Origin of the sequence: Massilia arenae, from assembly GCF_008014745.1 — a bacterium.
GTDB classification, from domain to species: Bacteria; Pseudomonadota; Gammaproteobacteria; order Burkholderiales; family Burkholderiaceae_D; genus Telluria; species Telluria arenae.
This window is the reverse complement of the sequence record NZ_VPFD01000005.1, coordinates 56,278-113,948: the sequence shown is the minus strand read 5'-3', so window position 1 is coordinate 113,948 and position 57,671 is coordinate 56,278. Positions and strand designations below refer to the sequence as shown.

Annotated in this window: 45 protein-coding genes (2 of these 45 only partly in view); 13 read left to right on the top strand and 32 right to left on the bottom strand. The window is 66.9% G+C overall.

Annotated features, from left to right (window positions below):
- From narJ to FVD38_RS06755, 6 genes are all read right to left on the bottom strand, one after another.
- Window positions 1–583 carry the 5' portion of a nitrate reductase molybdenum cofactor assembly chaperone gene (narJ, locus tag FVD38_RS06780; protein ID WP_123070171.1) on the bottom strand. It extends 77 nt beyond the left edge of the window, so 583 of the gene's 660 nt are visible here — the first part of the coding sequence; the start codon lies at window positions 581–583; its stop codon lies off the left edge, out of view.
- 15 nt (window positions 584–598) lie between these two features.
- Entirely contained in the window at window positions 599–2,155 is a 1,557-nt protein-coding gene (gene narH / locus FVD38_RS06775; protein ID WP_147934117.1) for a nitrate reductase subunit beta, read from the bottom strand.
- Window positions 2,152–5,907 carry a nitrate reductase subunit alpha gene (locus tag FVD38_RS06770; protein ID WP_147934116.1) on the bottom strand — a complete coding sequence of 1,252 codons (3,756 nt, stop codon included), beginning with the start codon at window positions 5,905–5,907 and terminating at the stop codon, window positions 2,152–2,154. The genes narH and FVD38_RS06770 overlap by 4 nt, the downstream gene beginning before the upstream one ends.
- 130 nt (window positions 5,908–6,037) lie before the next feature.
- Complete coding sequence (locus FVD38_RS06765; protein ID WP_147934115.1) at window positions 6,038–7,414, bottom strand: NarK family nitrate/nitrite MFS transporter; 1,377 nt, start codon at window positions 7,412–7,414, stop codon at window positions 6,038–6,040.
- A 32-nt stretch (window positions 7,415–7,446) separates the two neighbouring features.
- Window positions 7,447–8,718 carry an MFS transporter gene (locus FVD38_RS06760; protein ID WP_147934114.1) on the bottom strand — a complete coding sequence of 424 codons (1,272 nt, stop codon included), beginning with the start codon at window positions 8,716–8,718 and terminating at the stop codon, window positions 7,447–7,449.
- Between the two features lie 301 nt (window positions 8,719–9,019).
- Window positions 9,020–9,229: a cold-shock protein gene (locus FVD38_RS06755; protein WP_123070176.1), complete on the bottom strand. Its 210-nt coding sequence runs from the start codon at window positions 9,227–9,229 to the stop codon at window positions 9,020–9,022.
- A gap of 309 nt (window positions 9,230–9,538) precedes the next feature.
- Between FVD38_RS06755 and FVD38_RS06750 the strand changes: the two genes are divergently transcribed.
- Window positions 9,539–10,681, top strand: coding sequence for a sensor histidine kinase (locus FVD38_RS06750; protein ID WP_147934113.1), 1,143 nt, complete (start codon window positions 9,539–9,541; stop codon window positions 10,679–10,681).
- On the opposite strand, the gene FVD38_RS06745 is transcribed toward FVD38_RS06750, so the two are convergent.
- Window positions 10,653–12,257, bottom strand: coding sequence for a methyl-accepting chemotaxis protein (locus FVD38_RS06745; protein WP_147934112.1), 1,605 nt, complete (start codon window positions 12,255–12,257; stop codon window positions 10,653–10,655). The genes FVD38_RS06750 and FVD38_RS06745 overlap by 29 nt on opposite strands.
- A 423-nt stretch (window positions 12,258–12,680) precedes the next feature.
- On the opposite strand from FVD38_RS06745, the gene FVD38_RS06740 reads away from it, so the two are divergent.
- The gene (locus tag FVD38_RS06740; protein WP_229493465.1) at window positions 12,681–15,341 is read left to right on the top strand and encodes an ATP-binding protein; all 2,661 of its coding nucleotides are present in this window, start codon (window positions 12,681–12,683) and stop codon (window positions 15,339–15,341) included.
- A 61-nt stretch (window positions 15,342–15,402) separates the two neighbouring features.
- Here the strand turns inward: FVD38_RS06740 and FVD38_RS06735 are convergent, their stop codons facing one another.
- The 3 genes from FVD38_RS06735 to FVD38_RS06725 are packed head-to-tail and all read right to left on the bottom strand — an operon-like array spanning window position 15,403 to window position 18,729.
- Window positions 15,403–16,089: a response regulator gene (locus FVD38_RS06735; RefSeq protein WP_123068247.1), complete on the bottom strand. Its 687-nt coding sequence runs from the start codon at window positions 16,087–16,089 to the stop codon at window positions 15,403–15,405.
- 22 nt (window positions 16,090–16,111) lie between these two features.
- Window positions 16,112–18,055, bottom strand: coding sequence for a type IV pili methyl-accepting chemotaxis transducer N-terminal domain-containing protein (locus tag FVD38_RS06730; protein ID WP_147934111.1), 1,944 nt, complete (start codon window positions 18,053–18,055; stop codon window positions 16,112–16,114).
- 5 nt (window positions 18,056–18,060) lie between these two features.
- The gene (locus FVD38_RS06725; RefSeq protein ID WP_123068249.1) at window positions 18,061–18,729 is read right to left on the bottom strand and encodes a carbonic anhydrase; all 669 of its coding nucleotides are present in this window, start codon (window positions 18,727–18,729) and stop codon (window positions 18,061–18,063) included.
- Between the two features lie 258 nt (window positions 18,730–18,987).
- Here FVD38_RS06725 and FVD38_RS06720 point away from each other — a divergent pair, with 258 nt between their 5' ends.
- The 6 genes from FVD38_RS06720 to FVD38_RS06695 all read left to right on the top strand — a co-directional run bounded on the left by FVD38_RS06720 (window position 18,988) and on the right by FVD38_RS06695 (window position 24,879).
- Window positions 18,988–19,668, top strand: coding sequence for a Crp/Fnr family transcriptional regulator (locus FVD38_RS06720; RefSeq protein WP_187271505.1), 681 nt, complete (start codon window positions 18,988–18,990; stop codon window positions 19,666–19,668).
- A 37-nt stretch (window positions 19,669–19,705) separates the two neighbouring features.
- Window positions 19,706–20,224, top strand: a complete 519-nt coding sequence (locus tag FVD38_RS06715; protein ID WP_229493464.1) for an Rrf2 family transcriptional regulator — start codon at window positions 19,706–19,708, stop codon at window positions 20,222–20,224.
- Complete coding sequence (locus tag FVD38_RS06710) at window positions 20,221–20,466, top strand: DUF2249 domain-containing protein (protein WP_123068251.1); 246 nt, start codon at window positions 20,221–20,223, stop codon at window positions 20,464–20,466. The genes FVD38_RS06715 and FVD38_RS06710 overlap by 4 nt, the downstream gene beginning before the upstream one ends.
- A complete protein-coding gene (locus tag FVD38_RS06705; RefSeq protein WP_147934109.1) occupies window positions 20,451–21,731 on the top strand; it encodes a permease in 1,281 nt (426 codons plus the stop codon). Before FVD38_RS06710 ends, FVD38_RS06705 begins: the two co-directional genes overlap by 16 nt.
- 116 nt (window positions 21,732–21,847) lie before the next feature.
- Window positions 21,848–24,049, top strand: coding sequence for an NADP-dependent malic enzyme (locus tag FVD38_RS06700; protein ID WP_147934108.1), 2,202 nt, complete (start codon window positions 21,848–21,850; stop codon window positions 24,047–24,049).
- 62 nt (window positions 24,050–24,111) lie between these two features.
- On the top strand, window positions 24,112–24,879 hold the full coding sequence (locus FVD38_RS06695) for a sulfite exporter TauE/SafE family protein (RefSeq protein ID WP_147934107.1): 768 nt from the start codon (window positions 24,112–24,114) through the stop codon (window positions 24,877–24,879).
- 6 nt (window positions 24,880–24,885) lie between these two features.
- On the opposite strand, the gene FVD38_RS06690 is transcribed toward FVD38_RS06695, so the two are convergent.
- Window positions 24,886–25,782: a LysR family transcriptional regulator gene (locus FVD38_RS06690; protein ID WP_147934106.1), complete on the bottom strand. Its 897-nt coding sequence runs from the start codon at window positions 25,780–25,782 to the stop codon at window positions 24,886–24,888.
- Between the two features lie 90 nt (window positions 25,783–25,872).
- Here FVD38_RS06690 and FVD38_RS06685 point away from each other — a divergent pair, with 90 nt between their 5' ends.
- Window positions 25,873–27,039: a mandelate racemase/muconate lactonizing enzyme family protein gene (locus FVD38_RS06685; protein WP_147934105.1), complete on the top strand. Its 1,167-nt coding sequence runs from the start codon at window positions 25,873–25,875 to the stop codon at window positions 27,037–27,039.
- Here FVD38_RS06685 and FVD38_RS06680 read toward each other — a convergent pair.
- A complete protein-coding gene (locus FVD38_RS06680; RefSeq protein WP_147934104.1) occupies window positions 27,029–27,496 on the bottom strand; it encodes an RDD family protein in 468 nt (155 codons plus the stop codon). The genes FVD38_RS06685 and FVD38_RS06680 overlap by 11 nt on opposite strands.
- A 101-nt stretch (window positions 27,497–27,597) precedes the next feature.
- Window positions 27,598–28,686, bottom strand: coding sequence for a tartrate dehydrogenase (locus tag FVD38_RS06675; protein WP_147934103.1), 1,089 nt, complete (start codon window positions 28,684–28,686; stop codon window positions 27,598–27,600).
- Window positions 28,687–28,781: 95 nt separating this feature from the next.
- On the opposite strand from FVD38_RS06675, the gene FVD38_RS06670 reads away from it, so the two are divergent.
- Both FVD38_RS06670 and FVD38_RS06665 read left to right on the top strand, forming a co-directional pair.
- A complete protein-coding gene (locus tag FVD38_RS06670; protein WP_147934102.1) occupies window positions 28,782–29,690 on the top strand; it encodes a LysR substrate-binding domain-containing protein in 909 nt (302 codons plus the stop codon).
- Window positions 29,691–30,034: 344 nt separating this feature from the next.
- Complete coding sequence (locus FVD38_RS06665; protein ID WP_229493463.1) at window positions 30,035–30,685, top strand: YitT family protein; 651 nt, start codon at window positions 30,035–30,037, stop codon at window positions 30,683–30,685.
- Between the two features lie 416 nt (window positions 30,686–31,101).
- Here the strand turns inward: FVD38_RS06665 and FVD38_RS06660 are convergent, their stop codons facing one another.
- Window positions 31,102–31,461, bottom strand: a complete 360-nt coding sequence (locus FVD38_RS06660; RefSeq protein ID WP_147934101.1) for a hypothetical protein — start codon at window positions 31,459–31,461, stop codon at window positions 31,102–31,104.
- Here FVD38_RS06660 and FVD38_RS06655 point away from each other — a divergent pair.
- A complete protein-coding gene (locus FVD38_RS06655) occupies window positions 31,429–32,559 on the top strand; it encodes an amidohydrolase family protein (protein ID WP_147934100.1) in 1,131 nt (376 codons plus the stop codon). The two genes, FVD38_RS06660 and FVD38_RS06655, sit on opposite strands and share 33 nt — an antisense overlap.
- Before the next feature lie 4 nt (window positions 32,560–32,563).
- Here FVD38_RS06655 and FVD38_RS06650 read toward each other — a convergent pair whose 3' ends face one another.
- From FVD38_RS06650 to FVD38_RS06600, 11 genes are all read right to left on the bottom strand, one after another.
- A complete protein-coding gene (locus FVD38_RS06650) occupies window positions 32,564–33,946 on the bottom strand; it encodes a sensor histidine kinase (protein ID WP_147934099.1) in 1,383 nt (460 codons plus the stop codon).
- Window positions 33,947–33,956: 10 nt separating this feature from the next.
- Entirely contained in the window at window positions 33,957–34,637 is a 681-nt protein-coding gene (locus FVD38_RS06645; protein ID WP_147934098.1) for a response regulator transcription factor, read from the bottom strand.
- Window positions 34,638–34,644: 7 nt separating this feature from the next.
- Window positions 34,645–37,827: an efflux RND transporter permease subunit gene (locus FVD38_RS06640; RefSeq protein ID WP_147934097.1), complete on the bottom strand. Its 3,183-nt coding sequence runs from the start codon at window positions 37,825–37,827 to the stop codon at window positions 34,645–34,647.
- A gap of 6 nt (window positions 37,828–37,833) precedes the next feature.
- Window positions 37,834–38,994, bottom strand: a complete 1,161-nt coding sequence (locus FVD38_RS06635) for an efflux RND transporter periplasmic adaptor subunit (RefSeq protein ID WP_147934096.1) — start codon at window positions 38,992–38,994, stop codon at window positions 37,834–37,836.
- Window positions 38,995–39,241: 247 nt separating this feature from the next.
- Window positions 39,242–40,081, bottom strand: a complete 840-nt coding sequence (locus tag FVD38_RS06630; RefSeq protein ID WP_147934095.1) for an alpha/beta fold hydrolase — start codon at window positions 40,079–40,081, stop codon at window positions 39,242–39,244.
- A gap of 105 nt (window positions 40,082–40,186) precedes the next feature.
- A complete protein-coding gene (locus tag FVD38_RS06625) occupies window positions 40,187–42,436 on the bottom strand; it encodes a TonB-dependent receptor domain-containing protein (RefSeq protein WP_147934094.1) in 2,250 nt (749 codons plus the stop codon).
- Window positions 42,437–42,455: 19 nt separating this feature from the next.
- On the bottom strand, window positions 42,456–43,184 hold the full coding sequence (locus tag FVD38_RS06620; protein WP_147934093.1) for an ABC transporter ATP-binding protein: 729 nt from the start codon (window positions 43,182–43,184) through the stop codon (window positions 42,456–42,458).
- Between the two features lie 8 nt (window positions 43,185–43,192).
- Window positions 43,193–44,593 carry an ABC transporter permease subunit gene (locus tag FVD38_RS06615; protein WP_147934092.1) on the bottom strand — a complete coding sequence of 467 codons (1,401 nt, stop codon included), beginning with the start codon at window positions 44,591–44,593 and terminating at the stop codon, window positions 43,193–43,195.
- Complete coding sequence (locus FVD38_RS06610) at window positions 44,590–46,020, bottom strand: DUF3526 domain-containing protein (RefSeq protein ID WP_147934091.1); 1,431 nt, start codon at window positions 46,018–46,020, stop codon at window positions 44,590–44,592. The genes FVD38_RS06615 and FVD38_RS06610 overlap by 4 nt, the downstream gene beginning before the upstream one ends.
- The gene (locus tag FVD38_RS06605) at window positions 46,020–48,137 is read right to left on the bottom strand and encodes a TonB-dependent siderophore receptor (protein WP_147934090.1); all 2,118 of its coding nucleotides are present in this window, start codon (window positions 48,135–48,137) and stop codon (window positions 46,020–46,022) included. Before FVD38_RS06605 ends, FVD38_RS06610 begins: the two co-directional genes overlap by 1 nt.
- 290 nt (window positions 48,138–48,427) lie before the next feature.
- On the bottom strand, window positions 48,428–48,757 hold the full coding sequence (locus tag FVD38_RS06600) for a hypothetical protein (protein ID WP_147934089.1): 330 nt from the start codon (window positions 48,755–48,757) through the stop codon (window positions 48,428–48,430).
- Between the two features lie 311 nt (window positions 48,758–49,068).
- Between FVD38_RS06600 and FVD38_RS06595 the strand changes: the two genes are divergently transcribed.
- Complete coding sequence (locus FVD38_RS06595) at window positions 49,069–51,324, top strand: sensor histidine kinase (protein ID WP_229493462.1); 2,256 nt, start codon at window positions 49,069–49,071, stop codon at window positions 51,322–51,324.
- Between the two features lie 17 nt (window positions 51,325–51,341).
- Here FVD38_RS06595 and FVD38_RS06590 read toward each other — a convergent pair whose 3' ends face one another.
- The 7 genes from FVD38_RS06590 to FVD38_RS06560 form a co-directional block, all read right to left on the bottom strand.
- Window positions 51,342–51,707: a VOC family protein gene (locus tag FVD38_RS06590; protein ID WP_147934087.1), complete on the bottom strand. Its 366-nt coding sequence runs from the start codon at window positions 51,705–51,707 to the stop codon at window positions 51,342–51,344.
- Window positions 51,708–51,757: 50 nt separating this feature from the next.
- Window positions 51,758–52,123, bottom strand: a complete 366-nt coding sequence (locus FVD38_RS06585; RefSeq protein ID WP_147934217.1) for a response regulator transcription factor — start codon at window positions 52,121–52,123, stop codon at window positions 51,758–51,760.
- A gap of 2 nt (window positions 52,124–52,125) precedes the next feature.
- Window positions 52,126–53,700, bottom strand: a complete 1,575-nt coding sequence (locus FVD38_RS06580) for a sensor histidine kinase (RefSeq protein ID WP_187271498.1) — start codon at window positions 53,698–53,700, stop codon at window positions 52,126–52,128.
- A gap of 2 nt (window positions 53,701–53,702) precedes the next feature.
- Window positions 53,703–54,392 carry a response regulator gene (locus FVD38_RS06575; RefSeq protein WP_147934085.1) on the bottom strand — a complete coding sequence of 230 codons (690 nt, stop codon included), beginning with the start codon at window positions 54,390–54,392 and terminating at the stop codon, window positions 53,703–53,705.
- 130 nt (window positions 54,393–54,522) lie between these two features.
- Window positions 54,523–56,115, bottom strand: a complete 1,593-nt coding sequence (locus FVD38_RS06570; protein WP_147934084.1) for a sensor histidine kinase — start codon at window positions 56,113–56,115, stop codon at window positions 54,523–54,525.
- Between the two features lie 15 nt (window positions 56,116–56,130).
- On the bottom strand, window positions 56,131–56,790 hold the full coding sequence (locus FVD38_RS06565) for a response regulator (protein WP_147934083.1): 660 nt from the start codon (window positions 56,788–56,790) through the stop codon (window positions 56,131–56,133).
- Window positions 56,791–57,044: 254 nt separating this feature from the next.
- Window positions 57,045–57,671 carry the 3' portion of a CLIPPER-2 domain-containing protein gene (locus FVD38_RS06560; protein ID WP_147934082.1) on the bottom strand. Its footprint extends 624 nt past the window's final position, so only the last 627 of its 1,251 coding nucleotides appear in the window; the start codon falls outside the window, past its right edge; the stop codon is at window positions 57,045–57,047.

Sequence of the window (57,671 nt, the reverse complement as noted above, 5' to 3'; positions counted from 1 at the left end):
GGAGCGGCTCGACGCCATCGGCACCGGGGCCGAAGGTCTCGAGCGCCTCGTCCATGTCCTTGATCGGCGGTTCGGAGAGTTCCTCCGCCAGCACGGGGCTGAGCTGTTCCAGCACGTCGAACACGCAGGCGTAGACGTTGCCGTTGGCCGCCAGCTTGTTGCCGATATGGGCCAGCACGTGGACGGCGTCGCCCAGCAGCGGGCCGGCGTCAAGCTCGCCTTCGAGCTGGGACAGGAACTCGAGGAACAGCGGCACGAAGTCGGGCAGTTCGTCGCCCTCCATCTGCAGGCCATGCTTCTTGTATTCCTCCATCAGGTCGACCATGGCCTGGCCGCGGTCGCGCGACTCGCCGTGGATGTGCTCGAACAGGTGCAGCGAGTGCGAAGGCGTGCGGTCGAAGGTCTGCACGTAGTACTGCTGCAGCGTGATCAGGTCTTCGTTCGCCAGATGGGTCAGCAGCGGCCGCAGGGCGGCGCGCATGCCGGGCCTGGCGTCAAGGCCGGCTTCCATCTCGGGCAGCGCGGCGACCAGCTCCGGCTCGGGGTAGAGCAGCAGGGCGGAAAGGATGCGGTAGTGTTTCATGATGTGTCCCTTGTTTCAGGCCTGCTCGGCTTCTTTTTTCTTGCGCGACTTCGGCATCGAGACGAAGTGGGTCGAACCCTGCTTCTTCTTGCCGAACAGCGAAGCGTCGCTGACGCCATCCGAACAGCCGTTGCCGAACGAGAAACCGCACGAACCCTTGTCGTTGAAGCTGTCCTCGGCCATCTCCTTGTGGCTGCTCGGGATCACGAAGCGGTCTTCGTAGTTGGCGATTGCCATGATGTGGTACATGTCCTCGACCACCTCCTGGGACAGGCCCACCTGGCCCAGCACGTTCAGGTCGGGCTTGCCATCCACTGTCTTTGCCCGCATATAGGCGCGCATCGCCAGCATGCGGTCGAGCGCGTGGACGATCGGGGCCTCCTTGCCAGCGGTGAGCAGGTTGGCGAGATAGCGCACCGGGATGCGCAGGCTGCGGGTGTCGGGCAGGATGCCGTTCATGCCCATCTTGCCGCTTTCGGCCGCGGCCTGGATCGGCGACAGCGGCGGGATGTACCACACCATCGGCAAGGTGCGGTATTCGGGATGCAGCGGGAAGGCGATCTTCCACTCGACCGCCATCTTGTACACCGGCGAGCGCTTGGCCGACTCCAGCCACGCGTCCGGGATGCCCTGGCGGCGGGCTTCGGCGATCACCTCGGGGTCGTGCGGGTCGAGGAACAGGCCGAGCTGCGATTCGTACAGGTCCTGTTCGTCGGCCACCGAGGCCGCGGCCTCGATCTTGTCGGCGTCGTACAGCAGCACGCCCAGGTAGCGGATGCGGCCCACGCAGGTCTCGGAGCACACGGTCGGCTGGCCGGCCTCGATGCGGGGGTAGCAGAAGGTGCACTTCTCGGCCTTGCCCGACGACCAATTGTAGTAGATCTTCTTGTATGGGCAACCCGAGATGCACATACGCCAACCGCGGCACTTGTCCTGGTCGATCAGCACGATGCCGTCGTCCTCGCGCTTGTAGACCGAGCCCGAAGGGCAGGACGCCACGCAAGCGGGATTGAGGCAATGCTCGCACAGGCGCGGCAGGTACATCATGAAGGTGTTCTCGAAGGTCGAGTACATCTCTTTCTGCACATTGTCGAACAACTTGTCCTTGCTGCGCTTGGCGAACTCGCCGCCCAGGTCATCTTCCCAGTTCGGGCCCCACTCGATCTTGTCCATCTTCTTGCCGGTCAGGACCGATACCGGACGCGCGGTGGGCGGGGTTTCGCTCAGGGGCGCGTTCTGCAGGCGCTCGTAGTCGTAGGTGAACGGTTCGTAGTATTCGTCGATCGCCGGCAGGTTGGGGTTGGCGAAGATGTTCGCCAGGATTTTCAGGCGCGAGCCCTGGCGCGGTTCGATCCTGCCCGCGGCATTGCGTCTCCAGCCGCCATTCCACTTGTCCTGGTTTTCCCATTCCTTGGGATAGCCGATGCCCGGCTTGGTCTCGACGTTGTTGAACCAGGCGTACTCGACGCCGTCGCGGCTGGTCCAGACGTTCTTGCAGGTCACCGAGCAGGTGTGGCAACCGATGCATTTGTCCAGGTTCAGGACCATCCCGATTTGTGCTCTGATCTTCATGCTTGACTCCTGTTGTTCTCAACCGCCTCTGGCCGTGCCTTGACGCCGGGATCGCCGTTCGGACGCGACTCGTCGCGTGCGCCCTCCATCCACTCCACGTCGCGCATCTTGCGCACCAGGACGAATTCGTCGCGGTTCGAGCCGACCGTGCCGTAGTAGTTGAAGCCGTACGACAGCTGGGCATAGCCGCCGATCATGTGGGTCGGCTTGGTGACGGCGCGGGTGACCGAGTTGTGGATGCCGCCGCGTTTCTTGGAGAGCTCGGCGCCCGGCACGTTCACGATCTTTTCCTGGGCGTGGTACATCAGGGTCATGCCCTCCGGGACGCGCTGGCTCACCACGGCGCGCGCAGTCAGCGTGCCGTTGACGTTGAACACCTCGATCCAGTCGTTGTCCTCGATCCCGGCATTCTTCGCGTCGATTTCCGACAGCCACACGTGGGGACCACCGCGCGACAGGGTCAGCATCCGCATATTGTCCGAATAGGTGGAGTGGATGCCCCACTTCTGGTGCGGCGTGATGAAGTTCAGCGCGATCTCCTTGTTGCCGTTCGGCCGTGCATTCAGCAGCGCGTCGGTGGTCTTGGTGTCGATCGCGGCCTTGTACACGCACAATCCCTCGCCGAAGTCGCGCATCCAGGCGTGGTCCTGGTAGAACTGCTGGCGGCCGGTGAGGGTGCGCCATGGGATCAGTTCATGGACGTTGGTGTAGCAGGCGTTGTAGCTCACTTCCTCGCTTTCCAGGCCCGACCAGGTGGGCGACGAGATGATCTTGCGCGGCTGCGCCTGGATGTCGCGGAAGCGGATGCTGTCGTGCTCGCGCGGGATGGCCAGGTGGGTGTGATCGCGCCCCGTCATCTTCGACAGCGCATCCCAGGCTTTCACCGCCACGTGGCCATTGGTCTCGGGCGCCAGCGACAGGATCATCTCGGCGGCGTCGATCGCGGTGTCCAGGCGCGGCTGGCCCTTCGACACGCCATCGGCCAGCACCGTGCGGTTGATGCCGCGCAGGACCTCGACTTCGTGGCCGGTCTTCCAGCCGATGCCCTTGCCGCCGTTGCCCACTTTCTCGAGCAGCGGTCCGACCGAGGTGAATTTTTTATAGACGTCCGCGTAGTTGCGCTCGACCACGGTCATGCTCGGCATGGTCTTGCCCGGGATCGGTTCGCACTCGCCGGCGCGCCAGTCCTTCGGATCGAAGGGTTGGCCCAGTTCGCCCGGGGTGTCGTGCATCAGCGGCGTGAGCACCAGGTCTTTCTGGATGCCCAGGTGGGCGCCGCCGATCTCGGAGAACTTGGCGGCGATGCCCTTGTAGATTTCCCAGTCCGACTTCGATTCCCACAGCGGCTGCACGGCTTCGGACAGCGGGTGGATGAAGGGGTGCATGTCCGAGGTATTCAGGTCGTCCTTCTCGTACCAGGTGGCGGTCGGCAGCACGATGTCGCCGTACAGGCAGGTGGTGGACATGCGGAAGTCGAGCACCACCAGCAGGTCGAGCTTTCCTTCAGCGGCAGGGCGCACCTTGACGTCGCGCGGCTTGACGCAATCGTCTTCGTCGCTCATCAGGGCGTTCTGGGTGCCGAGCAGGTACTTCAGGAAGTACTCGTGGCCCTTGCCCGAGCTGCCCAGGATGTTGGAGCGCCACACGAACATATTGCGCGGGAAGTTCTTTGGATTGTCCGGGTCGTCGCAGGACAGATTCAGCTTGCCGGCCTTGATCTGGTCGACGGCGTACTTGACGGGATCCTCGCCCGCGCTTTCGGCGGCCTTGACGACGTCGAGCGGATTGGTCTCGAGCTGCGGCGCCGATGGCAACCAGCCCATGCGCTCGGCCTTGGCGTTGTAGTCGAGCAGGGACATCTCGGCCCGTTCGCCGTCGGCAGTCGGGCACAGGATCTCGGACGTGTTCAGCTTCTCGTGGCGCCACTGGCTGGTGTGGGCGTAGAAGAACGAGGTCGAGTTCATCTGGCGCGATGGACGGTTCCAGTCCAGCGCGAAGGCCAGCGGGGTCCAGCCAGTTTGTGGACGCAGCTTTTCCTGGCCCACGTAGTGCGACCAGCCGCCGCCGCTCTGGCCGATGCAGCCGCACATCATCAGCATATTGATGATGCCGCGGTAGGTCATGTCCATGTGATACCAGTGGTTCAGGGCGGCGCCCACGATCACCATCGACTTGCCGCGGGTGCGGTCGGCGTTGTCGGCAAACTCGCGCGCCACGGTGATCACATCAAGCGCTTTGACGCCGGTATGCTTGACCTGCCATGCCGGGGTATAGGGCAGGTCGTCGTCATAGCTCTTCGGGGTATTCGGGCAGATGCCGCGGTCGACGCCGTAGTTGGCCATCGACAGGTCGAACACGGTGGTGACCAGGGCTTGCGTGCCGTCGGCCAGGGTGACCTTTTTCACCGGCACCTTGCGCTCGAGGAGGTCGTCGGCATCCTTGCCGCCGAAGTAGGGGAAACCGACACTGACGATGTCGTCGTGCGCGTCCAGCAGCGACAGCTGCGGATCGATGGCGGCGCGCGAGCTGCCGTCCTTCTGCTCCAGGTTCCACTTGCCGGTCTCGCCCCAGCGGAAGCCGATCGAGCCGCTCGGGGCGACGATCTTGCCCGTGGACTGGTCGAGCACCAGGGTTTTCCACTCGGGGTTATTGGTCTCGTCGAGGTTGTTGGCCAGGTGCGAGGCGCGCAGGAAGTAGTCGGGCACCAGCCGGCCGTCTTTTTCCTTGAGCATGACCAGCATCGGGAAGTCGGTGTACTGCTTGGCGTATTCATTGAAGTACGCCGATTTGCCGGTGGCGTGGTATTCCTTCATGATGACGTGGCCCATGGCCATCGCCAGCGCGGCGTCGGTGCCCTGTTTCGGGGCCAGCCAGATGTCGCCGAACTTGGCCATCTCGCCGAAGTCCGAGGACACGGCCACGGTCTTGGTGCCCTTGTAGCGCACCTCAGTATAGAAGTGGGCGTCCGGGGTGCGGGTCATCGGCACGTTGGAACCCCACACCATCAGGTAGGTCGAGTTGTACCAGTCGGCCGATTCCGGCACGTCGGTCTGTTCGCCCCAGACTTGCGGGCTGGCCGGCGGCAGGTCGCAGTACCAGTCGTAGAAGCTCATGGCCACGCCGCCGATCAGGCTCAGGTAGCGGGTGCCGGCGGCATAGCTCACCATCGACATGGCCGGGATCGGCGAGAAGCCGATGATGCGGTCAGGCCCGTATTCCTTGATGGTGTGGGCGTTGGCGGCGGCGATCATCTCGTTGACCTCGTCCCATTTGGCGCGCACGAAGCCGCCCTGGCCGCGGATCGACTTGTAGCTGCGCGCACGCTCCGGATCCTGGCTGACCCAGGCCCAGGCCTGGACCGGATCCATGGTCTTGCGCGCTTCGCGCCACATCTGCATCAGGCGGCCGCGCACCATCGGGTGCTTGACGCGCTGGGCCGAGTAGACATACCACGAGTAGCTGGCGCCGCGTGGGCAGCCGCGCGGTTCGTGGTTGGGCAGGTCGGGACGGGTGCGCGGGTAATCGGTCTGCTGGGTTTCCCAGGTGATCAGGCCGTTCTTGACATAGACCTTCCAGCTGCACGAGCCGGTGCAGTTGACGCCGTGCGTCGAGCGCACGATCTTGTCGTGCTGCCAGCGCTGGCGATAGGCGTTTTCCCAGGTGCGGTCTTCCTCGACCACGGCCCCATGGCCGTTCGAGAAGGTTTGCTTCGGTTTGCCGAAAAAATTCAGGCGGTCCAGAAAGTGACTCATGATTTCTCCATTGGTGCGTACAGCCTGGAACCAGTGTAGGTTTGCGCTGCGACGCCGGGTATTCGCAGGAAGTCGGTCGGTGCCGTCGCATCGGGACTAGACCGACTAGTCCTTTCGATCTAATGAAAAACTAGCAAGGCATCTCGGCGCCTTTGCGCGAGTAGTACCACCAGGTGATCGCGATGCAGGTCGCGTAGAAGCCGATGAAGCACCACAGGGCCGCGCCCGGGCTGCCGGTAAGGGCGATCGAGGTGCCGTAGCTCTTGGGGATGAAGAAGGCGCCATAGGCCGCCACCGCCGAGGTGAAGCCCAGCACGGCAGCGGCTTCCTTGTTGGCGTTGACGAGTGCCTGCTGCTGCACGGCCTCGGGCTTGCCCTTGGCGGCGCGCTGGTGCAGGGTCAGGAAGATCACCGGGATCATGCGGAAGGTCGAGGCGTTGCCCACGCCGGTGCAGGCGAACAGCACCATGAACATCCAGAAGAAGCCCCAGAAATTCCCCGCATTGCCTTGCAGCGGCAGGAATTGCAGGACGCCGATCACGGCGCCGATCATGGCCACGAAGGTCCACAGGGTGACCACCGCGCCGCCCAGTTTGTCCGAGATCCAGCCGCCGGCCACGCGCGCCAGGGCGCCGACCAGCGGACCGAGGAAGGCGTACTGCAGCGGGTCGACTTGCGGGAACAGGGTGGTCGTCAGCAGCGGGAAGGCGGCCGAATAGCCGATGAAGGAACCGAAGGTGCCCACGTACAGCCAGCACATCAGCCAATTATGCTTGCGCCGGAAGATCACGGCCTGCTCGGCGAACGAGGCCTTGGCCGATGCCAGGTCGTTCATGCCGAACCAGGCGGCCAGCGCGGTCAGGGCGATGAAGGGCACCCAGATGAAGCCGGCGTTCTGCAGCCACATCTCCTTGACCACGCCGGCGCGGGTCCAGGTCTGCGGGTCGCCGCCGAAGACGGCGGCGGTGATCACCAGCGGCACCACGAACTGCACCGCCGACACACCCAGGTTGCCGAGGCCGGCGTTCATGCCGAGGGCGTAACCCTTTTGCGCCTTGGGGAAGAAGAAGCTGATGTTCGCCATCGACGAGGCGAAGTTGCCGCCACCGAAGCCGCACAGCAGGGCCAGCACCAGCATGGTGGGATAGCCGGTGGACGGGTCCTGGACCGCATAGCCGATGCCGATCGCCGGCAGCAGCAGCGAGGCCGTGGAGATGGCGGTCCATTTGCGCCCGCCGAAGATCGGCACCATGAAGGAATAGAAGATGCGCAGCGTGGCGCCGGACAGGCCGGGCACGGCGGCCAGCCAGAACAGCTGGTTGGTGCTGTAGGTGAAGCCGATGTTCGGCAGGTTGACCACGACCACGCTCCAGACCATCCAGACCGCGAACGCCAGCATCAGGGCCGGGATCGAGATCCAGAGGTTGCGGTTGGCGGTGGCCTTGCCCTGGCTTTGCCAGAAGGCGGGAACCTCGGGTTCCCAGGTCGAGATGAGATAGCGGCTCACGTTGTTCTCCAGATGGTGTTAGTAGGGTGATGTCAGGCCGCGCGCTTGAGCGGGGCCGCCTGGGCCGCCGGGGTGTCCTGGCGGCCGGGCTTGAACGAGAAGTGCATCCACACCAGCGAGACGCAGACGGTCCCGTAGAGCAGCATGAAGGAGCTGGAACGGATGCCGGTGAGGTCCACCACGGCGCCGAACATGATCGGCAGGATGAAGCCGCCCAGGCCGCCGGCCAGGCCAACCACGCCCGAGACGGCGCCGATGTTGTCGGTGAAGTCGTCCGAGATGAACTTGAAGACCGAGGCCTTGCCGATGGCCATGGCGACGCCGACCACGAACAGCAGCGCGGTGAACAGGATCGGACCGAGGCCGATGTCCAGGCCCATGCTGCCCTCGACGGTCTGGATCGTCATGCTGGTCTGCGGATACGAGAGGATGAAGAAGCACACCCAGCACACCCACATCACCCACCAGGTGACTTTATAGGCGCCGTATTTATCCGAGATCCAGCCGCCCAGCGCGCGCAGCACGCCGCCCGGCAGCGAGAAGCAGGCGGCCAGCAGGGCGGCCAGCTTGAGGTCGAAGCCGTATTCGCCGACGTAGTATTTGGTCATCCACAGGGCCAGGGCCACGTAGCCGCCGAACACCACCGAGTAGTACTGGCAGTAGCGCCACACGCGCGGGTCTTTCAGCACCTTCATTTGCTGGGCGAAGGTGACGCCGGTGGGCGCCTTGTGCGCTGGATCGGAGTAGGAGCAGAACCAGAACAGCAGGGCGGTGCCCAGCATCAGGGCCGCGTAGGCGTGGGGCAGGGCCTGCCAGCCCCACGCCGCGATGATGGCCGGGGCCACGAACTTGGTCAGGGCCGAGCCGGAATTACCAGCGCCGAATACACCCATCGCGAAGCCGCGCCGCTCCTGCTTGAACCAGCGCGCGACGTAGGGCGTGCCGACCGAGAACGAGCCGCCGGCCAGGCCGACGAACAGGCCGCAGACGAGGAAGTGCCAGAATTCGGTGGCGTAGCCGATCATCCAGATCGGCAGCACGGAGGCCAGCATCAGCAGGAAGAACACGATGCGCCCGCCATGACGGTCGGTCCAGATCCCGAGCGGCACCCGGATCAGGGAGCCGGTGAGGACCGGCGTGGCGACCAGCAGGCCGAATTCGGTTTCATTGAGGCCGAGCTGGGTCTTGATCGGGATGCCCAGCACGGCGAACATCATCCAGATGGCGAAGCAGATCGTGAAGGCGAAGGTGCTGCTGACCAGGACCGCGAGCGGGCGCCTGTCACGATGGTTATTGGTTCCCATGTTTTTCTCCTTGGGTGGTGGGACGACTACCACCAAGGTTAGGGAATGCGGGCGTGCGCGGCCATTCGCCACAGGTGGGCTGGCGGCAGCAATAACGACCTAAGGAAAGTCGGCCGGATGGGCTATGGGACGGGAGGGAAGCTAGACACTAGGGAGTAGGGCCGGTTTGCGCCCGGAGCGACAGTGCGATGGGCGGCGCCATGCAAAAAGCCCGCCGGAAGGCGGGCTTTCAGGTGCTTGCAGCCTGCGGCAGCCTCGCCCACGCTATCTGCGTGGTGCGCGCCGCCGCTGGGCTTTCAGATCAGATGGCGAGGATGTTTCCTGCTTTATCGCCTTTAGGTCCGGTCGAGCGCACGAAGGACACGCGCTGGTTTTCGGACAGGCTCTTGAAACCTTCGGATTGAATATCCTGGAAATGCGCGAATAAATCGGCGCCGCCTGCATCAGGAGCGATGAAGCCGAAGCCCTTGGAATCGTTGAACCATTTTACGGTGCCGGTTTGGGTAGTCATTTGATAATTCCTTTTGCATTAAATTGAGCAAGATTGCTCGGATGCACATTTGACCAAGAAAAGGTGTAACGGGAGGGAATCAAACGGGACTGCCAAACGGCGAGACTGGAGAGAAAATCCAACAATAACAACGACTTGATGTAGTGCAGGAATGAAAGATACACGACTTTATTGGAATGTCCTAATTGTTTCTGAATTTAATTGACCGTCAATGATGAGTTGTTTTTCAAGCAAATCAGGGATGGCTGTTATGACGAAAAAGTCTGGTGCGATGCGATTGGCGCAACGTCGGGAAATGGAAAAATAATAATGACAAAAAGTCGCCTCGGGGATTTTATTCGGGATAATCTGGAACCCATCCTCCAGGCCTGGGAAGATTTCGCGCGCACCATCGAGCCGCCCGCACTGACCATGGACGACGTCGAATTGCGCGACCACGCCAAGCAGATGCTGCAGGCCTTCGCCAAAGACCTGGCGCAGCCGCAGGACGAGGCCGAACGCAGCGCCAGATCGCGCGGCCTCGGCAAGCGCGAGCGCGCCGATACCGCAGCCGAAGTCCACGCCGAAGCGCGACTCGTCTCCGGTTACACGGTGGTGCAGCTGGTGTCCGAGTATCGCGCACTGCGCTCCAGCGTGCTGACCTTGTGGGCGGAGGATGTCGCGGCCGGGCGGCCGACCGATATGGAAGACGTCAATCGCTTCAATGAGGCGGTCGATCAGGCGCTGGCCGAATCGGTCGCGCGTTACCAGGCGATGGTCAAGCAGTCTCAGAACATGTTCCTCGCCATTCTCGGACACGACCTGCGCAACCCGCTCGGCACGATCGTCACCGGCGCCAGCTTTGTCATGCAGGCGCATGACATTCCGCCGAAATACGTGCTGGTCGCGACGCGGATGTTCAACAGCGCCAAGCGCATGAGCAAACTGATCAACGACCTGATCGATTTCACGCGCACCCACCTGGGGCCGGGAATCCCGATCAAGGCAAGGGAAGGTGATTTGCTGAAGGTATGTGAAGAAGTGGTCGAAGAACTGCGCACCTTCCATCCCGAGAAGCTGATCGACTTCCAGGCGCCAGCCCAGCTCGAAGCGGTATTCGACGACAGCCGCATCGCCCAGGTACTGTCCAACCTGATCGGCAACGCCCTGCAATACGGCGCCCCGGAGGCGCCGGTCGAGGTGCGCGTGAGGGACGGCGACGACGCCGTCGTGGTCGCGGTCAATAACCGCGGTCCCTTGATCCCTCCCGACAAGCTGGCCGGCATCTTCGACCCCCTGGTGCGAATCGCGTCAAGCGTCAATACCGATTACACCGAACGCACAAGCCTGGGCATTGGCCTGTTCATCTCGCGCGAGATCGTGCAGGCGCACGGCGGTCAACTGACAGTCGCCTCGACCGCGGACAACGGCACGACCTTCACTCTCACGCTGCCGCGACGCCAGGGCGCGTGAGCGCGCGCCGGGAGAGCGCCCCGTTGGCGGCGTCCCCGAGACGGAACACCGCCACCGCCTGCGCCAGCCCCGCCGCCTGTTCGCGCATCGTCTCCGACGCCGCCGCCGACTGCTCGACCAGCGCCGCGTTCTGCTGGGTGACCGCATCCATCTGGCCGACTGCCTCGCTGATCTGCTCGATGCCGGCCGACTGCTCGATCGCGGCGCTGGTGATCTCGCCCATGATGTCGGTGACCCGCTCGACGCTGTGCAGGAGCTCGTCCATGGTGGCCCCGGCCTGCGCGACCAGGGCCGAGCCGTCGGCCACGCGCGCCGACGAGTCGCCGATCAGGCCCTTGATTTCCCTGGCGGCCGAGGCCGAGCGGTGGGCCAGGTTGCGCACCTCGCTGGCCACGACGGCGAAGCCGCGTCCCTGTTCGCCGGCACGCGCCGCCTCCACCGACGCGTTGAGCGCCAGGATATTGGTCTGGAAGGCGATGCCGTCGATGACGTTGATGATGGCGCCGATGCGCTCGGCCGAGGTCCGGATGGCGTCCATGGTCGCCACCACCTGGCCGACCACGGCGCCGCCCTGTCTCGCGATGCCGGACGCGCTCTGGGCCAGCGCATTGGCCTGGCGCGCATTGTCGGCGCTCTGGCGCACGGTCGACGTCAGCTCTTCCATCGACGACGCGGTTTCTTCCAGCGCGCTGGCCTGCTGTTCGGTGCGGCTCGACAGGTCCTGGCTGCCGGCCGCCACTTCGCCCGCGGCCACGGCGATGGTCTCGGTGCCGGCGCGGACCGTGCCGACCGTGCGCGCCAGGCTATCGTTCATCGCCCGCAGCGCGGCCAGCAACTGGCCCGTCTCGTCCTGGCCGCTGACGTCGATGGTGCTGGTCAGGTCGCCCGCGGCGACGGTGTTGGCCACTTCCAGCGCGCGCCGCACCGGCGTCACGATCGATGCCGTGATCCACCATGCGGTGAGCGCGGACAGCAGCAGCGCCGCAGCGCCGATCGACCAGGATAGCAGCATCGATTGCGTATAGGCCGCGTCGGCCGCCGCCGCCGACTGCGTGGTGAGCGTCTTCTGGTAGTCGATCAGCGTCGTGGCCGCACCCTTCAGGCGCGCCAGGATGGGACGCAGCTCGTCGGTCAGGATCGCACGCGCGGCAGGCAGGTCGCCTGCTTCCACGGTGCGCATCAGCTTGTCCTGGCCGGCGACGTACAGGGCGTTCTCCTTGCGGATCTGCGCCAGCAGCTTGCGGCCGCGGACGCGGTCGAGCGTGCGGTCGAAATACTGCAAGGTGCGCTCGGCCGCGTCGCGGGCGGCGAGGATGGCACGGGACTGGGCCGCGCGGTCGTCGGCGTTGTCGGTGAGGATCTGGTTGCGCAGGGCGATCGCGATGTCGTTTACTTCGGAGAGCAGCTGCTGCGTGGCCTCGATGCGCGGCATGCGCTGGCCGATGATCTCGTCGGTGCTGGCCTTGACGCGGCTGAGCATCGTGCTGCCGATCGCGATCATGATGAGGAGCAGGATGCTCACCAGGCCGAATCCGGCGGCCAGCCGTTTACCAATCGATAAATTTGCGAGTTTCATAGTCGACTTCTTCGTTTCGGGTACTGCAATACGGGTTGTGACGCCGGCCGCCATGCGTCATGCGCGGCGGCGCGGCCGGGATGTGGAACGACATATCGTGTGCTGCCGGGAGAGGCGCGGACGGTCGGTTCGCATGGCTTGTGTGCATCGTTGCAATGCGCGGATCCCGTCGACGAGGAGTGGCAGCGGGGGCTGGGCTGCGTGCTCGCAGTGTAGCAAACGGCGTCGCGACTAAAAGTTGATCTAGATCAAATTTAGATTCTTTAGGGAAATATTTAGCGCGGATAGGTAGCGTGTCGCGATATCGGCTCGCCATCTGGCAGCGCAGGCGGGTACTTTCCGGCGCGACAACTTTATGCTGTTCCTGTACTATCCCTTGTGGTATTGGCCATTAAGCCATTTTCTTAACTTCCGCACCAATCGATGAACACAGCCGTATTACGCCAGGCAGGATTAAGCGAGCAGCAATGGCGTGATTCGCCGCTGGGCGACCCGTGCGAATGGCCTTCTGCACTGCGCCTGGCCGCTGCGCTGGTCCTCGAATCCCCGGCGCCGATGTGGCTGGCCTGGGGCGATGCGCTGGCGCTGCTCGCCAACGACGCCTGCGGCGCCTTGCTGCCGTCGCCCGGCGACCGGCGGCCCGGCGCGCCGGCCGCCGAAGCCTGGGGCGACGCCTGGGATGCGCTGCGGCCTGCGGCCTTGCGGGCACTCGATGGCCGGGGCAGCCGCGTCGATGAGCTGGCGCTGCCTGGCGCTGGCGGCGCCGCGGTGGCCTGGGCGACGTTCGCATTCGCGCCGCTGCGCGACGACGCCGGTCGCGTGCACGGCTTGCTGTGCACGGTGCAGGACGTGAGCGCGACGGTCGCCGCCCGGCGCAGCCTGCGCGAGAGCGAGGCCGCCGCCGCGCGCGGCACCGCGCAGACGCAGGAGACGGCGGAGCGTTACCGGCTTGCCCTGCTGTCGACCAATGATGCCATCTGGGACTGGAATATGGCCGACGGCCACGTGATCTGGAACCAGGCGGTGCAGACGCTGTTCGGCCACCAGTTCGACGCGACCAGCGCCGACTGGTGGCTCGAGCACATCCACCCCGAGGACCGGCCGCGCATCGACAGCACCATCCACGCGGTGATCGACAGCCAGGGCAGCAGCTGGTCGGGCGAGTACCGCTTCCTGCGCGCCGACGGCAGCTATGCCGAGATCTTTGACCGCGGCACCGTGCTGCGCGACGCCGAAGGCCGCGCGCGGCGCATGATCGGCGCCATGCTCGACTTGAGCGAGCAGCGGGCGACCCGGGCGGCGCTGCAGGAAAGCGAGCGCCTGTTTCGCACCCTGTTCGAATCGATCGACGAGGGCTTCTGCGTGATCGAGTTCCTGGACGGTCCCCATGGCCCGATGAGCGACTATGTGCACGTGCTGGCCAACCCCGCCTATGCGGCCAATGCCGGCATCGAGGACGTGGTCGGGCAACGGGTCCGGGACATGGTGCCGTTGGAGGCCGAGGGCTGGATCGAGATCTACCGCCAGGTGCTGCTCGAAGGCCAGCCGATCCGCTTCGAGCGCGAGCTTGAACACACCGGGCGCTTCCTCGAACTGGCGGCGCTGCGCATCGAGCCGCCCGAGCGGCGCCAGGTCGCCGTGCTGTTCCAGGACATCACAGAGCGCCATCGCGCCGAGGTGGCGCTGCGCGACATGAACGACACCCTCGAGCGGCGCGTGGCAAGCGAACTGGAACGCCACGCGCGTATGGAAGAGGCGCTGCGCCAGTCGCAGAAGATGGAGGCGGTGGGCCAGCTCACCGGCGGCATCGCCCACGATTTCAACAATATGCTGGCGGTGGTGTCGAACGCGATGGAGCTGCTCGGCCGGTGCCTGGGCGAGGGCGACGAACGCGCCCAGCATTACGTGGCCATCGCCAAGGGCGGCGTGCGGCGCGCGGCCCAGCTGACGCAGCGCCTGCTGGCCTTCTCGCGCCAGCAGCCGCTGCAGCCGGTATCGGTCTGCGCCAACGATCTGGTGGCCGGCATGTCCGAGCTGATCCGGCATTCGCTCGGCGGCAGCATCCGCGTCGAGCTGGAGCTGGGCGGCGCCCCGTGGCTGCTGCACGCCGACCATAACCAGCTGGAGCATGCGATCCTGAACCTGGCGGTGAACGCGCGCGACGCGATGGAGCATGGCGGCCAGTTGCTGATCCAGACCGCCAACTGCGTGCTCGACCGCCACGACTTCGTGGAGCTGGGCGATGCCGCACCCGCCGACTACGTGATGATCGCGGTGGCCGACACCGGCGCCGGCATGCCGCGCGACGTGCTGGCCAAGGCCTTCGAGCCCTTCTTCACCACCAAGGAAGTGGGGCGCGGCACGGGACTTGGCCTGAGCCAGGTGTACGGCTTCGTCAAGCAATCCGGCGGCCAGGTGCGCATCGACTCCACGCCCGGCGCCGGCACGCGGGTCGAGCTGTACCTGCCGCGCCACCTGGAGGCAGGCAGCACGGCCGCGCAGCCGGCGGCGGCGCCGGACATCGTCCGCGCGCGCGACGGCGAAGTGGTCCTGGTGGTGGACGACGAGGCGGCGGTGCGCAGCCTGTCGGCCGAGATGCTGCAGATGCTGGGCTACGTGGTGCATGTGGCGGACGGCGCGGCGGCGGCCCTGCGCCTGCTCGACGCGCATCCCGACATTGCGCTGCTGTTCACCGACGTGCTGATGCCCGAACTCGACGGCCGCCAGCTCGCCGCCCGCGCGCTGCAGCGCGCGGCCGCCAGCTCGCCGCCCGCGCGCTGCAGCGCCGGCCCGGCCTGCCAGTGCTGTTCACCAGCGGGCATACCCGCGACGTGGAGGCGGTCGAAGGCATGCTGGAGCGGGCGCGGACCCTGGCCAAGCCGTTCACGCTGGCCCAGCTGGCGAGCCAGGCGAGGATGGCGCTCGACGGCGAGTGAGATGGGCCGGCCCGGCCCGGCCCAGCTCAGTCGCGCCGCCTCGGCACGTCATTCCCGCGAAGGCGGGAATCCAAGTCTTATGCTCCACTGCCGCCCTTTCACGGAGTGGCTGCGCTTCGAACTTAGATTCCCGCCTTCGCGGGAATGACGTGCTGAGGTCGCGGTACAAACGCAAAACACTTTGCTGATCCCGCACCCTCAGTCAGACCCTATTCGCGCCGCTCCTGCCCTGACTGCAAGCCATGCTCCACCGCGAACACCGCCGCCTGCACCCGGCTCGACAGCCCGAGCTTCTTGAGGATGTTCTGGACGTGGATCTTGACCGTGCTCTCGGCCAGGTCCAGGGCGCGGGCGATCACCTTGTTGCTCTCGCCGCGCGCCAGGCAGGCGAGGATCTCGCGCTCGCGCGGGGTGAGCTTGTCCAGTTCCGACGCCGGCGCAGGCGCCCTGGCTGCGCCGCCACGCTGCACGTGGGCGAACAGCTTGCCGGCCAGCGACTCGGCCAGCACCGATTCGCCGGCGGCCGCGCGTTCCACGGCGCGGGTCAGGTAATCGGCGTCGATGTTCTTGAGCAGGTAGCCGCGCGCGCCAGCTTGCAGGGCCGCGGCCAGGTCCTCGGCTTCCTCGGACACGGTCAGCATCAGCACCGCGGCGCCGGGCCGGTCCTGCAGCATCAGCTGCAGGGTCTCGATGCCCGTCATGCCGGGCATGTTCAGGTCGAGCAGGACGACGTCGGGTTTCAGTTGCAGGGCGCGCTTGACGCCATCGACCCCGTCGGCCGCTTCTCCCACCACGTTGAAGCGTGGATTGCGCTGCAACAGCGAGCGTACGCCGCTGCGAAACAGGGTATGGTCGTCCACCAGCAGCACGCTGATCGTTTCGCCTTCATTAGGCATTCATTATTCCTTTCATTTTGATTCAAGCGGCGCGGCGCTGCGCCTGCCCGATCCGGAGCCGGACCGTGGTCCCCGCGCCTGGCATCGATTCGATCTCGAGGCTGGCGCCGATGCGGCCGGCGCGCTCGCCCATGATGTGCAGGCCCACGTGGCCGCCGTCGGCGTCTGGCCTGGCGCCGGCGTCGAAGCCGGCGCCATCGTCCCTGACGTTCACCAGGTAGTCGTCGCTGTCGTCGACCCGTACCTCGACCCGGCTGGCGCGGGCGTGCTTGCGCACGTTCGACAGCGCTTCCTGGACGATGAACAGGATCTGCAGCTGCGCCTCGCGCTCGATCGGCGGTCCGCCCTTGCCGTGCACCGAGAACGCGGTGTCAACGCCGGCCTGGTCCGCGAACTTGCGCACCGTCTTGTGCAGGGCCGCGTTCAGGTCTTCCTCGGCCAGCCGGCTGCGGAAGTTCAGCAGCAGCTCGCGCACGTCCTCGTAGCTTTCCTGGACCCCGGCGCGCAGCAGCGGCACGATCTCGGCCGCCTCGGCAGCGCGTCCCGCGGCGAGCGAGGTTTCCAGCATCTGTACCTGCAGGTTGAGGAAGTTCAGGCCTTGCGCGATGCTGTCGTGCAGGCCGCGCGCGACCAGGTTGCGTTCTTCCGAGATCGCCATCTCGCGCTCGCGCGCCGCCAGCCGCATGTTCTCGATCGCTACCCCGACCAGCTTGGCCAAGGTCTCGAGCAGGGCCTGTTCGCGCTCGCTGAAGCTGCGCCCCTGCATGAAGTGAAGGCTGAACAGGCCGACGTGCTGGTCTTGCGCGTGGATCTGGAACACCGAGATGGTGGCGAAACCTTCGCGGCTGCAGGCCAGAGGGCCGATCTGCGGCATGTCTTCCAGCCTGTGCACCACCGAGATCTTCCGGGCCGCCGCTTCGCCGCACAGGCACTCGCCGATCTTCATGCAGCGCTCGGCCTCGGCCATCTCGCTGGACAGGCCGTCGTGCACGACCATGTGCATGTTCTCGTTGGCCGGGTCGACGATGCGCACGGTGCTGCCGGCCGCGCCGAAATAGGCGGCGATACGCGACAGGAAGCCGCTGCACATGGTCGCCAAAGTGTGGCGCTGCTGCAGGAAGGCCGCGCAGTCGTACAGCAGCGCGAGTTCGCGGTTCTTGTCTTCGAGGCTGGCGGTCTTGCGCCTTACTTCGTCTTCGAGGTTGCAATACAGGTGCTGCAGGCGGTCGGCCATTTCGTTGAAGCCGCTCGACAGCTGGCCGAATTCGTCGCGGCTCTCGACGTCCAGGCGCACCCCGAAGTCGCTGCCGGCCATGCTGCGCATGCCTTCGCGCAGCCGCATCACGGGCGCGATGATCAGCGCGAACATCAGGTAGACCAGGGCCACCGTGCCGCCGATCGCCAGCGCGATCAGCACCAGCTGCGAAGCGCGCAGCCAGAAGGTGCGCAATTCGTTGTCGCGTTCGATCAGGTTGACCAGGCGATCGAGGTCGGCCACGTAGTCTTCGAGCTGGTTGTCGAACAGGCGCAGCGCCTCGATGCGCGCCGGTCCCTCCAGTTGCAGCACCTGGCGTGCGCTGGGCCGCACCTGGCCGCCCCAGCGCCGCGCCACGTCGAGGAAGGCGCCGTGGATCGCCGGCGTCGGCGGCAATCCCAGCGGACGCTGTGGATCGCCGCGTTCGAGCAGCTGCAGGGTCGCTTCGATGGTGGCGATCTGGCGTTCGACGCGCGCATAGGCGTCGGTGACGGGCGCTTCCTGCGTGCGCGGCAGGGCCAGCGCCAGCCGGTAGTTGTGGCGGCGCAGGCTGCCGGTTTCGTTGATCGCGGCCGCCGCGCCTTCGAGCTGCCACGACAGCCACAGGGTGGCGCCGATCGCGGCCAGGGCCAGCAGCAGGAAGCCGATCAGGGCGCCGACGATCTTGGTGGACAGGCGTTGGAAGGGTGCGAGGGCGGAGTAGGCTGGCATGCGGTTCAGGCGGCGTGCGGCACGTTCACCGCGACGGGATCGAGGATGGGCAGGAATTCCTGCTTGCGTGCCGAGTAGGCGAGCAGGGTGCCGGCGGCAAGGTCGAAATACCAGCCGTGCATGGCTAGTGTACCAGCCTCGACGCGGCGGCGGACCCACGGATAGGTCAACAGGTTGTCGAGCGAATGCAGGATGCTGGCCAGTTCGGCCGCGCGGCACTGCTCGTCGGCGTGCTTGTGGTGCAGTTCGCGCAGCACGTCGCGCCGCACCGGTTCGGCCAGCCGCATCCAGCGCGCGACGAAGCCGGTCTGCTCCGCCTCTTCGCTGATGCGTGCGCCCGACATCAGGGCGCGTATCCCGCCGCAGCGTGCGTGGCCGAGCACGATGATGCGCGCCACCTCCAGGCCGCACACCGCGAACTCGATGGCCGAACTGACGCCCGGCGGGGCGTCCGGGGCGCACGGCGGCACCAGGTTGGCGATATTGCGCACCACGAAGATGTCGCCCGGATCGCAGCCGGTGAGCAGCGCCGGATCGACCCGCGCATCGCAGCAGCCGATGACCAGGGTGCGCGGATGCTGGCCCTGGCGCAGGCTGTCGAGCGCGGTGGGCTCCTTCAGGTATTGCTCCTGGAAGCGGCTGAAGCCGCGGATGAATTTTTCGATGTCCTGCATGTCGGCCTCCGGTTGGCCCCATTGTAGGCAGGGGCGGCTTCGGCGGCAGTCGGCATGACGACGTACGGTTTCTAGGTCAAATTGACTATTTGCACAGCTAGCTCGGCCGTTTTTGATCCACATCAAGTTTTTGTTTAGTCAACGAATTGTAGGATGCGGCATGCGCAATCGCTGCTTTGGAGCGAATGCGCTTTCCGGTGCGCCGGATGTTCCAGGCGCCCCCGTTTCGTTCGTTTCCACGGGCTACGCCCTGAATTTATCGTGAGCCGACACCGCATCGCACCCCGCCAGTTCCTGGCAACCCTGCCCCTGTTCGCCGACCTCTCGTCCGAACAGCTCGACATGCTCGCGCAAGCGACCACCGAGCTGCACGTGCCGCGCGGCCGCGTGGTCGTCGAACGCGGCGAATCCTGCAGCGGCATGCACGCCGTGATCTACGGCGACGTCAAGCTCTCCATCGTCTCGAGCGAAGGCGACGAGAAGGTGGTCGAACTGATCGGCCCCGGCCAGAGCTTCGGCGAGGCGCCGCTGTTCATGGAGCGGCCCTACATGACCCAGGCCGAGACGCTGGCCGACAGCATGCTGCTGCACATCTCGAAGCACGCGATCTACGCCCAGATCGAGCGCAATCCCGGTTTCTCGCGGCGCCTGCTGGCTTCCATGAGCCGGCGCCTGCACGGGCTGATCTCGGACGTCGAATCCTATACCCTGCGCAGCGGCAGCCAGCGCATCGTCAGCTACCTGCTCAAGGACGATCCGGCGCAGGGCGCCGAGGTGACGCTGGCGGCGCGCAAGAAGATGATCGCGTCGCGCCTGTCGCTGTCGCCCGAATACTTTTCGCGCGTGCTGCACGACATGGCCCACCGCGGCATGGTCGGCATCGCCGGGCGCAGCATCACCATCCTCGACATCGAGCGCCTGCGCGCCTACGAAGGCTGACGCCGCGCCGTCATCAACCAACCACGAAGGCGTTCATATGTACATGCACCTGACCGAATTCACCGACAATGCCCTGCGTCTGCTGGTTTACCTGGGCAACCATCGCGAGCGGATCGCGACCATCAACGAGATCGCCGAGCGCTACGGCATTTCGCGCCACCACCTGGCCAAGGTGTCCTGCGTGCTGGCCGCGTCGGGCCTGATCGAGACCTCGCGCGGCCGCCTGGGCGGGATGCGCCTGGCCGGCGCGCCGCGCGACATCCGCCTGGGCGAAGTCGTGCGCTGCACCGAGCGCGGCCTGGCGCGCGGCGCGCGCAGTGATCCGCGCAGTGCTCAGCGCAGTGCTCAGGATGGCGAGCGGCCGCCGTGCCGCCAGCCTGACGACCGCCTGCAGCAGTCGCTGGCGGTGGCCACCGCCGCCTATCTGGCCGAACTCAATCGCGTGACCCTGGCCGACCTGATTCCCGGCGGCGGGGAGGCGCACGGCGAGATGCCGGCCTGGCTGGCCACGAATGCCTGGCGCTGGCAGCACTCGACGCTGGAGGAGGGGGCATGAACGCCATCGCCGACACGGTCCGGATCGACGTCTCGGCGCTGGCGGCGCCCGAGCCGATGGAGCGCATCCTCGATGCGCTTGCCGTGCTGCCGCCGGGCGCCCGGCTGCAGGTGCTGATCCACCGCGAGCCGTTTCCGCTGTACGAGATCCTCGACCGGCGCGGCTGGGACCACCGCACCACGCGCCGGCCGGACGCCCGCTACGACCTCGTGATCGAAGCGATGGCATGCAGCGCGCCCTGAGCTACGCGGCGATGTCCGCGCTGCGGGTGCCGCTGCAGTTCATGCTGGCGGCGCCGTGCTTCGCGCTGGCGGCGGCGCTGCTGCTGGTGTGGCACGGCGAAGCGGCGCTGGTCTTGCGCTGGACCCCGGTCACGCTGAGCATGACCCACCTGGTGGTGCTGGGTTTCCTGACCATGACGATCGTCGGCGCACTGTTCCAGCTGTTGCCGGTGACGGCGGGCGTGGCGGTGCCGCTGGCGCGGCAGGTGGCGGTCTTTTGCTGGTGCGCGCTGGCGCTGGGCACGGCCGTACTAGCCGCGGCGCTCGGCCTGAGCCTGGGCGCGACGGCGTTTCACCTCGCGGCGGGCCTGCTGGGCAGCGCCGGATTCGTGTTCCTGAGCGCGATCGGGGCCGCCATCGCGCGTCCGGTGCCGGCGGGCGCGAAGCCGCTGGTGGAAGGCGTGCGCTACGCGGCGGCGGCGCTGGCGATCACGATCGCGATCGGTGCCGCGCTGGCGCTCTACCTGGGCGGAGTGGGAAGCCTCAACGCGCCGCTGCTCACCGACATCCACGCCACCTGGGGCCTGGTCGGCTGGGTGATCGTGCTGACGGCGACCGTGTCGTTCCAGGTGATCCCGATGTTCCAGGGTACGGCCACCTATCCGCGTCTGCTCGAGACCTGGCTGCCTCCGCTGGTGTTCGCGCTGCTGTTTGGCTGGAGTGCGGCGACGCTGTTCGACGCCGGCTGGTGGGCCCTGGCCTGCGAGATCGGCATCGGCGCGCTTCTGCTGCACTATGCGGTCACCACGGTGGCCTGGCTAGGGCGCCGCAAGCGCAAGCCGGATACCGGGACCCGTTACTGGCTGCTCGCGATGGGCAGCCTGCTGCTGGCGGCGCTGCTGCATTTCATTCCGTTCGAGCTGGTCTTCGATTCGGTGGATGCGCTGCCCCTGCTCACCGGCGTGCTCGTGATCGTGGGCTGCGCGATGTCGGCGGTGAACGGCATGCTGTACAAGATCGTGCCCTTCCTGGTCTGGTACCACCTGGCCCACGACGAGCGTCTGCCGCGCGAACGCATCCCCAGGATGTCGGCGGTGCTGGGCGAGGCGCAGGCCGCGCGCCAGTGGCGCTGGCATCTTGCCGGGCTGGCGCTGCTGGTGCTGGCCTGCCTGTTCCCCGCCGTGCTGGCGCGGCCCGCCGGCCTGTTCCTGATGGTGTCCTTGCTGCTGCTGGCGCGCGACGTCGCCGGCGCGGCGCTGCTGTACGTACGCCTGCGCGGCGCATAAAACAGCACGACCGTACGTAACCGCGTCCACACGCGATGGTGTCGCTTCGGCTAGAATGTTTGCCCATGAATGGAAGGCCGCCTTCCACGCCGCGACATCCAAGTTATAGGAAGACCATGAGTACCGATAGTAATCTGAACGAAGCCCAGAACACCCAGTTGCGCATCGACGCGCTCGAATACCACCGCAGCCCGACCCGCGGCAAGATCGAAGTGGTGGCCACCAAGCCGCTGTCGAACCAGCGCGACCTGTCGCTGGCCTACTCGCCGGGCGTGGCCTACGCCTGCGAGGAAATCGCCGCCGACCCGGCGACCGCCTTCGATTACACCTCGCGCGGCAACCTGGTGGCCGTGATCACGAACGGCACCGCGGTGCTGGGCCTGGGTAATATCGGACCGCTGGCATCGAAGCCTGTCATGGAAGGCAAGGGCTGCCTGTTCAAGAAATTCGCCGGCGTCGACGTGTTCGACCTGGAACTGGACGAACTGGATCCGGACAAGCTGGTCGACGCCATCGCCATGCTCGAGCCGACCGTGGGAGGCATCAACCTGGAGGACATCAAGGCGCCGGAATGCTTCTACATCGAGAAGAAGCTGCGCGAGCGCATGAACATCCCGGTCTTCCACGACGACCAGCACGGCACCGCGATCATCTCGACCGCCGCGCTGCTCAATGCGCTGAAGGTGGTGGGCAAGGACATCGGCCAGATCAAGCTGGTGGCCTCGGGCGCCGGCGCGGCGGCCATCGCCTGCCTCGACATGATGGTGCTGCTGGGCGTGAAGCAGTCGAACATCTACGTCACCGACTCGAAGGGCGTGATCTGGCAGGGCCGCGAAGCGAATATGGAAGCCAACAAGGCGCGCTATGCGCAGGCGACCGATGCGCGCACCCTGGGCGACATCGTCAAGGATGCCGACGTGTTCCTGGGCTGCTCGACCGCCGGCGTCTTGAGCGGCGACATGGTCAAGACCATGGCCGACAAGCCGGTGATCCTGGCCCTGGCCAATCCGGAACCGGAAATCCGTCCGGAAGTAGCGAAGGCCGCGCGTCCGGACGTCATCATCGCCACCGGCCGTTCGGACTATCCGAACCAGGTCAACAACGTGCTGTGTTTCCCTTACATTTTCCGCGGCGCGCTGGACTGCGGCGCGACCCGCATCACCGACGAGATGAAGCTGGCCTGCGTGACCGCGATCGCCGAACTGGCCGAAGCCGAGGCGAGCGACGTGGTGGCGCTGGCCTACGAAGGCCAGGACCTGACCTTCGGCCCTGAATACATCATCCCGAAACCGTTCGATCCGCGGCTGCTGGCGGCGATTGCCCCGCGCGTGGCGCAAGCGGCCGCCGAGTCGGGCGTGGCGACCCGTCCGATCGCCGACATGGACGCCTACCGTGACAAGCTGGGCGAGATGATCTACCACACCGGTTTCTTCATGAAGCCCGTGTTCAACAAGGCGCGCGCCAATGTGCGCAAGGTTGCCTACGCCGAAGCGAACGAGCCACGCGTGCTGCGCGCGGTGCAGGCGGTGGTGGACGAGGGCATCGCCCAGCCGGTGCTGATCGGCGACGAGACCGCGATCGCGCGCGCCGTCAAGCAGGCCGGCCTGCGCCTGCAGGCGGGCGTGGACTACACGGTCATCGCGGCGCAAGCCGACACCACGCTGCAAGGCACGCGCCTGCTGAAGTCGGGCCAGGTCGACGCCCTGATCTGCGGCATGACCGGCAGCTATGACAGCCACCTGGAACACGTGAGGAACGAAATCGGCGTGGCGCCGGGCGCCGAAGTGCTGGCCGCGATGAACGCGCTGGTGCTCGACAAGCTGACCCTGTTCATCACCGACACCTACGTCAACGAGACCCCGAGCGCCCGGGAACTGGCGGCCATCACCCGCCTGGCGGCCGAGGCCCTGCAGCACTTCGGCCTGGAGCCGAAGGCGGCGCTGCTGTCGCACTCCTCGCAGGGTTCGTCCGAGCGTCCGTCGGCGCGCCGCATGCGTGAAGCCCGCGCGCTGCTGGCCGAACAGTCCCCCGAGCTGGCGGTGGTCGGCGAGATCCACGGCGACGCCGCGTTGTCGCAGGAAATCCGCGACATCTACGGGATCGACGCCGGCTACACGGGCAGCGCCAACCTGCTGGTGATGCCGTCGCTGGACGCGGCCAACATCCTGTTCAATGTGCTCAAGGTCGCCAGCGGCAAGGGCGTGACGGTGGGTCCGATCCTGTTGGGCGCGGCCAAGTCGGTGCACATCCTGAGCCCGAGCGCCACCGTGCGCCGCATCGTCAACATGACGGCGCTGGCGGCGGCGCAGGTCGTCTAAGGCGGTAATCCTTCCCATACGACGGCCCCTTGCGAGGGGCCGTCGCGTTTTTGGCTTTGTCTATGATTTCGGTGATCGACCTTGCATTGAACTTCGGCCTGGGCGCCACGCTCGGCATCGCCGGCGGCATGCTGGGCATCGGCGGCGGCCTGATCGCCATTCCGGTGCTGGGCCTGTTGTACGGCATGAACCAGCACCTGGCCCAGGGCACGGCGCTGGTGATGATCGCGCCGAACGTGGCGATCGGCTTCTGGCGCTATCACCAGAAGCACCCGGTCGACCTGCGCTCGGTCGGCGTGGCCGGCCTGTGCTCGATCGGGACCGCCTGGCTGGCGGCGCGCTTCGCGGTGGCGATCGACGCCCAGGTGCTGCACTACGCCTTCGCGCTTTTCCTGCTCGCGCTGGCGCTGTACTTCGGCTGGCCGTCGCGGCGCAAGACCGGCGCGCCCCCGCCGCCCGCGAGGGAAGTGCCGCGCCGGCTGATGCCGGCGATCGGCATCGCCAGCGGCGCGGTATCGGGTTTCTTCACGATCGGCGGCGGCATGGTAGTGGTGCCGGCGCTGGTGAGCCTGTTCAAGATGCCGCAGACGCGCGCCCAGGGCATGGCGCTGGCGCTGGTGGTGCCGGGCGCCTTCGTGGCGCTGGCCACCTATGGCCATAGCGGCGCGGTCGACTGGCAGGTGGGCCTGCCGCTGGCGCTGGGCGGGGTGCTGACCGTGTCGTGGGGCGTGCACCTGGCGCATACCCTGCCGCCACGGCTGTTGCGGGTGGCGTTCAGCTCGGTGCTGCTGGCGGCTGCCGTCACGATGCTGGTGACCGGCGGCGCCTGAGCCAACTCAAGAAGGCGCGAACTGCGCGGCCAGGAAATCGATGAAGGCGCGCGCCCGCGCCGATTGCCGGCGTCCGCCCGGATAGACCACGTACAGGTCGGCCGCCGGCTGCACGTACTGCGGCAGCACGATGCGCAGGCGGCCGCTGTCGACGTATTTTTTCAAGTCCCATTCCGAGCGCACCAGGATGCCGTGGCCGTCGAGCGCCCAGCCGAGGGCGATGTCGCCATCGTTGCTCGATAGCGTGCCCTGTACCTTCACCGAGACATTGCGGCCCTCGTGCACCAAGCGCCACACGCCGTGCGCGTCCTCGTTCTGGCGATGGACGATGCAGCGGTGCTGTGCCAGGTCGGCCAGGCTGCCCGGCTCTCCATGCCGTTCGAGGTAGCGCGGCGAGGCGCACAGGAAGCGCCGGTTCGACATGATGCGGCGCGCCACCAGGCGCTGGTCGGGCAGCTCGCCGAAGCGGATCGCCAGGTCGATGCCGTTCGCAACCAGGTCGACCGGGCGGTCGGTGACGTCGAGCTGCACCTCGACCTGCGGATAGCGCTGGGCGAAGCTCGAGACGAGCGGCGCGATCGCGGTGCGCCCGAAGCCCAGCGAGGCGTTCACCTTCAGCAGCCCACGCGGCACCGAGCGCGTGCTGGACACCGCTTCTTCCATCTCGCGCAGCTCGGCCAGGATCCGGGTCGCGTAGTGCAGATAGGTTTCGCCTTCCGGCGTCAGGCTGCTGGTGCGGGTGGTGCGGTTGACCAGGCGCACGCCCAGGTGTTGTTCCAGCTGCGCCAGGCGCTTGGTGGCGGCGGGCGGGGTCAGGTCCAGCTCGCGCGCGGCGGCCGACAGGTTGCCGTGGCGTGCCAGCAGGACGAAGAATTCGAGGTGGGAGGCGAGGTCGTTTTTCACCGCAGGTTAATAATCTAGTGAATCCGGCTCAATCATAACCGCCTTTGAAGCGAATAATCTGGTGGCTCGTTCAATGCGAAGGAATACCAGATGAGAATCGTCGAAATCCGCGAAAAGACCGTCCCGATCAGCTCCCCGATCCGCAACGCCTATATCGATTTCAGCAAGATGACGCTGAGCGTGGTCGCCGTGGTGACCGATGTCGTGCGCGACGGGCAACCGGTGATCGGCTACGGCTTCAATTCCAACGGCCGCTACGGCCAGGGCACCCTGATGCGCGAGCGCTTCATCCCGCGCATCCTCGAGGCCGACCCGGCGTCGCTGGTCGACGCCAGCGGTGACAACCTGGATCCGCACAAGGTGTGGCAGGCGATGTTCACCAACGAGAAGCCGGGCGGCCATGGTGAGCGCTCGGTGGCCATCGGCACCATCGACATGGCGGTATGGGACGCGACCGCGAAAATCGCCGGCAAGCCGCTGTTCCAGCTGCTGGCCGAGCGTTACGGCAACGGCGAGCCGGATCGCAAGGTGTTCGTCTACGCGGCCGGCGGCTATTATTATCCGGGCCAGGACCACGGCAAGCTGAAGGACGAGATGCGCAGCTACCTGGATCGCGGCTACACGGTAGTCAAGAAGAAGATCGGCGGCGCCTCGCTCGACGAAGACCTGCGCCGCATCGATTCGATCCTGAGCGTGCTGGGGGATGGCCAGAAGCTGGCGGTGGACGCCAACGGCCGCTTCGACCTGGACACCGCGATCCGCTACGCCAAGGCGCTGTCGCAGTACGATCTGTTCTGGTACGAGGAAGCGGGCGATCCGCTCGACTACGAGCTGCAGGCCACCCTGCGCAACTACTACGACAAGCCGATGGCCACTGGCGAGAACCTGTTCTCGATGCAGGACGCGCGCAACCTGATCCGCCACGGCGGCATGCGTCCCGATCGCGACTGGCTGCAGTTCGACTGCGCGCTGAGCTACGGGCTGGTGGAATACCTGCGCACGCTCGATATGCTGCGCCAGCATGGCTGGTCGGCCAGCCGCTGCATTCCGCACGGCGGGCATCAGATGTCGTTGAATATCGCGGCCGGGCTGGGGCTGGGCGGCAACGAGTCGTATCCCGACCTGTTCCAGCCGTATGGCGGCTTCCCTGACGGCGTGAAGGTCGAGAATGGCTACATCACGATGCCGGACTTGCCGGGGATCGGCTTCGAGGGCAAGGCCGACCTGATTGCCGAGATGCGGCGGCTTACCGCTTGATCGGCGGCGGCGTCGTGCGCCTGCGCCGCTTGACCACGACCGTGCCGGCCATCTTGTCGTGCCAGCCCTGCTTGCGCGCATCGATGCCGACCCAGATCAGGCCGAGCCCCAGCGGGATGCTGGAGACGAAGTAGCCGACGTAGCGCACCAGGAACTGGCGCGCGCTCGGCCTGGCGCCGGTGCGCGCGTCGACGATGACGGCGTCGATGGCCATCTTGCCCGGCGTGGTCGAACGCGCGAGCCAGAACAGCATGATGACGATGGCGGGCAGCACCCAGCCGATGAACAGGTCGGCCAGGCCGCCGTCGAAGGACGGATCGTGCCAATAGGCCGGCCCGTACAGGTACCAGAGCAGCGGCGCCGTGAGCATCATCATCAGGATGGTGTCGAGGAGGGCGGCGCCTACCCGGAGCCAGAAGCCGAGGTATTCCGGTTCGCCTGCGTCGTGCAGCGCCATGCTGTCCTTTCGTGGGATGTCAGTGGTGCAGTGGACAGTAGCACCGGCTCGGCCGGCATGCAAGCAGGCCGGGCGCAGGTCAGACGCAGGTGCGCCGCAGGTCAGCTGTCCTTGTCCAGATAGCGCGCGACCGCCTGGCCCACCTCGGTGGTATTGGCCGCGCCGCCCATGTCCGGCGTGCGCGGTCCTTCGACCAGGCATCGTTCGATCGCCGCCAGCATGGCGTCGTGGGCAGCGGTATAGGTGGCGTCGCCCTGGCCCAGGAAATCGAGCATCATCGCGCCCGACCAGATCATGGCGATCGGGTTGGCGATGTTCTTGCCGTAGATGTCGGGCGCCGAGCCGTGCACCGGTTCGAACAGCGAAGGGAAGGTGCGTTCCGGATTCAGGTTGGCCGACGGCGCGATGCCGATGGTGCCGGTGCAGGCCGGGCCAAGGTCGGACAGGATGTCGCCGAACAGGTTGGAGGCCACCACCACGTCGAAGCGCTCGGGCGAGATCACGAAGCGCGCGCACAGGATGTCGATGTGGTACTTGTCCCATTTGACGTCGCCATACTGCTGGCCGATGGCGGCCACGCGTTCGTCCCAGTAGGGCATCGAGATCGAGATGCCGTTCGACTTGGTGGCGGCGGTCAGGTGTTTCTTTGGACGGCGCTGGGCCAGGTCGAAGGCGTACTTGAGGATGCGGTCGGTGCCGTGGCGGGTGAAGACCGATTCCTGCAGCACGAATTCGCGCTCGGTCCCTTCGAACATCTTGCCGCCGACCGAGGAGTATTCGCCTTCGGTGTTTTCGCGCACCACGTAGAAGTCGATGTCGCCGGGCTTCTTGTTGGCCAGCGGGCAGGGCACGCCGGGCATCAGGCGCACCGGGCGCAGGTTGACGTACTGGTCGAACTCGCGCCGGAATTTAAGCAGCGAACCCCACAGCGAGACATGGTCGGGCACCGTGTCGGGCCAGCCGACGGCGCCGAAATAGATCGCCTCGAAGCCGTCGAGCTGCTGGCGCCAGTCGTCCGGCATCATCTTGCCGTGCTGGGCGTAGTAGTCGCAGTCGGCCCAGGCGAAGGTGGTGAATTCGAGGTTGATCCCGAAGCGGCGGGCGGTGACTTCGAGGGCGCGCAGGCCCTCGGGCATGACTTCCTTGCCGATGCCGTCGCCGGCGATGACTGCGATCTTGTGGGTGTTCATGTAGCGTGCTCCTGAGTGCTGGATTGGTGTGCCTAGAATAATCCAAAACGCGGTGTTTATAATAAGGCTTTCCGTGGCGGCAAGGAACACGAAGCGTGAATAATCTACTGGAGAATGCCGACTTGCGCGTGTTCGTGACCGTCGTGCGCAAAGGTTCGTTCGCCCAGGCCGCCGCGGAACTGGGCATGTCGGCGGCTTATGTGAGCAAGCGCATCGGCGTGCTGGAAGAAGCGCTGGGCGTGCGGCTGTTCCAGCGCACCACGCGCCGCATCGTCATCACCGAGGAGGGCGAGCAGGCTTTCGGGCGGGCCCAGGCCATCCTCGACAGCCTGGACGACCTGGTCGACGAGGTATCGGAGCGGCGCCGCGAGCCCAGTGGTCGGGTGCGCATCTGCAGCAGCTTCGGGTTCGGGCGCAATGTAGTGGCTCCGGCCATCGCCAAGCTGGTGCGCGCCTATCCGGCGCTGCAGATCCGGGTCGAGGTGTTCGACCGCCTGGTTGATCCGGTGGCCGAAGGCTTCGACCTCGACGTGCGCATCGGCGACGAGATCGCGCCGCAGCTGATCGCGCGCCGCCTGATGGCGAACCACCGCATCCTGTGCGCGGCGCCGGATTACCTCGCACGGCATGGGGCGCCGCGCTCATTGCCGGAGCTGTCTGGCCACCAGTGCCTGGTGATCAAGGAGCGCGACCATCCATTTGGCGTGTGGCGGCTGCGTTCGCGCGCAGGCGAAGAGACGGTGAAGGTCTCGGGTGCGCTGTCGACCAACCATGGCGAGATCGCGCTGCGCTGGGCGCTCGACGGCGCCGGCATCATCCTGCGCTCGCGCTGGCATGCCCAGCCCCATCTCGATGCCGGGCTGCTAGTGCAGGTGCTGCCTGACTTCAGCCAGGAGGCCAATGTCTGGGCCGTGTATCCGCAGCGGCTGGGCAATTCCGCCAAGGTGCGGGTGTGCGTGGAGTTCCTGGAACGCGAGCTGGCCGCGGGGCGGGCACCGGAATAGGGCATTTTGGGTGGACGACTCGCACCGAAACAGGGGTGCGCGCACCGGAATGGTGCTCCGCACAAGTGTCTTAGTTCAGGTGTTTCTCATCCACTACGCCACGATGCGTGGTGTATCGACATTGCGCCGCAACATGAGCGATAATAGCGGCCCGAAGCGCACCATACCCCGTGCGTTTCGCGCATTTGCGCCTACCCGGCGCGCCGGCATCCCTGTTACCTCTATATCTCAAGGAACATGAACTTCAGCTCTACGCTCGTCGCTACCCCCTGCACGGCCACCCGGCGGACCCTGTCCGTTCGCGTGGCGATTGCCACCATCGTCGTCGATGCGGCGGTGCGCGAATGAGCCAGTCTGCCATGTTCCCCGGTTCCGCATCGCCTTCCCAGCGCGCAGTCGTGGTCAAGCCCCATTCGCCACTCGATGACGTCTACGGCATTGCCGTTGGCGTGCTGTTCGTCGTGATCGGCATCGTGCTGCTGCAGGCGGCCCAGCTGATCACCGGCGGCGTGGCCGGCATCGCGCTGCTGACGTCGTATGTGAGCGGGCTGTCGGTCGGCACCTTGTTCATGATGATCAACGTGCCGTTCTTCCTGTTCGGCTACCTGTTCATGGGCCCGCTCTTCACCTTGAAGTCGCTGGCTGGCAGCGCGTTGATCATGGGCCTGCTCAAGATCATGCCTTTCGTGTTGGTGATCGACCACATCCACCCCGCGGTGGCGGCACTGGGCGGCGGCACCTTCTGCGGCATGGGCATCCTGGCCATGGCGCGCCATGGCGCCGGCGTCGGCGGCACCGGCATCGTCACCCTGTGGCTGCAAAAAAAATACGGCATCAACGCCGGCCGCACCCAGGTCATGATCGACAGCGTCATCCTGCTGCTGGCCCTGGGCCTGGTGGCCCCGCACCTGGTCGGCTGGTCGGCACTGAGCGCGGTGGCAATGAGCAGCATGGTCATGGTCTGGCACCGCTCCGGCCGCTACTTCGGCAGCTAAATCCCAATTAGGGTCAGAGTAGAATTATTGAGCAATTACTCCGCTTGATCGGCAGCTATTCTCGATGAACAGCTGCCTGTAATCAGGCAGCGAAATAATGAGGGTCAGAGTCGAATTATTTGCCAATTGATTTTCAAAAATTGGCAAACAATTCGACACTGACCCTCTTTGTTTTACGCTCGTGCGAGCGCTATCATCGGTAAGACTAGTTCTCGGTTCCAACTGGTTCTCAATCGCCAACAAAAATGGCGCCAAATCTGACGCAAAGAATTAGGGTCAGAGTCGATTTACTGAGCAATTTCTTGGATTGTCGATAAGTTCGACGCTAATGCTCAGGTCGATCGGAGACATTGTCCAATAATTAGGGTCAGAGTCGAATTATTGACTAATTGATTTACTGAAGTTGTCAAACAATTTTACTCTGACCCTAATTGTGGATTGGGCTGGGCGGTAAGCGCGCGCGGCTCAGTGGGGGTGGGTTGTAGAATTGGTGGCAATTTTATTGTCTGGAAATTGCCATGCCGCGTCTTTTGCATTGTGTTGTGTTCGGGCTGTTGTTTGCGTCGTGTCAGGCGGTTTTTGGGCAGCAGCGTGGCTTGCTGATTCAGAACGCGTATGTCGTTAGCCTTGATCCGCAGCAGGGTGAGCGGCGCGATGCGGATGTGCTGGTAAGGGATGGGCGGATTGTTGCGGTTGGGCGCGGGCTCGAGGCGGCGGGGGCGGAGAGGATCGATGCGCGTGGGATGATCTTGCTGCCGGGGCTGGTCGATACGCATAACCATCTGTGGCTCAGTGCGGCGCGCGGGCAGTTTCGGAATACGCCTGACACCGATTATTTTGCGCTCAAGAAGCGGCTGGGGCGGCACTATACGGCGGATGACGTTCGTATCGGTACGTATTTCGGCGCTGTTGAGACCATGTCTTCGGGCGTCACGACTACTGTCGATTTCTTTCATAACCTGCGCAGCTCGGCGCACCTGGAGGCGGCTGAAGAGGCGCTGCTGCGAAGCGGCATTCGCGCGCGGTTGATGGCGGGCGCGCATGACGATCTCCGCGCGGCCGAGAGCGTCGATCTCGAGCTGCTCGCTGCTGCGGCGGCGCGGGCGCGGCCGGGGCGGGTCACGCTGGGGCTGGGGTGGCGCGGGGTGGGGGAGGGCAAGGCCGACGTGGTTGCCACCGGCCGCCGCGAGATCGCGGCGGCGCGCAAGCTCGGCTTGCCGGTCTCGGTGCATTCCGGCGGCAAGCGCAATGGCGCGCTGGCCGCCAGCGGCCTTCTCGGTAAGGATGTGCAGATCGTGCACGCCACCGGCGCTACGCCGGCCGAGCTGGCGGCGTTTCGAAAGGCAGGCAGTGCGCTGTCGCTGACGCCGGTCACCGAGCAGCGGGTTGGCTATGGCCTGACCGTGCTGGACGACTACGCGGCCGTGGGGCGCATCGGCCTGGGCATCGACGGCACGGCGCTGGCCGGCAGCGCCGACCTGTTCGCCAATATGCGCCTGCTCGCGCTCACCGAGTCCGGCGCCGGCAAGAAGGAAACGGCGGTCGCGCCGCGCCGCATCCTCGAACTGGCGACGATCGAGGCGGCGCGCTCGATTGGCATGGACGACCAGATCGGTTCGATCACGCCCGGCAAGCGCGCCGACCTGATCCTGCTCGACCCCGGTGCCCTGAACATGGCCCTGGCCGAGGACAGCGATCCCTATGCCCTGATCGTGTATTCGGCCACGCCGGCCAACGTCGACACGGTGATCGTCGACGGTGTCGTACTCAAGCGAGACGGGCGCCTGATCGGCGTCGATGTTCCCCGCGTGATGAAAGAGGCGCGCGCCTCGATCGACGCCATCCTCGAACGCGCAGGCGCTGCTTCCCAATAAAACCTCAATAGGTTTGCGTAGCCGGATTGGCGTGCAGCAGCAGCGTGGCGCGCAGGCCCGGATGGTTGTCTTCCAGCGTCAGGCTGCCGCCATGCAGGCGCGCCACGGCCGAGACCACGCTCAGGCCCAGGCCCACGCCCGGCGTGCCGCGGCTGGCGTCGACCCGGTAGAAGCGCTCGATCACGCGCGTGCGCTCGTGTTCCGGAATGCCCGGGCCGTTGTCGGCCACCACCACCGCCACCCGGTCGGCGTCGAGGCGGCGCGCGGTGATCGCGATCACGCCGCGCACCGGCGCGTATTTCAGGGCGTTGTCGGCCATATTGCCCAGGGCCTGGGCCAGCAGCACCGGGTCGCCCACCACCCGCAAATCCTCGGGCGCGTCGAAGCCCAGGTCGATGTCCTTCAGTTCGGCCACCGGTCCGTAGAATTCGGTGACCTCGGCGCCCAGCGCGGCCAGGTCGACCTCGACGAAACCGCCGCGCCGGCTGCCGCTGTCGATTTCGGCCAGGCGCAGCAGCGCGTTGAAGATGCCCATCACGCGATCGACGTCGTCGATGGCGGCGTCGATCTCGGCGAAGGTTTCCTCGCTCGGCGGACGCGCCACCGACAGTTCCTCGAGCCGCGCGCGCAGCTCCGACAGCGGCGTGCGCAGGTCGTGCGCGATCGCGTTCGACACGTCCTGCACCCCCGTCACCAGGTGCTCGATCTGGTCCAGCATGCGGTTGACGGTGCGGGTCAGCTGCTGCAGCTCGTCGCCGTCGCGCGGTTCCACCAGGCGGTGTGACAGCTTGCCTTCGATGATCGACGCCGTGGTCTGGCTGATGCGCTGCACCCGCCCCAGGAGCGCGCGCCGGATCAACACGCCGCCCAGCGCCGCCCCCACCAGCACGGCCAGCGCGCAGCCCAGCAGGCCATAGGCGAACAGGCGCTCGAGCTGCTGGAAGCGATCCAGGTTGCTGGCCACCAGCAGCATATAGCCGTCTTCCAGCGTCACCCGCACCAGCTCCACGTTGCGCGGCTTGTCGTCGACCCGGATCGTCACCTGGCACAGGCCGTCGCGCTCGGGCACGCCCTCGGGCCACTCCGGCAGGTTGCCGGCCAGCTTGGCGCCGTCGGGCGCCACGAACAGCATGATCTTGCGCACGCCGTCATTGACGCCATGGACCTGGCTGTCGATCGCCGCCGCCAGCGCCGGCGGGCCCTGGCGCTCGAACAGATTGCGCAGGTGCCGGGCGTCCGTCTTGAGCAGCTGGGTGCGGACCTCGCCGATGTTCTTGTGCCAGGCGAACCACAGCGGCGCGGCGAACATCGCCAGCACCAGCAGGGTGACGACGGCGTAGCCGATCGCGATGGTGCGGGCGGAAAAGCTGGGCAGGCGCAGGTTCAAGGCAGATGGCTCATGGCTGGTCGGTCAGCATATAGCCGGCATTGCGCACGGTGCGCAGCAGCGGCGTGGCAAAACCCGCGTCGATCTTCTGGCGCAGCTTGCTGATGTGGACGTCGATGACGTTGGTTTGCGGGTCGAAGTGGTAATCCCACACGTTCTCGAGCAGCATGGTGCGCGTCACCACCTGGTTGGCGTGGCGCAGCAGGTAAGTAAGCAGCTTGAATTCGCGCGGCTGCAGCGCCACCGGCTTGCCGGCGCGCGTGACGCGGTGCGACAGCATGTCGACCGACAGGTCGCCCAGGCTCATCACGGTCTCCACCGCCTGGCTCTGCGAACGGCGCAGCAGGGCGTCGAGCCGCGCCAGCAGCTCGCCGAAGGCGAACGGCTTGGTCAGGTAGTCGTCGCCGCCGGCGCGCAGGCCGCGGATGCGGTCATCCACGCCGTCCAGCGCGGAGAGGATCAGGATCGGCACCCGGTTGCCCTGCTGGCGCAGCGCTTCGATGATGCCCAGGCCGTCGATCCCGCCCGGCAGCATGCGGTCCATGACGATCGCGTCGTAAGGCTCGCTGACGGCATGGTACATGCCGTCGCGGCCGTTGTCGGCGTGGTCGACCGTATGGCCGGCCTCGGTCAGCCCCTTCTTGACGAAGCGGGCCACGCGTTCATTGTCTTCGACGAGTAACAGTTTCACGGCAGTCTCATTGGGAAGCCGGCATTGTATCCGCTGCCTCGGCCTTCGGCGCGTGGACCACGGGCGGTGGCGGCGGTGGTGCGTGGATCGCCGGCGGCTTGGCGCGGCCGGCGACGATCACGTAGAACAGCGGAATCAGGAAGGTCGCCAGGAAGGTCGCGGTCAGCATCCCGCCGATCACGCCGATGCCCAGCGCGTTCTGGCTGCCCGAGCCGGCCCCGCTGGAGATCGCCAGCGGCAGCACGCCCAGGATGAAGGCCATCGAGGTCATGATGATCGGACGCAGACGCACCTTCGACGCTTCCATGACCGCCTCGACCAGCTCCATGCCCTGCATCTGCAGCTCGCGTGCGAATTCCGCGATCAGGATCGCGTTCTTGGCCGACAGGCCGATGGTGGTCAACAGGCCCACCTGGAAGAACACGTCGTTCTCCATGCCGAAGGCGGTGGCGGCGCCCAGCGCACCGAGCACGCCGATCGGCACCACCATGATCACCGAGATCGGGATCGCCCAGCTCTCGTACAGCGCCGCCAGGCACAGGAACACGACCAGGATCGACAGCGCGTACAGCAGCGGCGCCTGGGCACCGGCCTGCGATTCCTGCAGCGAGATGCCGCTCCATTCGAAGCCGATGCCCTGCGGCAGCTGGGCCGCCAGGCGGGTCATGATGGCCATCGCCTCGCCGGTACTGTGGCCGGCCGTCGGCTGGCCCACGATCTCGGCCGAGGTGATGCCGTTATAGCGCTGCATCGACGGCGAACCCCACGACCAGCGCGCGCTGGCGAAGCTCGAGAACGGCACCATATCGCCCTGGCCGTTCCTGACGTGCAGCAGTTTGATGTCGTCCGGGTTCATGCGGAACTGGGCGTCGGCCTGGATGTAGACGCGCTTGATGCGGTTGTCCATGTCGAGGAAGTTGTTGATGTAGCGCGAGCCCCAGGCAGTCGAGAAGGTCTGGTCGACCAGGGTCAGGTCGATGCCCAGCGCGGCAGCCTTTTCGCGGTCGATGTCGATCTTGTAGGTCGGGTTGTCGGCCTGGCCGGTGAAGCGCACCCGGGTCAGGGCCGGTTCCTTGGCCGCCAGTTCCAGCAACTGGTCGCGCGCCTTGGCCAGTGCGTCGCGGCCAAGGCCGCCGCGGTCCTGCAGTTGCATCGTGAAGCCGGTGGCCGAGCCCAGGCCGCGGATCGACGGCGGCTCGATCGGCACCACCTGGGCGTTCTGCAAGTCCTTGTAGCGCGCGGCGATCCGGTTGGAGAGCGCCGACACGTGCAGGGCATCGTCCTTGCGCTCGTCCCAGTCGTGCAGGCGCACGAACATGCGGCCCACGTTCTGGCCGCGCTGGCCCTGGCCCGAGCCGTTGATGACCATGGTCGCCTCGACCATCGCCTTTTCGTCGTTCAGCAGATAGGTGCTGATCTCATCGAGCACCTTGCCGGTCTGTTCCTGGGTGGTGCCGGCCGGGGTCTGGACCTGGACCAGCATGAAGCCCTGGTCTTCCTTGGGCAGGAAGCCGCCCGGCAGGCGCAGGAACAGCGCCGCGACGATGCCGATGATGACCAGGTACACCACCATCCCCAGCGCGCGGCGGCCCAGGATGCTGCTCACCGCGCCCAGGTAGCGGTCGCGGCTCTTGTCGAAGCCGCGGTTGAACCAGCCGAAAAAGCCTTTCTTTGCGTGGTGGTTGGGGTCGACCGGCTTGAGCATGGTCGCGCACAGCGCCGGGGTCAAGGTCAGCGCGATGAAGGCCGACAGCAGCATCGAGGCCACCACCGTGAGCGAGAACTCGCGGTAGATCGCGCCCACCGTGCCGCTCGAGAAGGCCACCGGCACGAACACCGCCGACAGCACCAGGGCCACGCCGATCAGCGCGCTGGTGATCTGGCCCATGGCCTTGACCGTCGCTTCCTTCGGCGGCAGGCCGTCCTCGTGCATCACGCGCTCGACGTTCTCGACCACCACGATGGCGTCATCGACCAAGAGGCCGATCGACAGCACCAGGCCGAACATCGACAGCGTATTGACGGTGAAGCCCAGCGCCGCCATGATGCCGAAGGTCCCCAGCAGCACGACCGGCACCGTGATCGACGGGATCAGGGTGGCGCGGAAGTTTTGCAGGAACAGGTACATGACCAGGAACACCAGCACGATGCCCTCGATCAGGGTGTGCATCACGCCGCTGATCGATTGCTCGATGAAGGGCGTGACGTCGTTCGGGTACACGGTGCGCAGGCCCGGCGGGAAGAACTCGCCCAGCTCGGCCAGGCGGGCCCGCACCGCGACCGCGGTGTCGAGCGCGTTGGCGCCCGGCGCCAGCTGGATGCCCAGGCCCGACGCCGGCTTGCCGTTGTAGCGCACATCGACGTGGTAGTTCTCCGAGCCGAGCGCGACCCGCGCCACGTCCCCGATGCGCACGCTCGAGCCGTCCGGCTGGACCTTGACCAGGATGCGCTGGAATTCCTCCGGCGTGCGCAGCAGCGTCGCCTGGGTGATGGTGGCGTTGATCGACTGTCCCTGCACCGCCGGCGTGCCGCCCAGCTGGCCGCCGGAAACCTGCACGTTCTGGGCCCGGATGGCGGCGCTGACGTCCAGCGGCGTCAGCGCATAGGCGGTCAGCTTGACCGGGTCGAGCCAGATCCGCATGGCGTACTGGGTGCCGAACACGTTCATGCTGCCCACGCCCGAGATGCGGCTGAGCGGATCCTGGATGTTCGACGACACGTAGTTGGCGATGTCGAACTTGGTCATGCTGTCGTCGTCCGACACGAAGGCGGCCACCATCAGGAAGTCGCTGGTCGACTTGGTCACCCGCAGGCCGGTCTGCTGCACCTCGGCCGGCAGGCGCGGCACAGCCGCCTGCAGCTGGTTCTGCACCTGCACCTGGGCGATGTCGGGATCGGTGCCGGCGGCGAAGGTGAGGGTGGTGGTCGAGCGGCCCGAATCGTCGCTCGAGGAATCGATGTACAGCAGGTTGTCGATCGCGGTCAGCTGCTGCTCGATCACCTGGATCACGGTGTTCTGCATGGTCTCGGCCGAGGCGCCCGGGAAGTCGGCCTGGATCTGCACCGACGGCGGCGACACCGGCGGATACTGCTCGATCGGCATGCTGTACAGGGCGATGCCGCCCGCCAGCATGATGAGCAGCGAAATGACGATCGCGAAGATCGGGCGCTGGATGAAGAACTTTGGCATCGTCGCTTATCCCTGGCTGGCGGGCGCCGACGGCGCGCCGATCCGGACCACGGTGCCCGGACGCAGCTTCTGGGTGCCGCTGATGATCACGCGTTCGCCTTCCTTCAGGCCCTCGTCGATCAGCCAGTAACCGTCGACCAGGGCGCCGGTGCGCACGCTGCGCAGCTGGGCCTTGTTTTCGCGGTCGACGACCATGACGGTCGCGGTGCCTTGCGGGGTGCGCGAGACGGCCGGCGCCGGCACCCGCATCACGGCCTGGCGCACGCCCTGGCTGACGCTGGCGCGCACGAACATGCCGGGCAGCAGCAGCTTGTCCGGATTCGGGAAGCGCGCGCGCAGGGTGACCGCGCCGGTGGCCTGGTCGACCGTCACGCCGGAAAACTCGAGCGTGCCCTGGCGGCTGTAAGTCGTGCCGTCTTCCAGCGTCAGGCTGACCTTGGCGGCGTTGGCGCCGTCCATGCGCACCCGGCCGGCGGCGATCTCGCGGCGCAGGGCCAGGCCGTCGACGCTCGACTGTTGCAGGTCGACGTACATCGGGTCGATCTGCTGGACGGTGGTCATCAGGGTCGCGGCGCTGCCCTGGACATAGGCGCCTTGCGTCACCGTGGACACGCTGCTGCGGCCGGTGATCGGCGCGCTGACGCTGGTATAACCGAGGTTGATGCGGGCGGTCTCGACGGCGGCCTTGGCGGCGGCAACGTCGGCCGCGGCTTCCAGCTGGGCCGCCTCTGCGTTCTCGAATTCCTGCTTGCTGACCGCATTTTCCTTCACCAGCACCTGGTTGCGCTTGAGCTGGGAGGCGTTGCTGGCCAGCGTGGCCTGGGCCCGCTGCAGCTCGGCCTCGGCGCTGGCCAGCGTGGCGCGATAGGGCGCCGGGTCGATCAGGTAGAGCGGATCGCCTTGCTTGACGTCGGCCCCTTCCTTGAACCGGCGTTCCTGCACGATGCCGTCGACCCGGGCCCGGACCTCGGCCAGCAGGAAGGGCGCCGTGCGACCCGGCAGGGCGATGTTCAGCGCCACGTTGGACGTGCTCATCGTCAGGACGGCCACCTCCGGAACGGTGGGCGCGACGGGTTTCGGGTCTTTGGCGCAGGCGGACAGCAGCAGCGCCGCCAGTACGGCGGCGCCAAGGGCCGGCTGGCGGCGCAAGGAAGTGGTCGAAGGCATGTAGTCGGATCCGGAATGCAAGGTTGAGAGCGGTATTTTCCCTACCTTCGATCATGCCCGGCGCCGGCTTAAGCGGGGGTGTGCGAATTATTAATTTTCGTTAATGTTGTCCTTCAGCTGTGCCAGAATGGTCCATGGATGAGCGATAGCCTGTTACCGCAGAGCGGAAAAGTGCAACCCGGCGCTTCCGACGGCGGGCGGGGGGGAGTATGCCCGCCGCCATGGCCTGGGACTGGGAGTATCGGGACTAATGTCCGACGGTTTCTCCGCGCGCGAAGGCCAGCAGGTCGGCGTTCACCCGGTCCTTGTGTGTATCCGTCAAGCCATGCGGCGCCCCGGCATAGGCAATGAAGGTGGCATGCGGAACCAGCCGCGCCGAGGCCCGGCCGCCGACGTCGATCGGCACCACCTGGTCGTCGTCGCCGTGAATGATCAGGGTTGGCTTATCAAATTTCCTGAGGTCATCCCGAAAATCGGTTTCGGAAAACGCCGCGATCGAATCGTAGGTATTCTTGTGCCCGCCTAACATTCCCTGCAAGAACCACGACTGGATCAGCCCCGGCGACGGCGTCGCGCCCGGCCGGTTGAAGCCATAGAAGGGGCCGGACGGAATATCGAGGTAGAGCTGGGCCCGGTTCTCGATCTGGCTGGCGCGGATGCCGTCGAACACTTCGCGCGGCACGCCGTCCGGATTGTCGGGCCGCTGCACCATCAGCGGCGGCACGGCCCCGATCAGGACCAGCCTGGCAATGCGCCCGGTGCCGTGGCGGCCGACGTAGCGCGCCACCTCGCCACCGCCGGTCGAGAAGCCGACCAGGCACACGTCATTTAGGTCGAGCAATTCGAGCAGCTGGGCCAGGTCGTCGGCGTAATGGTCCATATCGTTGCCATCCCACGGCTGACTCGAGCGCATATGCCCGCGCCGGTCATGCGCGATGGTGCGGAAACCGTTGTGCGACAGGTGCAGCATCTGCGCTTCCCAGCTGTCGGCGCCCAGCGGCCAGCCGTGGCAGAACACGACCGGCCGGCCGCGGCCCCAGTCCTTGTAATAGATGTCGACGCCGTCGCGGGTGGTGAAATAGGCCATCGGGTTTCCTTTCGACGTGGTGGGCGGTGGCCCGGCATGGATCAGATGCCGGGCTTCGTCGATTGTTCCGGATCGGCGGCAAGGCGTTGCCGTCGGGATCAAGGATTAGAACTGATTGCGCAGTCCAAACACGATATTGCGTCCGCGCAACGGCGACTGGGCCTTGACGAAGGACGCGTGGCTATACGCCAGCTCATCGGTCAAATTCGTGCCGCTGAGGTAGAGCTCGGTCCAGCGGCCGGGGCCGTGGGGGAAGCGGTAAGCCAGGGTTGCGTTGAGCATATTGTAGCCATCGGTGCGCGTCTCCAGCGGCGCCAGCCGGTCTTGCGTGAACTGGCGGTAGACCTCGAATCCCGCCGACAGCGGCCCCCAGTCGCCCTGGTAGCGGGCGCCCAGCCGCGCCGGCGGGATGCGCGGCAGATAACCTTTTTCATCGCCGAGCTCGGCATGCACATAGTCGCCGAAGACTGTCACGCGCGAGGCTGGCGTGAGACGGTAGCTGGCCTGGCCGTCGATACCCTTGAAACGTGCCTTGCCCGCCGTATAGATCAGGAAATGGTGGGCGAGGCCGTTGCGGGTCTCGGTTTCCAGCGCGTGGGCGTACACATAGTCGTCGACGTCCTGGTGGAACAGCCCGACTTCGAACTCGAACGGCCCGCCGGCCTTGCGGAAGGTGAGGTTCAGCGTGTCCGATTTTTCCAGGACATCGCCGCGGAAAATGCCGGCCTCGTCGAGAATGGGATCGATGAACTCCCAGTCGGCCAGCAATCCCAGTTCATAGCTATTGGTGGCGAGATTGTTGCCGAAGGCGAATAGCTCGCGCATATTCGGCGCCCGCTCGCTGCGCGCCAGCGCCAGGGCGGCCGAGTAGCCGCCGCCAATATTCAAGGTCGCGCCGATCGAGGCGGAGAGCGGACGATGCTTACGGTCGGGGTTTCTGCTGACATGGCCCTCGCGCATGCTCGCTTCGAGTACCTGACGCCAGTTCGGGCCGTCCATCTGTTCATAAGAGGGAATATATTCTTCCGGCACCCGGATGAAGAATTCCCCGGGAATGGGCACGCTGACCGTGCGCCAGTCCTTGCGTACGGCGAGCTCGACGTCGACGGCGCCGAACGCGCGCCGTTCGCTGAGGAAAAGCCCGGTGTTCTCGGTTACATAGCGTGTCTGCCCTTCGAACCCGTAAAAGTTGGTCGATGGCACGTGCAGGTCGATCAGATTCAGTCCGCCGAAAGTGCCGTCCGTATACTGCAGGCCGAGCGTGCCGGTGAATCCGAGCAGGGGCTTGTGGGTCAGCTCGAGGCGGCCATCCTTGACCTTGTTGGTATAGCGGCTATACAGGATGGGGCCGTCGATCTCGTCGTGCTGGTAGTCGGTGTGCGAAGCGCGGAACTTGAGGCCGGAAAAGCCGGGCAGCGGATCGACATAGTCGGCCCGGACATCCACACGATCGCTGCGCAAGTCGATCCAGGCCGTGTCCGAGTCGGGATTGTCCAGCGGATTCTGGTAACTCCCATGCCCCACGCAATGCAGGTCGACCCGCACCGGATTGAAATAACCGTGCAGGTGGCACACGCCATTCGCATGGCTGTGTCCGGGCAGGCCGTACTCGTTGCGCACGCGCGTATAGGCCGCGCCGATATAGCCCTTCTTGGTGATCCACGAACCGCCCACGCTATAGTTCTCGCTGTCGGCGAAGGAGTCGCGCAGCCTGTCGGCGCCGAAGGCGGACGGCACCTCGTACTCTCCGGAATTACGTTTGGCGCCTTCGGCATGCAGGGCGAAGTTGCCGCTGCCGGCGGTGACGCGGCCGACCACGGTTTTCTCATTGTCGCCAGTGCCGTAGCGTATTTCTGTCGCGCCGGTGACGCCGCCCTCGGGGACCAGCTTCGGCACCTTGCTGTCGATCAGGTTGATCGCGCCGCCGGTCGCGTTGCCGCCGTAGCGCACGGCGGCCGGTCCGCGCATGACCTCGATGGCGTCCAGCAGCAGTGGATCGGTGGCGATGCCGTGGTCGGGCGAGACCGACGACACGTCGAACAGGTTGGCGCCATCGCTCAGCACCTCGATGCGCGGCAGGGTCTGGCCGCGGATCACTGGCCTGGCGGCGCCGGCGCCGAAATTGTCGAGGTGGACGCCGGGCAGGCCGGCCAGCGTTTCGCCGAGGGTGCCCATGCGGCGCCGCACGAGTTCCTGGCCCGATAATGTCTGCACCGGCGTGACGGTCAATGGCGCGGCGTCGTCGCGGCGGGCGGTGACAACGACGGTGCTGTCGGGTTCGGGTTCGCGCTCGGCGGCCAGCGGCAGGGCGGGAGCCAGTACAAGGCAGGCGCCCAGGATGGGAAGGCGTTTCATGGTAGTCCTTTCAGGGTGATCAAACGGTTGCTGTGGCCGAGGCGCCAAGCGCCATCTCTTCCAGATACAGTTGCTCGAGCTCCAGCGCCGAGACCTCGTTCGCGCGCAAGGTGCGCAACAGGCGACCGTCGCGCATCAGGCCGATCGTGGTGGCCACTTCGCGCGCGCGGAACAGGTCGTGGGTGGCCATCAGCACCGCCGCGCCGGCGTCGCGCTGGCGCAGCAACAGGCGGTGGAATTCGGCGCTGGCCTGCGGGTCGAGGCCTGAGGTCGGCTCGTCCAGCAGCAGGCCGCTCGCCTGGCGCGCGATGGCCAGCGCGATCGCGACCTTCTGGCGCATGCCCTTCGAATAGCCGACGGCGCGGCGTTCGATGGCGGCGGCCGGCACCCCGGCCTGCTCGAGCCAACCGCGCAGGCGCGCCGGGGTACGGTCAGGCACACCGGCGAGCCCGGCGAAGTAGTCCAGGTTTTCCAGGCCGGAGAGTTCCCCGTACAGCGCCACCTGCTCCGGCAGGTAGAGCAGGCGGCGGCGCGCGGCCAGGGGATCCTTCTGGACGTCGATGCCGTCGACCAGGGCCAGGCCCGAGGTCGGCGCCAGGAAACCCAGCAGCAGCTTGATGGTGGTGGTCTTGCCGGCGCCATTGGCGCCGAGCATGCAGAATATCTCGCCCGGCGCGATGCGCAGGTCGAGGTTGTCGAGGGCGCGCTGGCCCCCGAAGGATTTGGACAGCGCTTGTGCGTGCAGCATGGTGGACCTCATTCGGTGAAGGTGGCGTGGCGGCGCAGCCGGCGGCCGGCGGCCAGCAGCAGGGCGGCCATGCCTAGGACGATGACGGCGGCGTCGAACAGCAGGGCGCCAAGGCGCTCGACGGGCGGCGCCTCGCGCAGCACGAAGCGCGGCAGGCCGCGGTCGTAGTCGGCGACGGTGAGCAGGCGGTCCTGGTCCAGGTGGCGCCGCACGAGCTGGCGCACCTCGAGCAGGAAGCCGTGGGCCTGGTCCTGGAAGCGCAGGGCGCGCCCGGCGTCGCTCCCGGCCAGCCTCTCCAGCGCGTCCTGCAGCGCGATCGCGGGCGAGACCACGCGCAGGCCGTCGAGCCAGGCCAGGCGCTGCGCCTGCTGCGCGCGGTAGGGCTGGAGCGCTTCCTGGATCAGCCGTTCGCCGCGCTCGACCTCGAGCGCGCGGCGCCTCAGGCTGTCGGGGATGTTGGGCGCGGGCACGCGATCGGGCGCGACCGCAGTGCGCAGTTCGGCGCGCGCCTGCATCGCCTTGGCACGCAGCGCGTTCGCGCGCTCGGCCTGGCTGACCGGTGGCGCGGCCAGGTCGGCCACGCCCAGGGCCAGCGCCGGCAACAGCACGACCAGGGCCAGCCAGGCGCCCAGGCAGCCCAGCGCCGCCTGGGCGGCGTTGCGGGCGACCAGGTTGACGAAGAGGGCAAGCACGAGCCAGAACAGCGCATACAGCAGGACCAGGCCTCCGGCCTGCAGCAGCGCCGTCGGCCCGGCCTCGCTCGCGAAGGCCAGGGTCGCGACCACGATCGCCGCCAGCGGCAGGGCCAGCAGCAATGCACGCGCCGCCGCCTTCGCCGCCAGCAGATGCGCCGGCGCGATCGGTTGCGACAGCAGCCACGGCGCCATCCCGCGCTCGCGTTCGGCCGCGAACAGGTCGAAGCTCCCGGCCAGCACCAGCAATGGCAGCAGCCAGACGATCGCGAAGGCCAGGTCGAACCGGCCGGCCGCCAGCACCGCCGGGTTTTCCATACCGGCCGTGTGGCGGTCGAAGATTGTATTGCTGGCGATAAACGGGAAAACGGTCGCCGCCATCGGGTAGCCCTCGGCCTGGCCGACCGTCAGCAGCGCCAGTTCGCCCGGCGGCAGGGTGGCGCGCAGCGACATCGCGGTGGCGTACAGCGCGCCGCCGTAGCGCGACTTGTTGTCCGGCGTGACCTGTTCGGCGAGCTGGGTGCGGCGCATGGCGTGGGTCGCGCGCTCGTCCTCGAGGATGAGCGCAAGCGTGGCCTGGCGCCCCTCGACCCAGGCCGCGCCGTTCCAGGCGGCGCAGGCGCACAGCACGCCGAACAGGAGCCACAGCGGCAGCAGCCAGCGCCCGCGCAGCAGGCGCCGTCCTTCCATGCGGATGATGGTCAAGGTCGCACTCATGCCGCGCCCTCCAGCCGGCGCGCGGCGAGGCGCATCAGCAGCAACGCGCCGCCTACCCAGGCCGCCAGCGCGGCAAACGGCACAGTGGTGCGCGGCAGCAGTTCGCCCAGGGCCAGCGGCTGCGGCGCGAACGCAATGCCGCGCGTGATCGCCGCCACGTCGCTGGCGTATTCGCGCATCTGCGGCTTACGGTTGAGCTTGATGTCGCGGTTGAGCGCCTGCACCGTCTCGTAGCGATAGCGCTCGGCCTGGGCCAGGAAGTGGCGGTGCGCTTCCATATCGGTGCGCGCCAGGCTGGACGACAGCGGACGCAGGGCCAGCAGCGGCGAGAACGCGCTGCCGGCCAGCGCAAGGCGCGCCTGGGCCGCGTAACCGTCGTACAGCCGGTCGACGTGGCGGTTGTAGATGTCGGCGGTCGCCTTCTCGCCATGCTCGAACAGCAGGCCGGCGTAGTTGATCGGCAGCTCGTCGATGTGCCTGACGCCGTAGCGGGCCAGCGTGGCCTTCTCGAATTCGGCGAAGCGCACGTCGCGCGGGCTGTGGCCGTCCGGACCCTTCATCACCTCGTCGGTCACGGCGGCCTCGAAGGCTTCGGCGCTCGGCGTCGGATGGCGCGCCTCGGCCAGCATGGGCGCCAGCATCGGCGCCAGCACCGCCGTCACGATCCAGAACGCCAGGGCGCCGAACAGCGCGCCACGGCTGCTGGCGCTCCAGGCCGAGATGGCCAGCGTGACGCCGAGGATGGCGGTCCAGTACAGGCCATGGGCGGCCAGCATCAGGCCAAGGGCCGCGAAGTGGGCGGCGCTCCAGGCCGGGACGGTAGCCAGCGCCGCCAGCACGCCCACCAGCGCCAGGAGCAGCAGCAGGACGGCCGCGCAGGCGGCGAAGCGGCCCAGCATCAGCTGCCAGGGAGTGGCGCCGGCGCCGATTTCCTGCCAGGCCAGCTGGCGCGCCCGCTCGCCCGAAAAAACGCCGAAGGCGGCGAACACGATCGTCAACGGCACCAGCACCTGCAGGGCGAAGGCGGGGCTGAAGCCGCCAAAGCGGCTCAGGGCCGCGCCGCCATCGGTGGCCCTGAAGCGGCTGGCGTTCTGGACGTGGCCCTCGAGCTTGAGGGTGGAACCCAGGTGGGCCGTGACGCCAGGATCGAGCACCGCCAGCGGCGCCGCCGGCTTGTAGACAAAGCGCCCGAAGTGGGCCGCCCCATGCGGGTTGGCCTCGCCCTGGGCCTCCCATACCGCTTCCTCGGCCACGGTGTCGTGGATGCGCGCGTTCTCCAGGCGCCGGGCATCGAGCGCCGCGTCGAACAGGGCGAGTGCGCTCAGGGCCAGCACTAGCAGGCCGAGCAGGCGCAGGCGGCGCTCGCGCGCCAGCGACATCCACTGCTGGCGCACGATCAGGCGCAGGGGTGACATGGCGGTAGACATCAGTAGCTCCCGCGCACGCTCAGCAGCACGCTGCGCGGATCGCCATAGATGTTGTAGGTGTTCAGGCCGCCCACGCGCGCCCAGTAAGTACGGTCGAACACGTTGTTGACGGCCAGCGTCACGGCCAGGCGGCGGTCCAGCGCATAGCCCAGCTGGGCGTTGGCGACCGCGTAGCCGCCCTGTTCGCGCAGGCCCCGTTCGCCGGTGCCCAGCAGCGCGCTGCTGGCGGTCATGCCGCCGCCGAGGAACAGGCCGCGCATCCAGGCCGGTTGCCAGCGCGCGTACAGTTTCAGACTGTGCTTGGGTTCGAAGGTCGACCATTCGGCGCCCTCCAGGGTCGGGTGGACGCCGTATTCCGTGCGCAGGAAGGTGTAGCCGGCCGTCAGGTTCAGCTCGGGCAAGGGCCGGCCGCCGATCTCGAACTCGACCCCGCGCACCTTGACGTCGCCGGCGGGGACGTAGACGTCGACGACGTCGGTGGCCAGCGCGCGGTTGCGGTCGCGCGCATTGAACACGGCGGCCGAGGCATTCAGGCGGCCGTCCAGGAACACGCCCTTGGCCCCGATCTCCACCTGGCTGCCCACGCGCGGGTCGAGCGTGCGGCGCTGGGCGTCCATCTGCGATTGCGGGAAGAAGATGTCGGCGTAGGAGACGTAGGCATTGACCTCGGGCGCGATATGCCACAGCAGGGCCGCCGACGGCGTCACCTCGCCGCGTTCGCGGGTGGTGGCGATGAATGCCGTCTCCGGTGTCGGCGCGATATTGCGGGTCTCATTGCGGTAGTTGGAGCTGCGCGCGCCCAGCGTCAATGTGAACGGGTCGGCCAGCGAGAGCCGGGCCTGGGCATAGGCGCCGCTCTGGGTGACCCGGTTGGCGCTACCGCGGGTAAAGTTGCCGTCCGGTTCCGGCACGCTGTCGGGATCGAAGACGTCGACGTTCGGCACCGCGGCATAGGTGACCGACTGGTTGTCGGCCACGCGCCGGTCGAAGTTATACCCTACCGTCAGGCTGTGGCGGCGGCCGAACAGCGAGAACGGACCGGTGGCGAACAGGTCGGCGGCCTCGCGCTCGAAGTCCAGTCCGGCCATGCGGCGCGCGTAGGTGGCGGTGCCGGTGGCGCGGTTCACGCCCGTGCTCGGGTAGCCGTCCTTGTAGAACTTGTCGACGCTGCGGCGCACGGCGCGCGCCCGCACTTCCCAGCCCGCCGCCAGCTTGTGGGCCAGTTCGAGTTCGGCCTGGCTGGTGGCCCACGCCATGCGGTTCCAGGACGGATACACATGGGTCTCGCGCGGCGCCTCGAAGAAGGCGCCGTCGCTCCATGCCGGCAAGCCCATGGTGGTCGAGTCGAGATCATCGACCTGGCGCGTGAAGGCGAACGACAGGGTGGTGCCGCGCGCCACGTCGGCGTCTAGCGCCAGGTAGCCCAGCCATTTGCGGTCATGGGTGGTGTCGTGGAAGTAGTCGCGGTCCTGGAAGGTCGCGACCGCGCGGGCGCGCAGCGTGCCGGCGGCGTTCAGCGGTCCGCCGGCGTCGAGTTCGACCCGGCGGTTGTCGTAGGAACCGACGCTGACTGTGCCCGAGAACAGCGGTTCGCGGCTGCCGCGCTTGCGCACGAAGTTGATCACGCCGCCCGGCTGGCCGGCGCCGGCGGTCACGCCCGATGGCCCGCGCAGCACCTCGACCCGCTCGTAGACCGCCAGCTCGAATTCCTGCTGGCCGCTGCCGGCCTGGCTGGCGGGAATGCCGTCATAGCTCAGCTCCATGGCGTAGCCGCGTGCGCGGAAGTCGGGATTGGCGCCGTCGAAGGGCATTACGCTCACGCCTGGCGCCTGCTGCATCAGGTCGCCCAGGGTGAACAGGTTCTGGTCGCGGATCCGTTCGGCGCTGAACACGGTGGCCGATTGCGGGATGTCGACCAGGCGCTGCGGCGTCTTGCCGCCGACCGTGGCGTGCGAGGGTGCATACGGTTCTTCCAGGCTGGCGTTGACGACCACCTGCGGCACTTCTTGGGCGACTGCGTGCGCGGCGGCGTGGCCGGCGAGCGCGGCGCCAAGGCACAGGCCCATGAGCGTGCGGCGCGGCGCAGGGCGGGGTGCGGTATCGAAAGGCTTCTTCATTCTTCTTTCCTTGAGACGTGCGGCGGCCTCGTCCCGCCATGCGCGGGACGCGGCAACGCCGCTGGTTGATGCAACGGCGTTGCGAATTCAGGCGCGCGCTGGCCGGACGGCCGAGCGCGGGCGCGCACGGCCGATGCCGGCGTGCGGATGGGCGACGATGTTCATGGTGCGGCGAGGACCCGGTGCATGGCCGTGGCCCGTCAGCGACGGGTCAGGCCGAAACGAGAGGACGCACGGGCGCGCGTCTGGAGAATCCAGGGCGCCGGGCGGACTTCAGGTACAGCGACGGATCAGGCGAAGGGCGGGGCGCGTGAGCGGAAGGCCAGCGCGGGCGCGGCTTCGATGCCGCGCGTGGGGACGGCGTGGTGAAGAATGACGGCCGGATTGGCCGGTTGAAGATGGAAGGTGGATGCCGGAAGGGCTGCCGCGAACTGGGCCGCGGCGACGCACAGCTCGCAGGCGTGGGCCGCGAATTCCTGGGTGTCGCTGCCGACTTCCTGGACTGCTGCTGCCGACGCAAGCGCTGCGGCCGGCGCCAGGTGGCTGACCGCGTGCGACAGCGACGCCTGCTGGGTGAACAGCAGGAACAGCATCAGCAATAGTGACAACGGTCGACGCACGGTCCGGATCAGCCTTGGCGTAAAGCCCTTGAAAGATGGTCGCAAACAGGATGCGACAAAAAGGGCTTGCAGTATAAACCAGGGTGCGTGGAAGGGTTTATATATTTTTGCTAGGCAGAATGAAATCAAAGGGCTTCGCTTGTGGTGGGGAGACCACGCAAGATCTTGAACAGTCCGCTCTTCAGTTCCGGTAGGGCAACTATTCACGTAAAATCGGTAAGTCAGATACTCCATATGAACGCTTGTTGATGCGTATGCCAACTGTCCGGAATCTGCCGCGCACCCTGCTTCCCCGGGGCCTGGCAGGATACATGGCGCTCGCAACTTCCATTCTTTGCGGCGTCCTCACCATCATCCTGGTCGCCCTGGTCCAGAACCAGGCGCGCGACCACGTGCGCGACAGCATCGGCTTGGGCCTGGGCGAGCTGGCCCAGCAGGCCGCGGACAAGCTCGACCGTGGCATGTACGAACGCTACCGGGAAGTCAATCTGCTGGCGCTTCGCATCGGCGACCTGGGTCCGCAGGTGATGCTGGAATCGCAGCGCCGCATGCTCGATGACGCCCATCGCAGCTATGGCTACTACAGCTGGATGGGCATCGCGACCGTGGACGGCAAGGTCCAGGTGGCGGCGCGCGGCCTGCTCGAAGGCGCCAGCGTCGCAGCCCGGCCGTGGTTCACCAACGCCCTGGCCGGCGTCCACATCGGCGACGTGCACGAGGCGCTGCTGCTGGCCAAGCTACTGCCGTCGGTGAACGGCGAGCCGCAGCGCTTCGTCGACGTCGCGTTTCCGATCGAGGCGCCGGACGGTGCGCCGCGCGCGGTGCTGGGCGCCCACCTGTCGTGGCAGTGGGCGCGCGACGTCGAGCGCTCGGTGATCGAGCCGATCCAGGAGGGGCGGCAGGTGGACGCCCTGATCGTCGATACCAAGGGCCTGGTCCTGCTCGGACCGCCCGGCCTGCAGGGCACCACCATCGATACCGCCAGCCTGCACCGCGCGCGGGACGAGCGCGGCATCGGCTACGTGCTGGAGCGCTGGAGCGACGGCAAGGAGTACCTGGTCGGCTACAGCCAGACCGACGGCTATGCCGACTATCCCGGCCTTGGCTGGACCGTGCTGCTGCGCCAGGAGGCGGGCAATGCCTATGCGCCGGTGCAGCGGCTTGGCCAGTATGCGCTGTGGACCGGCGTGGGCCTGGCGGTGCTGTTCTCGATCGCCGGCGTGCTGGTGGCGAACTGGATCACCCGTCCGATCAAGAACCTGCAGGTGTACGCCGACCGCATCCACCGCGGCAGCGCCGCGCCGCTGGTGCCGGACGAGCGATCGTACGACGAGGTGCGCAGCCTGGCCAGCGCCCTGAACACGCTGCTGGCCGACCTGGTGCGGCGCGGGCGCGAGCTGGAAGAGCTCAACCGCACGCTGGAACAGCGGGTGAGCGAACGCACCCAGGAACTTGCGAGCGCGCTGGCCATGGTCCAGCAGAACGCGCAGCACATCAATACCATCATCGAGACCGCCCACGACGCCTTCATCGGCATGGACCTGGACGGCATCGTCACCGACTGGAATACCCAGGCCGAGCGCATGTTCGGCTGGCGCCGCAACGAGGCGATCGGCCGTCCGCTGGCCGACCTGACCCTGCCGCCGCGCTATCACGACTCGTTGCGGCGCGCCATCGTCGAGTTCCGCACCACCGGCCACACGGGCGCCCTGAACCGCCGCGTCGAGCGCATCGTGCGCACGCGCCAGGGCGATGAGTTCGCGATCGAGATGACGGCCGGTATCGCCGGCATCGGCGAGCGCAGCTTCTTTTCCATCTTCCTGCACGATATCTCGCTCAGGAAGCGCGTCGACCAGATGAAGAACGAACTGGTGGCCACCGTGTCGCACGAGCTGCGAACTCCGCTGACCTCGATGCGCGCCTCGCTGTCGCTATTGAAGAGCGGCGCGGCCGGACCGATCGACGGCGAGGTCGGGGAACTGGTCGAGATCGCGCACCGCCACTGCGAGCGCCTGGTGCGGCTGGTGAGCGATATGCTGGACGTGGAAAAGATCGAATCGGGGCGCCTGTCGGCCCATCCCAAGCCGCAGCCCCTGATGCCGATCGTGGAGGACGCGCTGGGCGCGATGCGGGTCCAGGCCCAGGATGCGCAGGTCGAGTTGCGCAGCGCTTGCGAAGCGGGCCTGGAACGGTTGCCGGTCGAGGTCGACCGCGACCGCATCACCCAGGTCCTGATGAACCTGCTGTCGAATGCGCTCAAGTATTCGCCGCCCCAGGGCGCGATCGAGGTGATGCTGGCGCGCGGCAGCCGCGGCCTGCGCATCACCGTGGCCGACCGCGGGCCGGGCATCCCGCCCGCGTTCCGCGCGCGCATCTTCCAGCGCTTCTCCCAGGCCGATGCAAGCGCGGATCGCAAGACCAGCTCCGGACTGGGGCTGGCGATCAGCCGCCAGATCATGGTCGAGCATGGCGGAGAGTTGTCGTTCGAGGACCGCGAGGGTGGCGGCACGTGCTTTCACGTCGACCTGCCGCTGACGGCGGCAGCGCAGCGCGCGCTCGCGGCCTGAGAGTTTCAGCTAGAGTCTCAGGAGGCTTCCTGGTCGGCCGTCCACACGGCCAGCTCGTAGCCGTCGGGGTCGACGAAATGGAAGCGCCGTCCGCCCGGGAAGGTGAACGTCTCCTTGCTGATGCGGGCGCCGGCGTCGACGACGCGGCGCAGGGTCGCTTCCAGCTCGTTCGAATACAGGATCACCAGCGGGCCGCCGGCGCGCACTGGTCCGTCGGTCGTGAAGCCGCCGGCCAGGCGGCCGTCGCGGAATTCGGTATAGCCGGGGCCGTAGTCGATAAAGGTCCAGCCGAACACCTGGCCATAGAAGGCCTTGCTGCGCGCGATGTCGGCGACGTTGAATTCGATGTTGTCGATCTGGTGGTGGTGGCCTTGCGTGCCCATGGACGTCTCCGGAAGTGAGGTGGAGACGTGATCTTACGCCAAAGCGCCGCTCAACCGTCGAGCAGGCCCGCCGCCGCCTCCACCAGCGCCTCGGGACTGAAGGGCTTGACCATGTAATGATCGGCCCCCGCGGCCAGGCCGGCCGCGACGTCGCTCTGCTGGCCGCAGGCCGACAGCAGCATGATCTTCACGCCGGCGGTCGCCGGCGCGTCCTTCAGTTTGCGGCACAGTTGCAGGCCGCTGATGCCTTCGCCCAGCCACACGTCCAGGATCAGAAGGTCGGGCACGGCTTGCGCCAGCTGGGCCAGCGCGGCCTCGGCGCTCGAGGCCTGGGCCACCTCGCCCAGCGAACGCAGGGTCAGGCGGATCAGCAGGCGCAGGTCGGGCTGGTCGTCGACGACGAGGATGCGGCGCACCGTCAAGAGGCCTCCGGGTCGGCGGGCACGCCGTCGCGCGGCAGCCAGAAGGTCACCTGGGTGCCGTCCCCGGGATGCGAAACGATTTCCACCTTGCCGCAATGGACGGCCACGATCTCGCGCACGATGGTCATGCCCAGGCCGTTGCCCGGCACGTCGGGCAGGGCGCCGGCGCGCCAGAAGGCGTCGTAGACCTGGGTCCGCTGTTCTTGTGTCATGCCGACGCCGCGGTCGCTGACGGTCACGGCGGCGCCCGGGCGGCCGTCGCGCGCCTGGGGCCCGATGTCGATCTCGACCTTGCTGTCCGGCGCCGAATAGGCCAGGGCGTTGGCCACGATATTGGCCAGCGCCTGCGGCACGCGCTGCGGGTCGGCCAGGACCTGCGGCAGGTCCGGGGCCGGGCGCAGCACAACGCGGGCCGACTGCGCCACGTCCTCGATCCCCGCCTTCACCTTGTCCACCACCTGGGCCAGGTCGAGCGGCGCCGGGTGCAGCTGGTCCGAACCGCCGGAGTCGATGCGCGCCAGGTCGAGCATCTGGTTCACCAGGCCGATCAGGCGATTGGCCTGGCGGTGGATGATGTCGATCAGCTCGCGCCCGGTGGCGGCGTCGAAGTCGCGCTTGAGCAGCAGTTCGGAAAAGCCCAGGATGCTGGCCATCGGCGTGCGCAATTCGTGGCTGGCGGTGCGGAAGTAATCGTGGCGACGCCGGTTGGCGGCGCGCACCCGTTCCTGCTCGGCGCGGTGCCAGGCCACGTCGCGCACCGTCGCCACCAGGTAGTCACGGCCGTCGAGCGTCATCCCGGCGATCGAGACGTCGGCTGCGAAGGTGCTGCCATCGATGCGCCGCCCGGTGCCCTCGTGGCGCGCCACCGCCTGCGGGGCGATTCCGATCAGGGCGCTGGACGCCTGGCCGGCCAGCACCTGGCAGGGAGCGCCGAACATGCGCTCGGCGGTCGGGTTGCAGGACTGGATCGTGCCGGCCGCGTCGAACAGCAGCACGCCATCCGGCAGGTGGTCGAGCAGGGCGCGCACGGTCGCCGCGCTGCGCCGCTCGCGTTCGACCGCGGCCCGCAGTTCGAGAGCAGCAACCTCGCCCGCGACGATGCCGGCCAGGTCGCGCAGCACGGTGCGTTCTTCCGGGCCGAACTCGCGCGGCACGCGGTCGATGATGCACAGGGTGCCGATGCGGGTGCCGTCGCCGACCTCGATCGGCGAGCCGGCGTAGAAGCGGATGCCGGCATCGGCCAGGACCAGCGGGTTGGTCGCGAAACGGGCGTCCTCGCAGGCATCGCGCACCACCATCACATCGTCCTGCAGGATGGCGTGGGCGCAGAACGAGGCCGAGCGTGGTGTTTCCGGCAGCGCCAGGCCGACCCGCGACTTGAACCACTGGCGATCGGCATCGATCAGGCTGACCAGGGCGGTGGGTACGTTGAACATGCGCGCCGCCAGCCGCGTGATGCGGTCGAAGCGTTCGTCGGGAGGCGAATCCAGGAGCTCGAGGTCGATCAGGACCTGCAAGCGGCGCGCCTCGTCGGCGGGCAGCGGGGCGGGAGTATGGAGTGTCTCGTTCATTATCATTGGTATGCGTTGGCGTGCGTTGGCGATTCTGGCCCTGTCCAGGAGGCCGCCGGCAGCCGCGCGGTGACCGCCGCGCGCAGGGCCGCGAGCGGGGCCGGCTTGGTGAGATACGCGACGTCCTCGGGCAGTCCCATGGCCAGCACCATCGGCTTGTCCATGCCGCTGACGACGACCAGCGGCAGGCTGGCGGTGGCCGGGTTGTTGCGCAGGGTGCGGATCATGCCGAAGCCGTCCAGGCCCGGCATGTGCAGGTCGCTCACCAGGATGTCGGGCCGCGCCTCGCCGATCCGGATCAGCGCCTCGATGCCGTTGCTGGCCTTGCGCACCGCGAGGTCCAGGCCCCAGGTGGAGATCTCCAGCTCGTACAGGCGCAGCAGGATGGCGTCGTCGTCGACGATCAGGACGCTGCGCGCGCAGGCGGTCGGCGCGATCGGGCGCGCCGCGGGGATCGGACGGGGCACGCCGGCCAGGGCGGTGCGGCGCTCGGACAGCAGGCGCTCGACCGAGTCGACGGCGATGCGGCGATGGCCGCCTGCCGTCTTCCAGGCCTGCAGCGTGCCGTTCTCGACCCACATCTGCACCGTCCGGTGCGATACGCCGATCCGGTCGGCGGCCTGCCTGGTGGTGCAAAAGGCGGCCCGGTCGAATGAGGGGCCTTGGGTGACTTGCTGATCGGCGGTTTTCATATTTACTGATTTTACTGTTTCACATTTGCCTGTCAAGGGCAAACCACAGGTAGATCAAATTACCGCTGAGCAAATGATTGGAACGCTGTACCGGTGTGGTGCGAGCGGTACAGTAGCCCCTCTGGGACGCTTATCCGGCGCCGTCGTCGGTGATCGCGGGAGGCAGGTAAAGTGTGACTTCCGTGCCCACGCCCAGCTGCGATTCGAGTGTAATCTGGCCGCCGTGCAGGTCGACGATTTCCTTGAGGATGGTCATGCCCAGGCCGCTGCCGGGCACGCTGGAATCGCGGTCGACGCGGTAGAAGGCATCGAATACCTGGGCCTGCTGTTGGGGCGTCATGCCCAGCCCCTGGTCGCGCACCCGGACCGCGACCATGAGCCGCCCGTCGCGCCGCTCCAGGCGCGCCTGGAGCGTGATCGGCGTGCCGGGGGCCGAGTACTTGATGCTGTTGCTGACGATATTGGTCAGCGCCTGCTGCATCTTTTGTGCGTCGGCCGCCAGCGGCGGCAAGTCGGGCGCAAGGTCGGTGCGCACGCGATGCGACTGGCCCAGGCCTTCCAGGCAGGCCAGGGTCTGTTCCACCAGCGGAGGCAGGACGACCGCGGCGAGCTTGAGTTCGGCCGCGCCGCCGGCCTCGATGCGCGCCAGGTCGAGCATCTGGTTGACCAGGTCGACCAGGCGGCCCGATTCGCGGTGGATGATCTCGACCAGCTCGCGCTGGGTGGCGGGATCGAAGTCGCGCTTGAGCAGCAGCTCGGAAAAGCCCAGCACGCTCGACATCGGGGTGCGCAGCTCATGGGTGGCGGTGGCGAAATGGTGGCGCCGCCGCGCGTCGGTGGCGCGCGCGCGTTCTTCCTGGGCGCGGCGCTGGGTGATGTCGCGCACGGTGACGGCGAACTTGGGCCGCGCGGCCCAGGCCATGCGGCAGTACGAGAATTCGACCGGGAAGCGGCTGCCGTCCAGGCGCCGCGCACCCGTCTCATACGGGCAGCCCTCGACCAGCAGGCCGGCGCGGCGCCGGGCCACCAGGTCTTCGTCCAGCAGCTCGCCCAGCGGACGGCCGGCCAGCATGGCGCCGCTGGCGCCGAAGATCTTTTCGGCGGCCGGATTGGCGGCCACGATCACGCCGTGCACGTTGAGCATCAGGATCCCGTCCGGCAGGTGGGCCACCAGGGCCTTTTCCCAGCCCTCGGGTGCGGGGCGGCCGGCCGGCCGCGCACGCAGCTCGTCGCCGGCGATCGCCGCCAGGTCGCGCAAGGTCGCCATCTGGCCCTGGTCGAACTGGCGCACCTGGCTGTCGATCACGCACAGGGCGCCGACCCGGCTGCCGTCAGGCGCGGCCAGCGGAATGCCGGCATAGAAGCGCACCCGCGGCTCGCCCAGCACGAAGGGGTTGGCGGCGAAGCGCGGGTCGAGCCGCGCATCTTCGATCACCAAGCCTTCGGGGTGCTGGATGGTATGGGTGCAGAACGAGGTGGCGCGCGACGTTTCGTGCAGGTCGATGCCGACCCGCGACTTGAACCACTGGCGCTCGGCGTCGACCAGGGCGACCAGCGAGATCGGCACGCCGAGCAGGCGGCAGGCGAGGCGGGTGATGCGGTCGAAGCGTTCTTCGGGAGGGGTGTCGAGCAGTTGCAGCTCGTGCAGTGCCCGGACGCGCGCGGCGTCGGGCTGTGGGTCAAGCAAGGCGGTACGAACGATCTTGTGCGGCTCGTGTCGCATTCTTCTCAGTCCTGGTTAGGTCTCCATGGCGCCGTCGCCCGCGCCCAGGATCTGTTCTACCTTGGCGCGCAGTTCGGGGAAACGCACCGGTTTGGAGAACACCGGTATGTCGGACGGCAAGCCCATCGAGGCGATCGTTGCCCGGTCCAGCCCGCTGATGACGATGATCGCCATCTTGCCATAACGCGGATCAGCACGTAGCGTACGTACCATGCGGAAACCATCCATGCCCGGCATGTTCAAGTCGCTGATCAACAGGTCGGGCTTGGCTTCGCCGATCCGGATCAGGGCGTCGAAACCGTCGCGCGCCTTGATCAGCTCGGCATCCAGGCCCCAGCCGGAAATTTCCAGCTCGTACAGGCGCAGCAGGGTGGCGTCGTCGTCGGCCATCACGATGCGGCGCGCCGACGAGGGCTCGGCCGCTGCGGCCGGCTGGCTGGCGGGCGCTCCGCCCGCCACCGCCTGGTTGCGCTGCGCCACCAGCCGGTGCACCGAGGTGAGCAGGATACGGCGGTGGCCGCCCGCCGTTTTCCACGCCTGCAGCACGCCGCCCTCGACCCACAATTGCACGGTGCGGTGCGAGACGCCGAGCAGGCTCGCGGCCTCCTTGGTCGAACAGACTTCCGAGGAAGCGGGATCTGGCTGCGCCGGCGATGGACTGCTGTGCGATTTCATGGATTCAAGTGTGCATAGGGTTAAACGCCCCGCCGGCATGGGCCGGCAAAAACGCGCGGCGCACGCTTGCCGGATTGGCACGAGCGTGCGACGGAGCATGATACAGGCTGCCAGCATGCTCAACAAATACGCATGGGCAAGTCGACAATCTATCAAATTCTCACAATTTGCGATAGTGAAACTCGATAATTCGTTTCTTTATTGTAACTTGCGGTGGCTGACTTATGCAGCACGATTGAATTCCGTGACCAGCCCTACTGGACCTTGACCGACACGCTGACGCTGCCTGTCGCGCCGGGCGCCAGCGTCCCCGTGACGCCCCACTCGACCTTGCCGGTGGCGCCTACCTCCGGCTTGCTCGCCACGGTGCACGACAGGCCCGCCGGCATCGATCCGCAGTTGCTGTCCACATAGGTGGTGTAGGCCGGGGTCGGATCGCTGACCTTCAGGTTGCCCAGCGTGGTGGTGCCGGTATTCTCGAAGGTGATCGTATAGGTGATGGTGGCGCCGGGCAGGGCGGCGGACTTGTCGGCCGCCTTGGTCAGCTTGAAATCGTCGCAGGTCTGGCAGATGCCTTCGACGGTCACCACCATCTCGCCCAGGCCGATGCCCAAGAGCTTGAGGAGCGGGTCGGCCACGCCGGACAGGACCGGCGCCAGCAGCGGCGACACGACCTTGGTCACCAGCGTCACCACCAGCGGCTGGACCACACCCTGCAGCAGGCCCAGGCCCGGCATGTCGCGAAACTTCAGGTTGGTCACCAGGCTGTTGGCGGCATTGGTCACGAACATCGTGCTGCTGCTGACGGTGCGGGTCTGGGGGAAGTTGCCCGACATCGTCACGCTGGTCGAGAACGGCGCCTGGGCGCGCACGATGCTCTT

What these genes read in the sequence shown, in the direction of transcription:
- narH (WP_147934117.1), bottom strand. Translation starts at nt 2,155, where the DNA reads ATGAAGATCAGAGCACAAATCGGGATGGTCCTGAACCTGGACAAATGC.
- FVD38_RS06770 (WP_147934116.1), bottom strand. Translation starts at nt 5,907, where the DNA reads ATGAGTCACTTTCTGGACCGCCTGAATTTTTTCGGCAAACCGAAGCAA.
- FVD38_RS06760 (WP_147934114.1), bottom strand. Translation starts at nt 8,718, where the DNA reads ATGGGAACCAATAACCATCGTGACAGGCGCCCGCTCGCGGTCCTGGTC.
- FVD38_RS06755 (WP_123070176.1), bottom strand. Translation starts at nt 9,229, where the DNA reads ATGACTACCCAAACCGGCACCGTAAAATGGTTCAACGATTCCAAGGGC.
- FVD38_RS06750 (WP_147934113.1), top strand. Translation starts at nt 9,539, where the DNA reads ATGACAAAAAGTCGCCTCGGGGATTTTATTCGGGATAATCTGGAACCC.
- FVD38_RS06745 (WP_147934112.1), bottom strand. Translation starts at nt 12,257, where the DNA reads ATGAAACTCGCAAATTTATCGATTGGTAAACGGCTGGCCGCCGGATTC.
- FVD38_RS06740 (WP_229493465.1), top strand. Translation starts at nt 12,681, where the DNA reads ATGAACACAGCCGTATTACGCCAGGCAGGATTAAGCGAGCAGCAATGG.
- FVD38_RS06735 (WP_123068247.1), bottom strand. Translation starts at nt 16,089, where the DNA reads ATGCCTAATGAAGGCGAAACGATCAGCGTGCTGCTGGTGGACGACCAT.
- FVD38_RS06730 (WP_147934111.1), bottom strand. Translation starts at nt 18,055, where the DNA reads ATGCCAGCCTACTCCGCCCTCGCACCCTTCCAACGCCTGTCCACCAAG.
- FVD38_RS06725 (WP_123068249.1), bottom strand. Translation starts at nt 18,729, where the DNA reads ATGCAGGACATCGAAAAATTCATCCGCGGCTTCAGCCGCTTCCAGGAG.
- FVD38_RS06715 (WP_229493464.1), top strand. Translation starts at nt 19,706, where the DNA reads ATGTACATGCACCTGACCGAATTCACCGACAATGCCCTGCGTCTGCTG.
- FVD38_RS06710 (WP_123068251.1), top strand. Translation starts at nt 20,221, where the DNA reads ATGAACGCCATCGCCGACACGGTCCGGATCGACGTCTCGGCGCTGGCG.
- FVD38_RS06705 (WP_147934109.1), top strand. Translation starts at nt 20,451, where the DNA reads ATGCAGCGCGCCCTGAGCTACGCGGCGATGTCCGCGCTGCGGGTGCCG.
- FVD38_RS06700 (WP_147934108.1), top strand. Translation starts at nt 21,848, where the DNA reads ATGAGTACCGATAGTAATCTGAACGAAGCCCAGAACACCCAGTTGCGC.
- FVD38_RS06695 (WP_147934107.1), top strand. Translation starts at nt 24,112, where the DNA reads ATGATTTCGGTGATCGACCTTGCATTGAACTTCGGCCTGGGCGCCACG.
- FVD38_RS06685 (WP_147934105.1), top strand. Translation starts at nt 25,873, where the DNA reads ATGAGAATCGTCGAAATCCGCGAAAAGACCGTCCCGATCAGCTCCCCG.
- FVD38_RS06680 (WP_147934104.1), bottom strand. Translation starts at nt 27,496, where the DNA reads ATGGCGCTGCACGACGCAGGCGAACCGGAATACCTCGGCTTCTGGCTC.
- FVD38_RS06675 (WP_147934103.1), bottom strand. Translation starts at nt 28,686, where the DNA reads ATGAACACCCACAAGATCGCAGTCATCGCCGGCGACGGCATCGGCAAG.
- FVD38_RS06665 (WP_229493463.1), top strand. Translation starts at nt 30,035, where the DNA reads ATGAGCCAGTCTGCCATGTTCCCCGGTTCCGCATCGCCTTCCCAGCGC.
- FVD38_RS06655 (WP_147934100.1), top strand. Translation starts at nt 31,429, where the DNA reads ATGATCTTGCTGCCGGGGCTGGTCGATACGCATAACCATCTGTGGCTC.
- FVD38_RS06660 (WP_147934101.1), bottom strand. Translation starts at nt 31,461, where the DNA reads ATGCGTATCGACCAGCCCCGGCAGCAAGATCATCCCACGCGCATCGAT.
- FVD38_RS06640 (WP_147934097.1), bottom strand. Translation starts at nt 37,827, where the DNA reads ATGCCAAAGTTCTTCATCCAGCGCCCGATCTTCGCGATCGTCATTTCG.
- FVD38_RS06635 (WP_147934096.1), bottom strand. Translation starts at nt 38,994, where the DNA reads ATGCCTTCGACCACTTCCTTGCGCCGCCAGCCGGCCCTTGGCGCCGCC.
- FVD38_RS06630 (WP_147934095.1), bottom strand. Translation starts at nt 40,081, where the DNA reads ATGGCCTATTTCACCACCCGCGACGGCGTCGACATCTATTACAAGGAC.
- FVD38_RS06625 (WP_147934094.1), bottom strand. Translation starts at nt 42,436, where the DNA reads ATGAAACGCCTTCCCATCCTGGGCGCCTGCCTTGTACTGGCTCCCGCC.
- FVD38_RS06620 (WP_147934093.1), bottom strand. Translation starts at nt 43,184, where the DNA reads ATGCTGCACGCACAAGCGCTGTCCAAATCCTTCGGGGGCCAGCGCGCC.
- FVD38_RS06615 (WP_147934092.1), bottom strand. Translation starts at nt 44,593, where the DNA reads ATGAGTGCGACCTTGACCATCATCCGCATGGAAGGACGGCGCCTGCTG.
- FVD38_RS06610 (WP_147934091.1), bottom strand. Translation starts at nt 46,020, where the DNA reads ATGTCTACCGCCATGTCACCCCTGCGCCTGATCGTGCGCCAGCAGTGG.
- FVD38_RS06605 (WP_147934090.1), bottom strand. Translation starts at nt 48,137, where the DNA reads ATGAAGAAGCCTTTCGATACCGCACCCCGCCCTGCGCCGCGCCGCACG.
- FVD38_RS06595 (WP_229493462.1), top strand. Translation starts at nt 49,069, where the DNA reads ATGGCGCTCGCAACTTCCATTCTTTGCGGCGTCCTCACCATCATCCTG.
- FVD38_RS06590 (WP_147934087.1), bottom strand. Translation starts at nt 51,707, where the DNA reads ATGGGCACGCAAGGCCACCACCACCAGATCGACAACATCGAATTCAAC.
- FVD38_RS06580 (WP_187271498.1), bottom strand. Translation starts at nt 53,700, where the DNA reads ATGAACGAGACACTCCATACTCCCGCCCCGCTGCCCGCCGACGAGGCG.
- FVD38_RS06575 (WP_147934085.1), bottom strand. Translation starts at nt 54,392, where the DNA reads ATGAAAACCGCCGATCAGCAAGTCACCCAAGGCCCCTCATTCGACCGG.
- FVD38_RS06570 (WP_147934084.1), bottom strand. Translation starts at nt 56,115, where the DNA reads ATGCGACACGAGCCGCACAAGATCGTTCGTACCGCCTTGCTTGACCCA.
- FVD38_RS06565 (WP_147934083.1), bottom strand. Translation starts at nt 56,790, where the DNA reads ATGAAATCGCACAGCAGTCCATCGCCGGCGCAGCCAGATCCCGCTTCC.